Source organism: Pedobacter sp. BAL39 (assembly GCF_000170795.1).
Classification (GTDB): Bacteria; Bacteroidota; Bacteroidia; order Sphingobacteriales; family Sphingobacteriaceae; genus Pedobacter.
The window spans coordinates 1-57,671 of sequence record NZ_ABCM01000002.1; the positions used below are offsets into that span (position 1 = coordinate 1).

The window sequence follows — 57,671 nt, forward strand, 5'->3', positions numbered from 1 at the left end:
CACCCTTTTTATATAAATTGATATAAATGCTCTAAAAGTGCAAAAAAATTGTACGGTTTGGCCCATCTTTTATATTTTACAAAAAATTCAAATTCTAACCAGTATATCAAACATTATCAATGAATAATAACGACCTGTCCGCCAAGCCACATTATCCTATATTGGACGGCCTTCGCGGTATTGCGGCCATTATCGTAGTCACCTTTCATCTCGCTGAACCTTTATCTACCAGTAACCTGGATAAATTTGTCAATCATGGGTACCTTGCGGTAGATTTTTTCTTTTTGTTGTCGGGTTTTGTGATCGGCTATGCTTACGACGACCGATGGAATAAAATGACCGTTGGGAGTTTCTTCAAACGCCGTATTGAGCGCCTTCAGCCAATGGTTATTCTGGGAATGACCCTCGGTGCCATCGGATTCTATTTTACTGATTCTACGCTATGGCCACTCATTCATACCGTACCTGTATGGAAGATGTTGTTGGTGATGCTGATCGGCTACACCATCCTGCCCGTGCCTTTATCGCTCGATATACGTGGCTGGGAGGAGATGCATCCCCTGAACAGCGTGGGATGGTCACTGTTCTTTGAATACATTGCCAATATTCTATACGCCATCTGGATCCGGAAATTTTCCAAAACCGCGCTGAGTATTTTAGTGCTGATCTCGGCGGTGGCACTTGCACATCTGGCGATAACAAACGGTGATGTGAGTGGTGGTTGGACGTTAAATGTGCAGCAGGTACGCATAGGATTTACCCGTGTCATGTTCCCTTTCTTCGCTGGTCTTTTACTTTCACGTGTTGCAAAACCAACCCACATCAAAAATGCCTTTTTGTGGTGCGGCATTTTAGTGGCTATCGTACTTTATATGCCACGTATCGGGGGTGCTGAGCATATCTGGATGAATGGGATTTATGAATCGGTTTGCATCATTATCATTTTCCCGCTAATTGTTTATGTTGGTGCCAGTGGAGTCATGCAAAGCCGCCGAGAAAACAAGGTTTGTAAATTTTTAGGCGATATTTCCTATCCACTGTATCTGGTACATTATCCCCTGGTATATTTTTATGTTGCCTGGATCAGCAATCATAAAGGCATAACGCTTGTGGAGGTATTGCCATACGCGTTACTCATTTTGATAGGAAGTATTATTTTGGCTTATTTCACCTTGAAGTGGTACGATGAGCCGGCCCGTAAATGGTTGCGGGCAAAATTTAAATAGATTAAAAAAAATAAATCCATACCACGATCATATCCGTACATAGCATCTAATGTCAATCGGGGGATTGATTTCAACGTAATTGGGGAGTTAATGAGAAAGTGGATGGTAGTCGTATGGCTGCTTATGCTGGCGCTTATTGTGTTCGGTTTTTTTTGGTTTAATCAATTGGTATATCTGCTACCGACGCCGGTTCCAGCGTCGTATCAGCAGGTGCACAATGGTGAACACATCGGGCTGCCATCATCCATTGCCCGTCAAAAGCACAAGCCTGTTTTGTTACATTTTTTCAACCCTGACTGTCCATGCTCCAGGTTCAACGTCGCGCAGTTTAATACATTGGTGAAAAACTATAGTAAGGACGTTGACTTTGTGGTCGTATTAATGACCAGTAAGAACTATAGCGCAAAAGACATCCGGAAGCGATTTGGCATTTCCGTTCCCGTCATCAGCGATGCGAAACTCGCCGCCTCATGCGGTGTTTATTCTACTCCACAGGCGGTTGTGCTGACGGATCAGCAGCAATTGTTCTATCGCGGAAATTATAACAAAAGCAGGTATTGCACAGATGAGGCCACCAGTTACGCACGCATTGCGTTAGATGGGGTGATTGCACACCGGAATGACCTGAAGTTTGATGCGATGGCGCTTAAGGCTTATGGTTGCACTTTACCTAATTGTAATTTGTAATGGGTGTTAAGAACTTGAAAAAGCCGTATCTTCAGGATGAAAGTTATATAAAAGACTTCAGGACTGACGTGAAGGAACGCTCTGATAAACTGATCAACTATTTTTTGATTGCTTTCTTTTTCGCCGGACTTTACTTTGCTACTTATTATGGTACCTGGGACATCGCTATTGGTGTGGGAGGGACACTGCTATTGGCTTATTATTCTGTGAAGTTACTATTACCATCTTCAGATCTATATCAATATGTGCTCAGTGTGTGTCTCGGCATTTTTATGGCGCAGTTTATCTTTCAGATGCATGGACTGTTTGAAATGCATTTTTTCGCATTTATTGGTAGTGCCATACTCATCACTTATCAGAAATGGAAGTTACAGATTCCTATTCTGGTCTTTGTGGTGTTGCACCATCTGGGGCTCAATTACCTGCAGAGCATAGGTTATGAGTCGGTCTATTTTACTCCGCTCGACTATCTTCAGTTTGAAACCATGGTGATCCATATTATCCTTACAGGAGTCATTTATTTCGTTTGTGGATTGTGGGCGTACCATCTGAATAAATACAATGTAGCTCAGCATGGAATGTTTCTTCATCTTGAAGAGCGGAAGAAATATGAGCAGACACTGGAGGAACTGAATGAAGAATTGTTGAGGTCGAGTCACGAGGCCGTACTGGCATGGGAGGAGGCAGAAAAAGCGAGAAGAGAAGCGGAGAAAGCCAAGCGGGAAGCGGAGCATGCAGCGGGTGCGAAGAGCATTTTTCTTGCGACGATGAGCCATGAGATCCGTACCCCCATGAATGGCGTAATGGGAATGACCTCCTTACTGAAGAATACCCCACTCTCAGCTGAACAGGCCGATTATGTCAATGTCATCAATACCAGTTCTGAGGCATTGTTGAGTGTGATCAATGATGTACTAGACTATTCAAAGATAGAATCAGGACACATGGATCTTCAGGAACGTACTTTTGAGCTCAAAAAATGTATCCTGGATGTGATTGATCTTTTTGCAGAGAAGTCTTTGATGTCTGGAGTGGCACTTAGATATGAGCTTGATCCCGCACTACCAAAATACATCATTACTGATGATCTGAGGTTGCGACAAGTGCTGATCAATCTTTTAAATAATGCGCTCAAGTTTACAACTGTTGGTCATGTTTTCCTGAAAGTGGGTCTGCTGAGGACCGTAGAGAACCGCATTACCATTGGTTTTGAAGTCCATGATACAGGTATTGGTATCCCCAAGAATAAAATTTCCCATTTGTTTAAGGCTTTCTCGCAGCTCGATTCTACCAGTCACAGAAAGTTTGGAGGCTCTGGCCTTGGATTGATCATCAGTGAGAAGCTTGTCAGTTTAATGAATGGCAGCATTGAGGTGAAAAGCAAAGAGGGGAAAGGATCCATATTTTCTTTTACCATTCAGGTTGTTGCTGATGAAAATAAAACAGATGATCCCGTTGAGGTGGTCCATAAAACCAGTGTTTTCTCCGCGGCCTTTGCAGAGAAAAATCCGCTGAGGATCCTGATTGCTGAAGATAATCCGATCAATATAAAACTGGCAACCACCATTTTACTAAAGCTGGGTTATCAGGCTGATGTAGCTCATGACGGTCATGAGGCTCTGGAGATGTGCATTGCAAAACGGTATGACCTCGTGTTAATGGACGTGATGATGCCTGAGATGGACGGGCTGGAAGCAACGCGGCAGATCCGCCTGTTAGACATTAAACAGCCGACCATTATTGCGATGACCGCTAATGCGATGAAGGAAGACCGTGAAAAGTGCCTGAATGCAGGTATGGACGAATACCTGTCTAAGCCACTGAATATGAACTTGCTGATGTCTACTCTGGAGCATACTGCCGCTGCGGTACATCACTCTCAGGACGGACTTATCTCGTAATTGAAAAATCAGAACACTTAAGGGTATTCATATTGAAAAGGCACTTGATGTCGTAATCACGCCGGTGTTCCGGCAAAAGGATGAGGGTTTGCTCTTCCTGATGTTCAAGATACCATATCGCATAGGCACCAATGATCTTTTCAGGAGCATTTAACAGCTCCGGCCTTGCAAATAAGGAGCCATCTGCAGCATAAAAGAAGAGATTGTCCCTGCCCGACTCATTAATGTCTGTGATCACCAGGATTTGCTGTTTATTTTCTAATAAAACAGCCTGAAAAATACGGTTATTGAAATTCAACTTTACTTCCTGGATGTCGAAACGCCATTTGATGGACTTTTCGTCTTCTGATATTTGAAATTTATTGATGCCGGCCATGGGAATGAAGGTAAACATCTAAGCTGAGCATTCAAACATAACCGTTAACTTAACTTTGAATTACTTTTTTCGTAATAGTCGATGCCTAATATTGTCGCCAATAGCCAAAGTGCTATCCATCAATAACACCGCATACTATATGAGAAATTTTACTTTACAAAAGTGCCCGCTATTCCTGCGCAGAGGAATCATTCCGTTATTTCTGCTGACAGGTAGTGGAGTGGCTATCACACAAGCATCGGCAGCTGTCGAATTGCGTAGCCTGAAAAAAGCAATTGACATTACCGGCAAGGTAACCGATAAAAATGGACAAGCACTTCCTGGCGTTTCTATCCGCGTAAAAGGATCAACCGGGGGAGCAACCACTGATACCAATGGAAAGTTTAGTCTGAATGTACCCGATGGCAAAGCCGTTTTGGTCATCAGCTATATCGGATATCGTACACAAGAGGTTCCTATAAATGGAAAAGTGACTTTTGATATCCAGCTTGATGAAGAGAACAATGACCTTACAGAGGTAGTCGTGACTGCTCTGGGTATTTCCAGGGAGAAAAAGTCGCTCGGTTATTCGGCACAGGAAATTAAAGGTGATGATTTGGACCGTGCCCGTGAAGCCAATTTTTCCAGTGGTCTTGCCGGTAAGATCGCTGGTGTAACGGTGATGAACAGCCCTTCTGGTGTAGGGGGCTCCGCACGGGTAACCATCAGGGGCGATAAGTCATTGAACATTAATAACAACCAGCCTCTATATGTTATTGACGGTATTCCGATCAGCAATGACAGTTATGGATCTTCAGGCAGTAATTACCAGGAGGTGGATTACGGCAACGGCGCTTCATTGATCAATCCTGACGATGTGGAGTCTGTCAACGTTTTGAAAGGCGCGAATGCTGCCGCTTTATATGGTTCCAGAGCTGCCAATGGTGTGATCCTGATTACCACTAAAAGCGGTAAACGTTCTAAAGGTGTAGGCATCAGCGTCAACTCAGGATTCACCCTAGAGTCGCCATTGGTACTCCCTGATTTTCAGAAGAAATACGGTCAGGGTAATGACGGGGAGTTTTCTTTTGTTGATGGTCTTGGATCAGGGGTACGTGATGGCGTGGATGAAAGCTGGGGTCCGGCTTTCAATGGCCAGCTGATCCCTCAGTTTGATTCCCCAACAGCTAACGGTTACCGTGGCGGCGACATCTACCTGATTAATGATGGTACCCTGGGTTCTGCGGCCAACCTCGCCGCAAGGGGCGCGATTACCGCTACTCCCTGGACCAATAAGTTCGACCTGAATGACTTCTACGAAACCGGCGTCACCCTGAATAATAATATCGCCTTGACCGGCGGCAACGACAAAGGAAGTTTCCGTGTTTCCTATACCAACCTTTATCAGAAGGGAATTGTTCCCAATACGGACCTGAAGAGAAATACCTTTGCTTTCAACTCAGAATACAACCTTACGCCGAAATTAAATGTAAAAGCCAGTGTCAACTACATCCTGAATGAAAGCGGTAACAGGCCCAATATCAGTTACGGTACTGAAAATATCATTTACCTGTTGAACAACTGGATGGGGCAGCAGGTAGACCTCAACTCTTTGAAAGACTATTGGGTAAAAGGAATGGAAGGCAGACAGCAGTTTAACTTCAATTACAACTATCATGACAATCCTTACTTCAACCTTTATGAAAACACAAATGCTCAGAATGCACATCGCCTGATCGGAAATGTGGCTTTAAAGTATGATGTGACCAATTGGTTGAATGTGATGATGCGTGCGGGTACGGATTATGGCAACGAGCTGAGGGAACGTAAAAGAGCATTCAGCACACAGCGTTATCCAAGAGGCGCCTACAGGGAAGAGCGTGTGGAGAATACAGAAACCAACCTGGATTTCCTGATCAACGCAACGCCTAAGATCAATGAAGACTTCAGTCTGTCCCTGAATGCTGGTGGTAATATGCGCATCAATAATAACGACCAGATCAGCACCTTTACAACAGAGCTGCTGACACCAGGTCTTTACAACCTGAACAATTCAGCAATACCCCTGGTGACGGAAGTTTTCAATCCTAGAAAAAGAGTACACAGCTTGTACGGAGCTGCTCAATTGTCGTTCAGGGACTATCTCTACATGGACATTACTGCACGTAACGACTGGTCAAGTGCCCTTACGCTGCCGGTAAACTATGCGACATTGGGGATCACAGATAATTCCTATTTCTATCCTTCTGTTTCCCTGAGCGCACTCATCAGCCAGATGGTAAAACTTCCAAAATGGATCAGCTATGGAAAGGCAAGGCTGAGTGTGGCCAAAGGTGGTAATGATACTGATCCTTATGCTTTTACTCAAGCTTATAATAAGCAGAATCCAATCGGCAGTAACCCGGTTTTCAATACCTCAGGCGTATTGCGCAACTATAACATCAAGCCGGAAATCAGTACTTCCATTGAGGGTGGTCTGGAGTGGAAATTCCTGGACAACAGATTGGGTTTTGATGTGAGTTATTACCATATGAATACTAAAAACCAGATCCTGAACAACGTTCCGGTATCCATCACCAGCGGATGGAATACACAAATCCTAAATGCTGGTGAAATCCAGAATTCGGGCATTGAGCTGGCGGTCAACACTACTCCGGTAAGAAGCCAGTTCAGGTGGGATTTTGACATCAACTTCTCGAAGAATAACAGTAAAGTGATCAGCCTGACGGATGACATCAACGTATATCAAATGGCGAGTAAGGAGGCCATCTCCATTGAGGCAAGAGTAGGAAACAGGATGGGCGATATGTATGGTGAGGTGTACAAAAGAGTAGAAGATACCAATAGCCCTTATTATGGACAGATCATCAACAATGAGACAGGAAGACCTTTAAGTACTGGTACGAGAGAGCGTCTTGGGAACTACAATCCCGACTGGCTTGCCGGTCTGAGGAACACTTTTGCCTATAAAGGGGTAAACCTGAGCTTTCTTTTTGATGTACGCCATGGTGGTAAGGTGTTCTCGCTGACACAGGTGGTCGGCAGGGAAGCGGGGCAATTGGAGGAGACGCTGCTTGGCCGTGAGAATGGATATGACCTTTCGTTGCCAGGCAATGGTGTGATCAGCCCTGGAGTGATCCAGAATGCTGACGGTACCTATCGCCCAAATGATGTGAAGCTGACGGCGAGGGCCTGGAACTCTGCGTTTACAAATGGTCGTTCCATAGCAGAACCTGTAACCTATAATGCTTCTTTTATTAAACTAAGAGAGCTGAGCCTGGGCTACGGCATTCCTTCGTCGTTCCTCCAGAAGTACAGGATCACCAATATGTCGATCTCTCTTGTGGGAAGAAATCTTTGGGTACACTCAAAAGTACCTCATATCGATCCTGAGCAGGTAGCGATGTCCGGAGGAACGTTTGTTCCGGGTGTGGAGTCATCGTCTATCCCGACAACCAAATCTCTTGGTTTGAACCTGAAATTTAACTTTTAATACCACTTGTAACCGCGATAAAATGAAAAACAACATAAAAATCACTTTTTTAAGTGCTGCCGTCTGCCTGTTCACACTTGCTGGGTGTACAAAAGATTTTGCAGAGAAAAATCAGGACCCAAATGCCATCACGGTGATCACACCAGATCTCTTATTACCATCGATCATCAGGACTGCTGTCAATACACAAATGGGGGAGGCCTGGGGTGTAGGTACATTAATTGTTCAGCAGACGGCCAAATATCAGTTTGTGGATGAGGACCGTTATGTGTGGGGCAACAAGGATGGTGTTTGGAATTCATATTATGGGATCATGCGCGACGTCAAAAAACTCACGGAACTGGCTGAGTCTTCAGCGCAACCTGCGTATACGGGTGTAGCACTGATCATGAAGTCATGGATGTTCTCGGTGATTACTGATGTATATGGTGATGTGCCTTATTCCGAAGCGACCAATGGAGATAAAAATGTGTTCAAGCCTAAATATGATACCCAGGAGAGCATTTATGAAGGAATATTGAAAGATCTTGAAAGTGCAAATACTATATTGTCCACAGCCAATGCCACCTTAAAAGGCGATCTGATTTATCAAGGTGATCTTTTGAAGTGGAGAAAACTGGCCAACAGTCTTCGCGTAAGGTACCTGATGAGGATGTCTGCAAAGAAAGATGTCGCTTCAAGGTTACAGCAAATTGTAACTAATACCGCAGAAAACCCTGTTTTCGTCAATAATACTGACGACGGTGATTATTCTTACTATGCTGAGGCGCCAAATCAGTTTCCGAACTATACCAACAGGATTGGAGGATTTGATGAGTATCGCCTGAGCCTCACCTTCGCAAATACACTTCAGTCATTTTCAGATCCAAGGATTGCGATATTTGCACGCCCTACATCCGGATCTGTAAGTGCAGGCAATCCGGTATATGTGGGCATGCCAAATGGACTGAATGATACTGAGGCTTTGAACTACAACGGTGGATCAAATAACATTAGCCGAATGGGTAGCTTTTATTATGAAAACTCAATTACTCCTGCGGGTCTTCTGGTGGCTAAAGGCTACATCATGGGCTACCCAGAGCTGCAGTTTCTGCTGGCGGAGGCAAAGCTTAAAAACCTGATCACAACGCCTACAACGGCGCAGACCTATTATGAAAAAGGTATAGAAGGAGCCTTCATTTACCTGAATACAACAATGCCATCCAACTATCTGACGCGTACCGGTGTACAGTTTGATCAGGCCAATGCATTGAAACAAATCATTACCCAGAAATGGATATCTCTTTTCTATACCGGTCTGGAGAATTGGTTTGAATGGCGTCGTACAGGATTCCCTGTATTGACAGCTGGTCCGGGTAATCAAAATGGGGGGCTGATCCCAAGAAGATACAGGTATCCTTTAAATGAGCAGCTTCAAAATCCGGCAGAGTTGAATACTGCTGTAGGGAGGCAAGGCGCTGACAACATCAATACACGCGTGTGGTGGGACAAGGCAAACTAACCTTAGTTCAACTGAACTGCAATTTTACTGAAAAGGGAACGTGAGTTCCCTTTTTGCTTTTCCGGATCTTTCAGTATGAGCAACGAAAGATCACCATCAAGGCCAATCTGATTTCTACTAAGGTTGATGTAAATGCGTAATGTGCTTGAATTCTAATAAAATGTTTATTTTAACGGTCTGATATACCAATCCCCAATTTCGCTGTGTACAGGATGAGAGCAGTTTGACCGGAACCGGGTGTGGCATTCTCTTTAACGCATAAAAGCATTTAGCAATAATAAATATCTCAAATACCTGATCAAATATGAACACACAAACAATGAAACCTTTCCTGATTGTATTGCTGGTCGTCCTGTGCAAGCTTTCTGTGGCGCAAAGCATTGCGCTCAAATCGCCAAACGGTAAACTGACTGCCGATATTGAGCTGGGAGACAAAATCTATTATGCAGTTTCCCTCTCTGGTGAGCGGTTGATTTCCAAAGCCTCGTTGGGACTTCAGCTGAAAGACCAGACCTTAGGGTCAAATCCCAAGCTGAAGAAGCAAACCATTACCTTGGTGAAGAATGAGCTGCAGCCGGTGGTGCCGCTTAAGTTTTCAAAAATCCACAATGAGTACCATCTGCTGAGAATGGATTTTGCCGGCGATTACGCCATAGAGTTCCGGGCTTACAATGAGGGGCTCGCTTATCGCTTCATCACCAGGAAAAAAGGCAGTGTTGATGTATTGGATGAAGCCCTTTCGATTCAGTTCCCAGCGGATTATCAGCTGCATCTTCAGCAATCCGGCGGATTTAAGACTGCGTATGAGGAGCCTTACACACACCTTTCATCGAATGCCTGGAAATCCTCCGATCAGATGTCTACGTTGCCTGTGCTGATCGATACACGTAAAGGGCCCAAAATATTAATTTCGGAGTCCGACCTTCAGGATTACCCGGCAATGTTCCTGAAAGGAAATGATAAAAATGGGATGATGGCCACTTTTCCGAAAGCTCCGCTTGAGTTTGGTGAAGACGGAGACCGCAGTCAGAAGATCTTAAAAGAAGCAGGTTACATTGCCCGCACTTCGGGAACCAGGAGTTTTCCATGGCGCTACTTTGTGGTCACAGAGGATGATGGTCAGCTGATTACGAATACCATGACTAAAAAGCTGGCGTCGGCAAGTGTGATCAAGGATCCTTCATGGATCAAACCGGGGCAGGTGAGTTGGGAATGGTGGAATGACGCTGCCCCTTATGGTCCGGATGTGAACTTTGTTTCGGGTTATAACCTGGACACCTACAAGTATTACATCGATTTCGCTGCCAAGTATGGCATCAAATACATCATCATGGATGAAGGCTGGGCAAAGGATACCAGGAACCCTTTTGAACCCAACCCGGATGTAGACCTTCAGGAACTGCTTTCCTATGGTAAACAAAAAAATGTAGGGATCATCCTCTGGCTCACCTGGCTTACCGTGGAAAATAATTTCGGGCTTTTTAAAACTTTCAGCGAATGGGGTGTGAAAGGTGTGAAAATAGATTTTATGGACCGCAGCGACCAATGGATGGTGAATTATTACGACCGTGTTGCCAAAGAAGCAGCAAAATATAACCTTTTTGTCGATTTTCATGGCTCGTTCAAACCCGCCGGACTGGAGTATAAATATCCAAATGTACTCTCTTACGAAGGGGTAAGGGGAATGGAGCAGATGGGGGGCGCTACGCCAGACAACAGCGTTTATTTCCCGTTCATGCGGAACGCTGCAGGTCCAATGGACTATACACCTGGAGCCATGTTGAGTATGCAACCAGAAGCTTATGGTGCGAGACGTCCGAATGCGGCAAGTATTGGTACAAGAGCTTACCAGATGGCGTTATTTGTGATCTTTGAAAGCGGACTTCAGATGCTGGGCGACAATCCCACGCTTTATTACCGGAATGCTGACTGTACAGATTTCATTACAAGTGTTCCCGTCACCTGGGATGAAACGCGGTCGTTGGCTGCCAAGGCAGGAGAATACGCTATAGTGGCAAAACGTAAGGGAGAGCAATGGTTCATTGGAGGAATGACCAATAATAAAGAAACTACACGCGAATTTGATTTGAAACTTGATTTTTTAAAGGAAGGACAATCTTTCAATATGGTCTCTTTTGAAGATGGTATCAATGCCGGACGTCAGGCAATGGATTACCGTAGAAAAGAATCGACCGTGAAGGCGGGCGAGACCATACATATTAAGTTGGCCAGGAATGGTGGCTGGGCAGCCAGGATCAATTAGGTCAACGACAAGAAGTACTTTTTTCTTTTAACACTAAACGGCCCCTGATCATTTGCTGAAGTTCAGGGGCCGTTTAGTGTTAGTAGTGTTTTTCAGCAATTGGTTGATTTGCTGCCACACTGCAATAAGCTGCTTAGGCAGGATCGTCTTCGGGCGCAGGATTTTCAAAGTCTGCATCATCGTCGTCCTCAGAGGTTCCGGCTTCGTCTTCTCCAGCAACAAGTGCATCGTCATCATCGTCATCGCTAAGGTCGTCGTCATCACTGAAATCATCGTCATCCTCGGGACCATCGATTTCGTCGTCTAACTGTGTACCTTCACCGTCCGCAAACTCAACTTCGTCGCTGGTGTATCCTGCGGTTTCTCCGCCTTCTTCCTGATTGTCATCCGCCTCGGCATTACGGCCGACCTGAAACTGTTCCAGTGTTGGGATCTCTTCTTCTTGCAATTGATTTTCTTGATTGTTTTCCATGTTCGTAGATTTTAGTAAAGAGAGAACAGGGCGAAAATGAATAAGTTTCATTAATATGTAAAGAACTATTGACGTGTGCTTTATCTATCCTTTTTCTGGAATGAAATTGTCTGAGGCATTCATTGCCAATGGGATATACAGTCGCTCCCATGTTTCTCCCTCAATCAGTTCCCAGCTGTGTCCTTTGCCAATGGTGTCTTCAGCGATTAAAATTATGCCGGGCTCAATGATGAAAGTAGTCCCGTCCGTGACCTTAAAACGCAGGGTTCCTTTCAAGGTTACGACATATTGGTTCCTTGGTGCCGGATGGCTTATTTTTTCATATTCATCAATTTCGTTCTGGATCCAGAAATTGCCGGTCTCCATAGGCATTTTTGTAGGAAGTTTACCAGGTTCAAATGTGCAGCCTCCATCGGGCGTATTGATTAGTCTGTAGGCGCGGATATAATTTGGGTCGGTCATAGGATTGTGCGAGTTATTACTGCTTCAAAGATAATGCTCCTGGTCAGCTTTAAAATTGATTGTTATGATGAATGTGTAAAATAGTTTTTGCTATATTCCATTCTAATTTAACGCCGCATGCAGAAGAATCAATTTACCTTTAACATCCAGACCCATGACTTTTGGCCAGTTTATCATGCCATTCACGAGTGCTATCCGATAGGAATTCAACGCGGTGAAGACCTTACCTATTTCAATTACCCTGGCATTCAGGCACTGGACAGGCGTGTGGTGGAGACCATTCATCATGAGAATGATTTTTACAAATCCTGGCTGGAGTTTGAGAACCGGTTGGCTGAGCATTACAACCTTGAGGTACGCGGTACCACTTACGGGCAGGCACCAAGTGTAAGTGCTGATCTGATGATTGAAAAAATAGAGTTGGAAGGCTTCAGTAAAGTCAAAAAGATAAGCATCGCAATTAGTCTTGTAGGTCAGTTCTTTACCATTTATGGTATAGATGAGAGTACGGTGGTAGAGCCAGTACTGGACTCGTATGACCGTAATTACCACTCAATTAATGCAGTAACGGCCTCTCCGCATCAAGAGTTCAGGCAGTACTTTGAACAGCTGAAGAGTATGATAGAAGAGCGCTACGAAGGCTATCGGTTTATTCCTTTTTTTGTCAATGATTTTATCATCAAAGGTTTGCAGGTCAGGTACCTGGATCATGAGGAATGTACAGTTTTTCAGGCGTTATTCAATCAGTCGCTGGACAACGCTCCATCAGGAACCATCAGAGGTGACCGTTATTATGGTCATGAGGAATGGAAGGTTGAAGGTGGTGAAAGTAAATTCTTCTTTGTAAAATAATTTACCATCAGTGTTTAGTTTGTTTTAATTGTAAATAGCTTTTTATCGAATGGATCTGAATAGGCATTAAAGTTGTGAATGAGATCATCTATCATTATGATCCAAATCTATATTGACAATTACAAATACCTTAAATTATGAGCAATCAAGAAAATCCATTGTTAGCGCCGATCCACGGCATTTCCCTGAAAGACTATGCCGCTATTGCGATGAAATTATCCACTGGTGTGACCGAAGAGGAAATCTTCAGGGCCCTGGGAATTGACAGTGTCATCTGGGATGAAGTGAATACCCTTTGGGGAAAACGCATGCAGGAGGATGTTAGTTATCAGTTGGTGACCTTATATGGTCAGTATTTCATGGAAGGTGCTACACATCCGAAGTTGGAGAGCATGCAGGCTGAAAGCACAGCGGAGGGGAATGAGAACCTGGAGAAAATTACCAATGACCGTTACTTCTATGAAGAGCTTTGTGGTGCCAGACAGGCGGCGTACGCCTACGGCATTGATGGTGCGCAGTGGATTCAGGATAACTATGGCATTAACCTGGGCGACTTCCAGGCGGTAGCCATGAAATGGATGACACAAAGCGACTACAATGACATGCACCAGTTTATCGATTACCAGCAGCAAAAACAGAAAGAGTATGCGGAGAAATTTGCGGCCCAACAGGGAGGTAATGTCGCAGATGATGTCAGCTTCTAAAAACTGATCAGGACAGTACAGGATACATTCTTCTGCCTAAAGGATTACATTTGGTGAGCTTCGTTCATGGAGCAGCCAAATGATCCGTTATGAACACAAAACAACTCCTGCAATTACTGGCTTTTACGGCCGTGCTGGCGACCGGTCCTCTCTTAAAAGGTCAGAAAAACAATGCCGCAAAAAACAGAAAATATGATGTTGCAGCCTTTCTGTATCCTGCATATGCCAGCGATGATCCACGTCTTCGACCGTTCTGGCCGGATGGCAATGGAGAATGGGAAACGGTAACGAATGTGCAGGATCGCCTTCCGGGCCATTACTGGAACAGGAAACCGCTGTGGGGGACAGTCAATGAGGCCGACCCTGCGGTGATGTCTATGGAAATCAATCAGGCGGTCAGTCATGGTGTGAACGTATTTATATTTGACTGGTATTGGTACGACGGGAGGGCTTTTATGGAGACTACGCTCGACAACGGTTTTCTGAAAGCAGACAATGTCAATCAGATGAAATTCTATCTCATGTGGGCCAATCATGATGTCGTAAACACCTGGGACACCCGCCTCAATAAATACAATGAAGAGAATGTCATCTGGACAGGAAAAGTAAATCGTACAGAATTTGAAAAGATCTGCAAACGTAATATTGAGAAGTATTTCAAACTGCCACAGTATTACAAGATCGATGGAAAGCCCGTATTTATGATTTATGATATGCCCCAGCTCATCGCTGGCCTGGGTGGCGTCGGTCAGGCCGAAGATGCCCTAAAATGGTTTAAAGAAGAGACAAAAAGGGCTGGTTTTCCGGGCTTGGAACTACAGCTCACCATGTGGTCTATCAATGTCAACCACAGTGGTTTTGATGGTTCTAAAACCAGTAATCCGGAAAATGCCTTCGTCAAACAACTGGGGTTTACCAGTGCCACACACTATCAGTTTGTCCATTTTACAGAAGTTAATAAAGATTATCTTGATATCCTGACAGCCGTCGAAAAGGAATGGGCGCGAATCGATACCGCTTTCGAATTCAATTATTATCCCCACATCAGCGTGGGCTGGGACAACAGTCCGCGGACAGGAAAAAGCGCCGTAGTGAAGAACAACACTCCTGAAAACTTCGAAAAAGGCCTTCGGATGGCGAAAGCTTATGCTGATGCCCACCCGAAGCAGGTACCGTTGATTACCATCAATAGCTGGAATGAATGGACTGAAACGAGTTACCTTCAACCAGATAATGTCTATGGTTACGGTTATCTCGATGCCATAAAACGTGTTTTTCTAGCGCGGTAGTTAATGTTTTTGCCCTTTATTTACCTTGAATAGGTGCAGTACCTGAGGGAATAAGGCATCAATGCTTTCCTCTACGCCCTTTTTAGATCCGGGGAGTGTCAGTATCAGGGTTTCTCCAATAAAGCCGGCAATTCCACGTGATAACATGGCGTAGGGCATACGTTCCTGGCCGTATCGTCTGGCGGTTTCCATGATTCCGGGGATCTGGCGATCAATAAGGGGTGCCAAGGCTTCAGGCGTTACATCACGTGGAGACAATCCCGTGCCACCGGTAAACAATAGCAGCTGATGGTTTTGACCGGCGATTTCGATAGCTTTTGCCCTGATGGCCTCCAGTTCATCGGGTACCACCTCGTAAATGGCAGTGCGGATGCCCAAATGCTCCAGTCGTGCAATGATTGCCTTTCCGGAGCTGTCTTCTGCCTGCTTATTGAATATGGTGTCCGAGCAAACCACCACGGCGGCCTGCAGATCGGGAAATTTGCTGTTCTTCAGGTCGGATTTTCCACCCGACTTTTCCAGTAGCCGTATATTTTGTATTTCTACCCCTTTGTCAATTGGCTTTAGCATGTCATACATGGTCAGTGCTGTAACAGAGGCGCCATGCATCGCTTCCACCTCAACACCTGTTTTGTATACGGTGTGCACTTCAACCGTGATGAGCACACTCAGTTCTTTTATTTCGTAGCTGATGGAGGTGTATTCTATCGGCAGCGGATGACAGTCTGGTATCATGTCGCTGGTACGTTTAACACCAAATAAACCCGCAGCACGTGCAAACTCGAAGACATCGCCTTTTGGGATCTTGCGTTGCAGGATGGCGTCAATGGTCTCCTGCCTTGATACTTTTACCGTTGCCGTGGCAATGGCCACCCTAAGGGTGCTTGATTTTTTTGTAATGTCTACCATTTTAGCTGTTTTCTTTCCACTGATGAGTATCGTTGTCAAAAAGCTCTTTACCCCATATGGGCAGCTCCGTCTTGATGCGTTCCACCACCTCCGCGCAAGCATCAATGGCAGGTTTTCGGTGTGCGGATGAGGTAAACACAAAGAGGCAGATGGCGCCCGCTTTTACGGTACCAAGGCTATGATGGATGTGCATACAGCTGAGGGGGTATTTTGCGAATATTGCTTCGCGGATCTCATGCATCTTCTCCAGGGCGGCTTCTTCATAAGCGGTATATTCAATTGCCGTCACGAAACGACCATCAACTTCATCTTTCCGCACCTGGCCCATGAAGATGCTATGGCCACCAATTGCCGTTTTTGAGCTATGTTTACCGATGCTGTCGGCAATAAAAGCAGGTTCGATCGGTCCCGTGCTGAATATGTTTTTTATCTTCTTATTGTCCATCGTTAAAAATGATTGCGCCACTTTACAATTCCACCTTTCAGGCTGTAGATGTTTTTGGTATGGCCGTATTTTTGAAATAAGGATTCTGCTGCTGCCTGGCTTCGGATTCCGTGCTGGCATAGCAGTACAATGTTTGTTTCGTCGACATCCGACCGCAGGAATTCGCTGAACTCCGACATTGGTATTTTACGATATTGCGCTGCATCGAGCGTTGGGAATTCATGACGTTCCCTGACGTCAATGAGCAGGGTAGAGGCTTGCTGCTGAAGCTCCTGTAATTGCGTGGCATCGATTTCCAGGTAATCCTGTGTCTGTTCTACCGGGGATGGAGTATGCATGTATAAAAATTCTTTTTCTGTATCTGCAAAGGTATAGTTGTTTGCGGGGCTGATGTTCATTTCGTATTGCTGCCCAGTCAGCAGGTGGTAATGTCGTATTTTGTTGATCAGGGGATCACCAATGCCTGTAATCAGTTTAATGATTTCCGCCGCCGCCATGGTTCCGATGATGCCGGGAAGAACACCCAGTACACCTTCTTCAGCGCAGTTTGCGATTTCTCCTGGTTCCGGAGAAACAGGGAACAGGTCGCGATAGTTGGTTCGATCTTTCGATCGTTCCCCTCCATTGAAGATTGCCAGCTGTCCTTCATAACCGGAAACGGCCGCAAAGATCAAAGTTTTTTTTAGCAAAACACAGGCGTCATTAATGAGGTATCTCGATGTGAAATTATCTGTCGCATCGAATACATAGTCATACGGTTTTATGATGTTCAGGATGTTGTTTGCTTTGACAGATAAAGGTTGACTAATCAGTGTGATATCTGGATTTAATTCATGTAACCGTTTTACTGCGGCCTCAACTTTTAAATGACCCAGATTATCGTCGCCGTACAGGATCTGCCGATGCAAGTTCGATAAAGAAACTGTATCATGATCCACAATTCCTATATGCCCGATGCCGGCGGCAGTGAGGTATTGCAGGGCCGGGCATCCGAGGCCACCAGCACCAATCACCAATACACGTGCTCCCGCAAGTCTAAGCTGCGCCGCTTCGCCGAATCCCTGAAGGATGAGTTGTCTGTTGTATCGTTCTGTCCTCATATCAACTATCCACCGGAAAATGGGGGCATGATTGCTATGGTGTCCTGATGTTTGATCTTCAGGTTGTGCTGTACGATGTTTTTGTTGAGGGCAAGTTTGTATTTCATTGCAGCCAGTTGCGGGAATTGCGCTTCAAGATAAGCCTTCAGCTCATCCGTACTATCGAGGTCCGTAAGCGTTATTTGCTGATGGCTGATGAATTCGGATATTTTACCGAAACTGATGATCTCTATTTCCATATTTTCAATCTACGAATAAGATGTTGTTTTTTTAATAATTTGCTGTGTCTTCAGCTCCAGGTTTTATCACCTGCTGGAACGGTTGCCAGCATTTTCAGTTGTCGGCCCACCCTTTTTATCCGGGTAACAACATCACTTTGACATGGTCCCCTGTTTTAAATTCCTGCGTGTTTTCAGGTAAACAAATCAGACAGTTGGCGTTTGCAAAAGAGCTGAGCCTGAATGATTCCTGTGCATGTAGTGCAGTTGCTTTGCCATTTTCATAATGACCTTTCAGAAACTGAAACAGCCCTGCAGGTTTTTGATAGCCGTGACTAAGCTGAGCCTCAATTTCCTTCACGCTGTTGTCTTTTCTCGACAAAGTTTTTAGCGCTGGGAGTACATAGTTGTAATAACAATTCAGCACAGAAGATGGATTTCCCGGTAGCCCGAAAATCAGTTTTTCCTCCTTCATGCCGAAGAACAATGGTTTCCCAGGTTTCTGTTTTACTTTGTGAAAGATCTGCTGGATACCGCAACGTTGTGATGCTTCAATCACAAAATCGTAATCTCCCACACTTACCCCCCCGGTGAGTAGAATAACATCATTTTTCTCGAGCTCTGACTTCAGAACGGTAGTCAGTATTTCAAGATCGTCGTCAGCTTCGACAATGCTCAATTCTCCAATACCTTCTGCCTTTAAGGCGGCAGAGAGGGAGTAGGAGTTGGACTCATAAACCTGACCGAAGCTCAGGGCCTGTCCAGGTTGCTGAAGTTCCTTTCCTGTGAGGATGAGGGATACCCTGGGCATCGGATAGACTTCGACATTGGTAATGCCAATCCCGGCAAGAAATCCCAGTGCGGCCGGGCCAAGTAAACTTCCTTTGGGCATGGCCAGTGCACCGGCTCCGACTTCAGCACCTCGCTCACGCACGTTGGCGCCCTTTACCAGCTGGAGATCATCGACAACCACTTTGATACCCTGGCGAGTGACTTTCTCCTGCATCACAACAGTGTCGGCGCCTTCAGGTAGTGGTGCTCCTGTAAAAATCCGCGTGCTCTGGCCATTTCGTATCGTCAGCTGCGCAGCCGTGCCAGCAGCCATTTCTCCGATTACAGAGAGTTCTAAATCCCGGTCGCCGAAGATAAGGGCATATCCATCCATGGAGGACTGTCTGAAAGCAGGGATGTCATATGGCGCATACACATCCGCGGCAAGTGTGTGTCCGAAGGCGGCTCTCAGCTCCGATGTGACGGGCTGAAGTGGCCTTATGTTCGCGTTGATCAGTTTTTTTGCCTCTTCTACGGTAATCATGTAAAATTATCCCCCAATGGTAATCATGCTTCTGTTTTTAATGTCTTCAGCATTCAGGTTTTCAAAATGTGTTTTAAGCTGTCCTCCGAGTTCCTTTTTTTTACTCCAGATGGAAGCCTGAATCAGTGGTAATACCGGCTCTCCATTCCTCAATGCTGTTAACAGATCCGTCTCACCATCAGAGAACAGGCAATTTTTTAACTTACCGTCGGCAGTGAGGCGCATCCTGTTGCAGCTGCTGCAAAAAGGGGCAGTCATAGTGCTGATGATGGCAAAAGACCCCTCATGGCCGGGAATCAGAAAACTTTTCGCTGTATCATGAGCTGCACCTTCAACAGGCAGAACGGTAAAGTCCTTCGCGATGGATGCCAGGATCTCCTCCAGTGAAAACATCTTGTTGCTGGTCCATTTATTGCCACTAAAGGGCATGAATTCTATAAATCTGATTTGTATGGGATGGTGTTTAGTCCAGTCGATGAAATCCTTGATCTCATCATCATTAAGTCCTTTCATTACCACCATGTTTATTTTTACTTTAACCTTGTGGTGAAGCAGCAGCTCTATGTTGCTGCGTACCTGATGGAACACGTCGCGGCGGGTAATGAGCTTGAACTTTTCCGGTTGAAGGGTATCCAGACTAATGTTGACCGTTCTGATCCCTGCTTCCAGCATGACGGGCAACATTTCGGCAATGCGCGTACCGTTGGTTGTGATCACCAGCTCTACAGGGAGTTTTCCGAGCGCTGAGATAATGGCCGCTGCATCTTTGCGTACGAGCGGCTCACCGCCGGTCAGACGGATTTTTTTAACTCCCTGGGCGACGAATGTACCTGCAAGTTCCATGATCTCATGCGGTTGCATGAGTCTGGATGCGGGACTAAAATCGTAATCCTCCTCCGGCATACAATAAAAGCAGCGAAAGTTGCAGTTATCAGTTAGTGATATCCGCAGGTAATCATGCACTCTTCCAAAAGAATCTGCTATCATTATGACTGGATTAAATGTTTATAGTCTTGTTCCGTGTCAATGTCAATATGGCCAAGCTCAAAATCAATGGCATCAACATCTTCACTGTATAATTTTATCAGGCTTTTTGCTCCGTTTTTTCCCTTGAGGGACAACAGGGCTTCAAAATATTTCTTATTGAACAGGGCAGGGCTACCCAGGGTACCTGAATAGCTGCTTGCCACAATTCCTTTTCCGCTGCTTTGCTGTTTTTGGATGAGGCTTTCCAATACAGCTGACCGGATGAAAACCTGATCTGCAACCATCAGGATGATGTTGTCCAGTTCAGGGGCCATTTTTATTGCCTCAGATAGTCCGGCAATGATGCTGGAGGACATTCCTTGTTGCCAGTGGTCATTGATGAGGTATGAAGCGGCCTGCAGTTGTTGTGCGGTGATCTCTTCAGCATATGCACCGAGCACCACAATCAGTGGTTTACATCCCGTTTTAAGTGCTTCTGCAGTGACAATATCCAGAAATGTTTTTCCCTGATAAGTCATTAGCTGTTTAGGTTTGCCCATCCTGCTTGAATTTCCCGCCGCCAATATGATCATCCCTGTTCCCATCGCTAGCCCTGAATGATTTCATGAATGTGGATTGCTGTTTTTTTATCCTTTAACGGGATGGCTGAAGCCCCGGAAAAGACAGCTTTAATTTCAGACAATATGGAGATGGCAATTTCTTCAGCAGTTTCCGCACCGATGTCCAGACCTACTGGTCCATGGAGCCGTTGCTCCTTGCGACTTTCGTCCCTGTCCAGCTCTTCCAGCATCCTGATGAGCTTTTTTCTGGGACCCAATGAGCCGATGTATCTGGTGCTGGTATCCATGAGGAGGTTCAGGAGTTCCATATCGTAATTATAATTATGTGTCATCAGCACAAAAGCCGTCTGTTCATCAATAATTATCTTTTCCATCAATTGTGCCGGCTTTGCAACCCATACTTCTTTAGCATGCGGAAAACGCGTTGCCGTGGCATGGGTAGGACGCCCATCAACCACCATTACTTCCCAGCCCAGCAGCCAGGCCATTTGTGCCAGTGGCTGTGCATCGTTGCCCGCTCCGGCGATGATCAGCGAAATGGGAGGGGGGATAAATTCCAGCAATGCTTCGCTGGCTACATCATCGATGCGGTAGGATTTTACAACTGACCCTTTTCGTTCCAGCACCCGATGCGCATCAGCACGCAGCTGACCGGTTATCTTGCTGTTTTTTTTACTGATATTACCTTTGATTAACAACTGATCTGTATTCAGAAACATGCAAGTACCAGGCTGTTGCTGGTCATGCAGGGAAAACAGCACCGCGAGGACACTGTCTTTCCGTTGCTCCTGAACTGCAGTCAACAAAGCAATGGGATGCAGTTCATCTGCTGTATTGATGGGTTCAAAAAGAATATATACAATGCCATTGCATCCCAACTGAACACCCAAGCGCGCATCGTCTTCATCTGTGGTGTCATAGGTGACCAGTTTGTTTTCCTGCTGATGGATCGCAGCGCGCGCCTTTCTCAGCGCATCACCTTCCAGGCAACCCCCACTGATGGCACCCGTAAGTTGACCGTCTTCCGTAACCAACATCCTGGCACCGGCCCTTCGGTAAGACGAACCTTCCACCTTCACTACAGTCGCCAGCGCAGTTCTCTTGCGTTCTTTTTCAGCAATGTGATAGGCCTTTAAGATGTCAGCAATCTCTTTCATGTGATAATTAACAGGGCAATTGATGGATTCAACCAAAGATAACACCCATCAGGGTGCATTTTTTTATGAATTTCAAACAAAATCTTATAAATAACAAATAAAGTACACAAGGACGACTTTTGTTTCGATTACTATCGGAATTGTTTTGGTTTCAGCTGCTGAGCAGCAAGAGTCGCAATTTCGTCGATTCTACGCTGCCTGGTTTCCGGGCGTTTTGCCAAAACCAGCCATTGCAGGATGGCTTTTTTTGCAGATGGGCTTAAGCGCTCGAAATAGATGATTGCTCCTGGATGGCTTTGAAGTTGCTGTTGCAGATCTGCCGGTACGATCAGTTCTTCTGCCTCGTCTAATGTTGTCCATGATCCATTTTGTATTGCATTTTCGATACAGACCTGACCGGCCGGAGTCATCAGTCCATCCTCAATTAGTTTCCTGACCTTTTCCTTGTTGATCTTTGACCAGACACTTCTGGGTTTTCTCTTGCAAAAAAACTGCCTGAACTGATCGCTTCCAAGAGAGATCCGCGTACTGTCTATCCATCCAAAGCAAAGTGCCTCGTCGACAGCATCACTATAAGTCACCGTGGGGATACCCGCATTTTTCTTGTGATAAACAAGCCAGACAGACTGTTTACACTCATGATTTTTTATCAACCATGCCCTCCAGTCCTGCCGGCTTGCAGGACAAAAAGTTTCCAGCTCTTTTTCTCCCATTTGCTGATTATTTCATAACGATGATCACCATACCTACAATAAACATACCTAATAAATGATAACTTCCGGTGATGACGCCATATAGGATCGGCCTTGAAATATTGGGGTTAATGGCAAGGAAGCTACAAAAGCCAGGAATACGCTTACCGGGTTCAAATTTGCTAATTGAATGATCATAAATTGTTTTTTACATTGTGTGCCGCAAATTTAAGATGCCAAATGACGGAGGTATGTCAGGGGTGGGTGAGGCGTCACATAAATAAAATCCTGGGTTAGTATAAATAATGTATAGTTGATTTGTAGTCTTTATGGAAAGCACTATATTTGATGGGTACCGAACCTTAAATATCTACAGAAGTAAAGAATATGCGAAGAGACCTCACCAAATTACTTTTCCTGATGTGCACAACCCTGGAGATGGCTTGCAGCGGGGGTAAGGCAAATAATGTCTCCGGAAGTACTGATAATCGAAAACTATATAAAGATTCCGTTGCCATTTGTTGTGAATCCAATATCCCATCCCGTTTTGCGGTTCAGAGACTGGATGCTGCAATCAAACCGCTGAAAGGTATCGTCCGTAAAAATATGGTCTGGATTGATGGAGGAACATTCTCTATGGGTGCGGACAATGATCAGGCCGCTCAGGATGAGTATCCTAAACATAATGTAACGGTAGACGGGTTCTGGATAGATGTTACTGAAGTCACCAATAAACAGTTTGCTGAATTCGTGAAAGCAACAGGTTATGTGACGACTGCCGAAAGAAAACCCGATTGGGAAGAACTGAAAAAACAAGTTCCTCCCGGAACGCCTAAGCCCGACGAGAGTTTGCTGGTGCCGGCATCGCTTGTTTTTAAAGCTCCCGGAAATGAGGTGTCCTTAAATGATTATACCCAATGGTGGGAGTGGACAAAAGGGGCAAACTGGAGAAAACCACATGGCGCGGACAGTGAATGGAGTGCTAAAGATGATTACCCCGTGGTTCATGTCTCCTGGGAAGATGCGCAGGCTTATTGCAAATGGGCAGGCACTAGGTTGCCTACAGAAGCAGAGTGGGAGCTGGCCGCCAGAGGACGATTGAAAAATAATATCTATCCCTGGGGCAATGAATCTGTGAATATCGGAAAACCCAAAGCCAATTCCTGGCAAGGTACATTTCCTGTCAAAAACACGCTGGAGGATAAATACTACCTTGCGGCACCTGTAAAATCTTTTCCGCCGAATGGATACGGATTGTACGATATGGCCGGCAATGTATGGGAATGGTGCGCCGATCTCTACCATAGCAATTACTACCAGGAGGTAAAATCCGGAGTCAAAAATCCCAAAGGCCCGGGCAGCAGCTTCGACCCGGATGAACCGCATACAGAGAAACATGTGCTGAGGGGAGGTTCCTTCCTGTGCAATGACAGCTATTGTTCTGGATATCGCGTTGCCAGAAGGATGAAAAGTAGCGGCGACAGCAGCATGGAACATGTTGGATTCCGTTGTGTCCGCGATAAATAACATGATCTCGTCAAATAGTCCATTTTCACATCTGTTGGAAATCAGTGATTTAAGAGAATAAAAATAAAAACAATTAAGTATACTGTTTTAGTCGTCTTTTCACTATGTTTGCAGGACAACCAAAAGAAATTCGGCTATGCCTGCTTCTGTTCAAACTCAACCTTTCTACCCTTTGACTCCGGCTCCGGAGTTGTTCACATTCAGTGCCTGTCGTCCCTATACCTGTTGTTGTAGTGACGACAAGGTATGCTGCAAGCCGTTTTAGTCCAGTCAGACAGCGGTAATTACCTATGCGGGTAACAGACTGAGTGCAGGGATCATCCTTAAGGGGGAGCGCTGCTAATGGAGCAGATCAAATGATACCCGCTTTCAAAAAACACAATCAACCAATCAAAAATCATTAAAAGGGAAGGAGAAGATACATCGGATTACTACATCAATAAATCATAAAGGGGACGCCAAGGCATCCCCAATAAGTTAAAATTACAGGAAACAGGTGTACAATTGGCGTTGGTGCCTGTTCCCATTCACGAATTAAAACTATTCAAAGGTATGACAAATATCCTAATTGCGGGACGGCAATCCGATCCCTCGATATCGGCTACATTTATAAAGAAGGTATTCCGACAGCAGCGGCTGATCATGGCTATGATCATTTCATTCCTGCCATTCATAGCTGTGGCGCAGGAAACAAATCTGCCGCAGATCAATTCCACCCTTACAGGTGTCGTTACGGACGGTAAAACCAAAGAACCACTGATGGGCGCAGTGGTGCGTATTCAGGGAACCACAAATCAGACTTCTACGGATAAAAACGGCGCTTTTCGCCTGCTTACCGGCCAGCGTTTTCCATACACGCTGAACGTCAGCTTCATCGGTTATGAAAATGTCAGCCTTGTGGTCAATCAAGGCCCGGTAAACATTGCACTCCAGGAAAGCGCAAACCAGCTGAGTGACGTGGTTGTTGTTGGTTATGGAACACAAAAGAAAAGTGACCTCACAGGGGCCATCGCCTCCATCTCCGAAAATGAATTTAAGAAAACACCGGTCACGGCTTTAGACAATGGCCTGCGGGGCCGCGCATCCGGAGTACAGGTGACCTCCACTTCTAATCAACCCGGAGGAGGAACATCCATCCGCATCAGAGGGAGCAATTCGGTAAACACTGGCAGTGAGCCGCTATATGTGATTGATGGTTTTCCCATTTACAACGACAACAATGGTTTCAGCTCCGGGGCGGTCTCCGGGCCAAAGACCAATGCCCTCGCACTCATCAATCCCAATGATATTGTATCTGTTGAAATTCTCAAAGATGCTTCTGCAACGGCTATTTATGGATCCAGGGGTGCAAACGGTGTTGTATTGGTGACCACCAAAAAAGGGCAGGCAGGGACCGACAAGGTAGAGTTCAGCAGTTATGTAGGGACGCAGAAAGTAGGCAAGACCATCCCTGTATTGAATGCCACCGACTTCGCCAGACTGGTGAACGAATCCAACGGTTCTGCCATCTACAGCGATGCGCAGATTGCCGGTTTTGGCAAAGGAACGGACTGGCAGAATGAGATCTTTAGAACAGCACCCATCCAAAACTATCAGCTGGGTGTATCTGGTGGAGATCAGAAAACGAAATATGCCATCTCCCTCAATTACTTTGATCAGCAAGGGATCGTGATCAATTCAGGATTTAAACGCTATGCTGCCCGTTTTAACTTTGAAAAGAAGATTACTGATCAGCTGACAGTTGGCGCAACATTAACAGCCAGCCGCACAGGTGGTAATCAGGTGCTCAGTGCAACCGGCGGTGGCGAGGGAACTATTGGCGTGGTCGCGGCTGCACTTTCATTTTCCCCAATCCTGTCGGTCTATAAGCCTGATGGTACCTACGTCCTGGAAAGTGACCGCGGCATTGCCATGGGAAATCCGGTAGCTACCGCGCGGGAACTGACGAATACATCTTTCACCAACCGTACCCTGGCTAATGTTTTCGCAGAACTGAAAATTGTTAATGGCCTCTCCCTGAGAAGCAGTATTGGTGCTGATCTCCTAAGTAATAAGGAGAAGTATTATGCGCCCAGAACCATTCTTGCCGGTTACAATGTGCTTGGACTAGGGCGTACGGGTTCTTTGAATACGAGCTCCTGGTTAAATGAAAATACCTTGGCTTATACATATGCTAGAGAGAAACATTCCTTGAATGCATTGGTAGGTTTCACTGTTCAAAAGAACAATACCGAAAATCTTATTGCCTCTGCTTCGGGTTTTGTGAATGATAACCTTAAGGCAGATAATCTTGGCTCCGGGGCAGTGATCAACTCGCCGGTGACCAATGTGACTTCCTTCAGTCTGCTGTCCTATCTCGGCAGGATCAACTACGCGTACGATAATAAGTACCTGCTGACACTGACCCTAAGGGCTGATGGATCCTCTAAATTCGGTTCAAACAACAAATATGGATATTTCCCTTCCGGCTCCCTGGCATGGAAACTATCTGAAGAAGACTTCATCAGGGATCTCGGCGTTTTCAGCAATCTGAAGCTCCGTGGAAGTTACGGGCGGACAGGCAACCAGGAGATTGCCAGCTTCCAGTCGCTGGCCGGACTCTCCGGGTTCAGCTACATCATTGGTGATAAAGTGGTGAAAGGATTTGCACCCGGCAACATCCCCAATCCGGACCTCAAATGGGAGACAACCTCCCAGTCGGACATCGGGCTTGACATGGGGTTCTTTAATAACCGCCTCAACCTGACCGTCGATGCCTATTACAAGAAGACCTCTGACATGTTGCTTTACATCAATGTGCCCTGGTCAACCGGTTATTCTTCAGCCCTGCAGAACATTGGCAGCCTGGAAAATAAAGGGCTGGAGCTGGCGTTGAATGCGAACATCATCGATCAGGGTTTTAAATGGAACGCCAACTTTAACATTTCCGCCAACAAAAATAAAGTGCTTGACCTGGGATCAGTAAGTCAGATCCTCACCGGCGAGATCAATGGTTACCTCAAGATTACAGACCCTATTGTCATCCAGCCAGGAGAGCCGCTGGGTTCTTTCTTCGGATATGTCAGCGATGGTATCTTTCAGAATGCGGCAGAGGTAGCTGCCAGTGCTCAGCCAACAGCTGTTCCCGGCGACCGCCGTTATAAGGATACCAATGGTGATGGCAAGCTGGATGCCACAGACCGTCAGTTTCTGGGTACCGCACAACCTAAATTCTTCGGCGGGATGTCTCACGATTTCTCGTATAAGTCTTTTGACCTGAGCCTGTCCTTCAACTGGGTTTCCGGAAATAAAATCCTCAATAGCACCAGGGCAGAGCTGGATCTTCCTACAGGACAGAAGAATAGCTCGGAGCGCGTAAATGGACGCTGGACAAGCAGTAATCCCGGTAATGATATTCCAAGGGCAAACCTTAACCGTGCATTTCTTTTTTCTGATGCGCAGCTGGAAGGCGGTTCTTACCTGAGGTTGAATACCATAACACTCGGTTATCATTTGCCTTCCGGCTTACTGAAAGCTGTAAAGGTAAGGAATGTAAAAGTTTATGCCACGGCACTTAACCTGCTGACAATTACTGATTATACAGGGTATGATCCGGAGTCGAACCAGTCCGGACAAAACAACATCCTCCGTGGGATTGATTCTGATGCCTACCCGAGTGCAAAGACCTTCCTTGTTGGTGTTAATGTTGGATTTTAATTTTTGATTATGAAATACAGATACATTTTATATCTCCTACTTGGTACGTTCGTTATTTCTTCCTGCAAGAAGTTTCTGGATGAAGTACCCAGTTCAGTCCTGGTGGCTGAAAACTTTTACAAAACTGAAGCTGATGCGGAGGCTGCGGTGACGGCTACTTACGATGGCCTGAACGACCAATCTAACATCTATTACCGCGGAATTTATCTTTTGGGGGAACTGCCTACTGATAATGCAGAGTGTGGACAGGGGGTGGCAAATGCCTATATTTTTGCCATTAAAAACTATACCTACGGGCCTGTAAATGATCGCATTTATACTTTCTATACGGCCGCCTACAAGACCATTGCCAATGCCAATGTAGCCATCGAGAAGATTCCATTGATTACCATGGATGCCGCGAAGCAAAAGCGGCTGGTGGCGGAAGCAAAGTTTATCCGTGCGTTATTGTATTTCAATCTGGTGCGGTTATTTGGTGATGTTCCCCTGGTATTACGCCCTGTGACGTCGCTGGAAGGTGTCAATGAGCCCCGAAGCGCTGTCGCTTTAGTATACGCTCAAATCATTGCTGACCTGCAGGCTGGGGTTACAGACCTGGACGCAGTAAATACCGGCACCAATACAGGCAGGGCAACGAAAAACTCAGCCATCGCACTGCTGTCCAAGGTATACCTTACCTTAAAGGATTTTAAGCTGGCCAGTGAACAGTCCAAGCTGATCCTGGACAATACCAGTTATGGACTGCTGGATAGCTATTTTGATGTGTTTACCCCTGCGAACCGCAGCAATAAGGAAATCCTGTTTGCTATACAGTCGAAAGGCGGCACCGGCACAGCAAACGGGTTCTCCCTGGCGCTCTACCTGCCACGGTCGACCATTCCATTACCAGGAGGAGGAACCGTGGGTGGTAACAGTGCGGATGTGCCTACACTTGAGTTTTACAACAGCTTCGCTGCCGGAGATCTGCGTAAGAACCGTACCTTCTTCACAGCATACAATGCCGGGGGAGGTCTGGTGACCTTCAGGCCACATTGGTATAAATATTTTGACCCTTCGGCAATTTCCAACCTTGGCGATGGCTCGTTAAATTATGCAGTGCTGCGGTACTCCGATATACTTCTGACTTATGCAGAGTCATTGAATGAATTAGATGGAGCTCCTTCCGCAGTAGCTTACGAGTCCATTAATAAAGTACGCCGCCGTGCCTATGGCCTTCCCATTAACGAGGCCTCTACCGCAGTAGACCTGAGCGGCCTGACGCAACAGGGCTTTCGCGATGCTTTGTTAAACGAACGCCGCTGGGAGTTCGGTTTTGAAGACCAGCGTTGGTTTGACCTGGTGCGTACCGGTAAGCTGGTCGAGGTAATGCGTGCAAAAGGATACACCGCCATTCAGAATTTCCATGTGCTGTTTCCGATCCCTCAGAGAGAAAGGGATGTTAATAAAAGCTTAACACAAAATGATGGTTATCCTCAATAAATTAGAATTATGAAAACTGTATCAATGATCAGTCCGGGCACTGTACTGCTCGGCATCCTGAGCCTGTTCAGTATGAACGGATCTGCACAAACTGAGCCAAAGGCCAAAAGACCAAATATTGTGTTCATCCTGTCCGATGACCATGCCTATCAGACCATAGGGGCCTATGGTGCTAAAATTGCGAAAACGCCGAATATCGACCGGATCGCAAAAGAAGGAGCAAAGTTTAACAATGCGATTGTCACCAATTCGATATGTGGACCTAGTAGGGCGACTTTCCTGACAGGGAAGTATAGCCATAAAAATGGCTATCCCCTCAATGAGCAGAAGTTTGATACTGATCAGCTGCTGTTCCCCGCCTTGCTTCAGTCATCCGGCTATCAGACGGCCTGGCTGGGGAAATGGCACCTCGGTAACCTGCCGAAGGGCTTCGATTATTACAACATCCTGAACGGCCAGGGTGAATATTTCAACCCTGACTTCATCAGCTCTGCTAAAGACACGGTCAGAAAAGAAGGGTATGTGACTAACATCATCACCGACCTGGCTACCAGCTGGCTCGATAACAGGGACAAATCAAAACCTTTTTTTCTGGTGGTTGGAGAGAAGGCTACACACCGGTCCTGGCATCCTGATCTTGAGGATCTTGGTGCTTATGATGACATCACCTTTCCTCTGCCTGCTACCTTTTATGATAATTACAATTCCCGCCTGGCAGCAAAAGATCAGGACATGTCGATCGACAAAACCATGCAGCTTACGAGTGATCTGAAGGTGCATGCTTCCTTTGAACCTCAGGCGCCTGGGGGACCAGATGCCAAAGAGATCCGACGGCTTTATGCCGAGGCGAAGACTCCTGAACAGCAGGCACAATTTGAAAAATTGATTGGCGGAAGGCAGTTCAGCAGGTTGAATGATACACAGAGAAAAGCTTATGCCGCCTATTATACCAGGATCACTGAGGAATTCGAGTCAAAGAAACTAACTGGAAAAGCCTTAGCCGAATGGAAATTTCAGCGTTACATGAAAGACTACCTGGCAACGGCAAATGCACTGGACAGGAACATTGGTAAAATCCTGGATTACCTGGATGCCTCTGGCCTGACGGAAAATACCATTGTTGTCTATGCTTCTGATAATGGGTTCTTTATGGGGGAGCATGGTTGGTTCGACAAACGTTTCGTCTATGAGGAGTCACTACATGTTCCGCTGGTACTGCGTTTTCCTAAAACGGTGAAACCGGGAACGGTGGTAGATCAGATTGTGCTGAACAATGACTGGGCGCCTACACTTCTGGAGGCAGCGGGTGTTAATGTCCCGGCAGAAATACAGGGGAAATCATTCCTTCCCCTGTTGAAGGAAAGCAAGTCGGCGAAAGACACACAGTTGTCGGCCGACTGGAGGAAGGATGCTTATTATCATTATTACGAATTCCCTAAACCTCACCACGTGCATCCCCATTTTGGCATCTATACAGACCGTTATACACTAGTGCGCTTTTATGGTGAACTAAATAGCTGGGAGTTGTTCGACAATCAGTCAGATCCGCAACAGCTTAAAAACCTGTATGGCGTTAAGGGCCAGGAAAAGCTAACGGCTGACCTCAAAGAAAGGTTGAAAACGTTGATCGCTCAATACGAAGATGTGGAGGCCGCAAAGGTCTTTGATCAAAAATAGATTCGCTCCTGTTACACCTCTGCTCCGAAAGGTATTTCGGTCAGAGGTGTTTTTTGCATCAGGTCAAATGCTATAATCCGATCAAAGAATGATACGATTTTGTCCCATTGCCGCTTTGCGTTTTTCAATAGCTTCATAATTTCTATATTGGTTTCTTGTCTGCTGGAAAGGCTCAGGCCCTCGTCAGCTGTTGTTGCAGTGGTACAGCCATAGGTAATTGAACGCAGGCAAGTCCAAAACCAAATCGTATGCATGTGTATAAAATAATGCTCTTATTGGCTTTACTCTGTGTAGGTAAGCCGTTGTCATCCCAGGCACAGCTGTTGTCCGTTAATAAAAGAGATCATATTTCAATTGATTCCGGCTGGCGTTTTGCTTTTGGACATCCATATGAGGTGAAGAAGGATTTCAACAACGGAACGAGTTACTTCTCCTACCTGTCAAAAACCGGATATGGTGATGGCGCTGCAGCGGCTGGTTTTGACGACCGTGCCTGGAGAAAGCTGGATCTGCCGCACGATTGGGCCGTGGAACAGCAGTTTGACCCGGCGGCGAGTTTCAGTCATGGTTTTAAGGCCGTTGGCCGCAACTTTCCTGATGCAAGTGTGGGCTGGTACCGCAAGTCGGTCTTTATTCCTGCCGGTGACCTGGGTAGAAAAATCAGCATTGCTTTTGATGGTGTGTTCAGAAATTCAATCGTTTGGATAAACGGTCACTACCTTGGGACTGAACCGAGTGGTTATGACAGTTTTCATTATGACATCACAGACTACCTGAATTATGGTGCTGAAAATGTGATCGCGGTGCGGGTAGACGTCACCATGGAAGAGGGGTGGTTTTATGAGGGGGCAGGCATCTACCGCCATGTGTGGCTCGATAAGACGGATCCATTGCACGTGGCTGCTAACGGGACATTTATTTCCAGTCGGGTGCAGGGCGATACAGCAACAGTTACCGCAAGAACAGTCCTTAAAAATGAGGGGCTTGATCGGGCATCTTTTTATATCAGACAAAACATAGTTGATGCTGCAGGCAAAGAAGTTGCTTCAGGTACATTAGAAAATCTAGCGCTTGGAGTGTTGCAGGAGAAGGAATTTGTTATGGATATTACCCTTAACCAGCCCTTGTTGTGGGATATTGAACATCCACATCTGTATCAAATGATTACCACCGTGTTCAAAAAAGAACGGGGTATTGATGAAAAAGCAGGAGTGATGGTGGACAGATATTCAACCAGTTTCGGTGTGAGGACCATTCGTTTTGATGCCGACAAAGGATTCTTCCTTAATGGTAAACCCATCAAGATCAAGGGCAGCAATAACCATCAGGATCACGCTGGTGTAGGTGTGGCACTACCAGATGAACTGCAGTATTTCAGAATAGCCAGGCTAAAGGAAATGGGGAGCAATGCCTATCGTTGTTCACATCATCCACCGACACCGGAATTGCTGGATGCCTGTGATCGCCTGGGGATGTTGGTGATCGACGAGCACCGGCTCATGGGCATTACAGATCAACACCTCAATTACCTGAAGCGGATGATCATTCGCGACCGCAACCATCCAAGCATCATCAGCTGGTCGGTAGGAAATGAAGAATGGGCGATTGAAAATAGTGTGGTTGGTGCAAGAATCGCCAGTACGATGCAGGCCTTTGCAAAGACGGTCGACAGCAGTAGGGCAGTTACGGCGGCAATCAGCGGGGGCATCGAAAGTGGAATTTCCACTACCATAGATCTGCTGGGTTACAATTACATTGCTACTAAAAATACAGATCAGCACCATCAGCAGTTTCCTGCGCAGTTTAGCTGGGGAACAGAAGAGGGGTCAACCGTAAGTAGCAGAGGGTTGTATATTGATAACAAGGAGAAACATGAATTGGCGGCATATGATGTGCGTCAGAACGATCATTTTCTGAGCCTTGAAGATGGCTGGAAGTATTATGCTGCACGGCCATACCTTGCAGGGATGTTTATCTGGACGGGTTTTGACTATCGCGGGGAGCCTACGCCTTTTGGCTGGCCGTCGGTACTTTCCTATTTTGGGATGTTTGACCTCTGCGGTTTCCCGAAAGACAATGTGTGGTACCTGAAGTCCTGGTGGACAGACCGGCCCATATTGCATCTTCTGCCACACTGGAACTGGAAAGGTAAGGAAGGACAGCCAATTGATGTCAGGGTCTATAGTAACTGTGATGAGGTTGAGCTTTTCCTGAACAAAAAAAGTCTGGGTAGAAAGCGCATGGAGGTCAATGGCCATTTAAGCTGGATGGTGTACTACGTGCCAGGTACTCTGGAGGCAGTTGGTTTTAAAGGGGAGAAAGCAACACTCAGGGAAGTGGTTAAGACCACCAATGGCCCTGAACGGGTCCGCCTTCAGCAGGAATCGATACCTGTAAAAAAGTCTAAGGTGGCGATGGTCCGTGTGGATGTGACTGATGTTAAGGGGGATCAAGTGCCAACAGCGACGAATGAGCTGAGCTTTGAGATCAGCGGGCCTGCCAGGATTCTGGGAGTGGGGAATGGCGATCCAACATCCCTCGATCCCGAACAATTTATGGAAAAGATTGAGGTGATCCCGATCACAAACCTGAAAGAGAAACAGATTGCCAGTCTGGATGATCTGTCGCAATTGACGGCAGCGACAGAGACTTGGGACGATGCTTTCAAGGAGGAGCGCAGCCAGGATTTTGGCAAACGGGTAAAGACTTTAATTTACCGTGGCAGTTTTAACCTGGAAGAATGGTCGGCGGACACCAAGGTCACCTTTTTCTATAAGAGTCTGGGAAAATCGCAATCCATCTACATCAATGGAAAGAAAATCGCATCAAATCTGGTAGCTGGCAAACCGGGGCATGCCTTTTTATTAGACAGGTCAGTGATCCGGGCGGGGGAGAATACCGTTGCAATACTCGCGACACCCTTGCTGAAAGTTAACAGCTGGGATGTGATCAATCTGGATCCAGGTGCGATCCAGGTGCTCAGTCCCGCGCCAGTCTGGAAAAGGAAATTGTTCAGCGGTCTGGCGCAGGTCATTATCCAGCACATCGGTGGGCAGGGCGATGTCGTCTTAAAGGCAACTGCGCCCGGACTGAAGCCTGCAACGCTGAAAGTTAAGCTGACACCCTAACAAGTCAGCCCGGATTTCATTACTCATTTCAGGTCTGATAAGCGTTTTTAAAATACAGACATGCCTTCCGCTTGCACTTAACGGAGCCGTTTGTAGCAATAAATTAATCTTTAGAGGTAAAAACGTACAAGGATATTTAGCGTATGTTTTGTGCGAAAAATATTGATAATGATGGGTTTGTGTAAGTTGATGCTTTTTATATAGTACTATTTAGCTTATATTAAGTTAAAATAATACTATAAAAGGCCCTGTCATTGCTGTTAAATTTGAATTAATCAACAACTAACTAAATATAAACTATTATGGGTACAAAGTTACGAGCAGCCTTGCTGTTTGTATTATTTTTGGCTCCGCTATTTTCAGCGTACGCTCAGAGTACTACAACCAGACAAATCACCGGAACCGTTTCAGATGAAAAAGGCACTACACTGCCGGGAGCGGGTGTATCTGTCAAGAATTCGAAAACAGCGGTTTCCACCAGTCCTGACGGTAAATTTTCCATCATTGTTCCTTCAGGATCGAATACCATTTTAATCTTCTCTTTCATCGGCCTTGCCACGCAAGAGGTGGTTGTGGGTAACCGTTCTGTGATCAATGTGGTATTGAAATCATCAGCGACAGATCTTTCGGATGTGGTGGTGATTGGTTACGGAAATCAGAAGAGAGGTGATGTAAATGGGTCTATATCTTCTGTTAAGGCGGCAGATATCGCCAACGTCCCTCAGGTGAGTATCGATCAGATGCTCCAGGGGAAAGCTTCCGGTCTGACCATTACTCAGAATTCGGGAGCTCCCGGAAGTTCTACTTCTGTAAGGGTGCGTGGAGTTACCTCCCTGAGTCTCTCCAATGAGCCACTGTATGTAGTAGATGGTGTTCCCATCTCCGGTGATGCCACCAATCAGGCCACCAGTGGTCGTACGGTGGGGCTGTCCCCTAATAACGGAGAGTCTGCAGTCAGTCCGCTGTCCTCCATCAATCCCAGCGACATTGAATCTATCGATATCTTAAAGGATGCTTCCGCAACTGCTATCTATGGTAGTCGCGCTTCCAACGGGGTCATCATCATTACTACCAAGCGTGGTAAGAATGGAACTGCCCGTGTTACTTACGACGGGTATGCGGCCATGCAGCAGCAGGGCCGTTTTCTGGACGTCATGGACCTTAAACAATATGCGGTATTACAAAATACACTAGCTGACGTAACAGGTGTGCAGCGACGCGCTGAGTTTGCCGATCCTGCATTACTGGGTAAGGGAACCGACTGGCAGGATGAGATCTTCAGAAATGCATTGATGCAGAATCACCAGCTGGGTGTTTCCGGCGGTAAAGATGGAACTGACTATTACATCTCCGGTGGTTACCTTAAACAGGATGGCACCATTCTAGGCAGTGATTACAGACGGTATACGTTCCGCTCTAACGTAAACAGCCAGGTGAAAACCTGGTTAAAGATGGGGATGTCAGTTTCGGGCAGCCGCTCCAATGAAAACCAGGGTTTATCGAACAATACCGGAGTGGTCTACAATGCACTGTTAAGCGCGCCCGATCAGGCGGTAAGAAACCCTGATGGTTCGTTTGCGGGTCCTATTCCAAACTCCAACCAGCAGGGGGGTCAGATCAATCCGGTTGCGCAGGCGCTGGACATCACCAATACTTTGAACCGCAGTAACCTGCAGGGTGCTTTATATGCAGATCTTCAGTTGACTAAAGACCTCACGCTGCGGTCGGAACTGAATGGCGATTTCAGCTATTCTGCTGCAAGAATATTTACACCTACGTATCAATACGGTATCTATGGCAATCAGACTGCGAAATTGCAGGAATACGATTCCAATAATACCTACTGGGGATGGAAAGAATACCTGACCTATACGCATACCTTCAACCAGAAACACAACATCACGGCATTGCTCGGTTATGAAGTGAACGAGTCGTCCTGGGGTGGGAAAGATGCCTCTATCCAGAATTTTCTCAGCAATGATTTGCAGACCCTGGGGCTGGGCGACCTGAAGACGGCCATCATTGGAGAATATAAAGACAGTCAGGCTTTACAATCGTACTTTGCCAGGGGTATCTATACTTTTAATAACAAATACAGTTTAACGGCAACCGTTCGTTCTGACCGTTCTTCGAAGTTTGCTGATGGTAAACAAACCGGATATTTTCCAGCCTTTGCATTGTCCTGGCGCTTGTCTGACGAGTCCTTCATGGAAGGTGTCAGATCTGTGGCCAGCGCGATTAAGCTGCGGGTAGGGTACGGGCAGGTAGGAAACCAGAATGTCCCTAACTATCAGTACGGTTCGGCATTGACACCGGTGGTTACCGGCCTGGGTACCGGATTTGCCATCGATAAAGTCTCGAACCCTAACCTCACCTGGGAAACTGCAGTGCAGACCAATGTCGGGGTAGATGTCACGCTTTTGGACGACCGCATCAATGCATCCTTCGATTATTTTAATAAAACCTCAAAAGACTTCCTGTTCCAGAAGCCACTGCCCGCTTACCTGGTCGGACAAACCGCCGCTTATTCGGGGATTGGGGTCATCAGCCCGCCATACATCAATGGAGGTAAGGTAACCAATAAAGGTTTTGACTTTACCCTCAATAGTAGAAACCTGACCGGCAACTTTAAATGGAATACTACGGTAGTGTTCTCAAAATACAACAACAAGGTGGTTTCCCTTGCAGATGGTGTTCCTTTTATCGATGGAAAGATCAACGTAAGTTTCTTACAGATGACCGTTACACGTACGCAGGAGGGTGGTTCAATCGGGGAGTTTTATGGCTATAAGGTAAAAGATATTTTCCGTACCGATGAGCAGCTAAGAAACGCACCTGTTCAGTTCGGACGTGCCATTGAAAATACCAGTGCCGGTACCTGGCTTGGAGATATTCAATATCAGGATTTAAACAATGATGGTAAGATTGATGAATTGGATCAGACCTCCCTGGGAAATCCAAACCCTAAATTCACCTATGGCATCACCAATAATTTCTCTTTCAAATCTTTCGATCTGTCTATTTTCTTAAATGGATCTTACGGGGCCAAAGTACTGAATGCACTGAATTACCAGCTGCAGGGCTTGTCCGGATTGTACCAGAACCAACTTGCATCCTCCATCAACTTCTGGTCTTCGGCAAATCCAGGTGCCAACATCCCGGCACCAAGGGGAGGCGATAACCCGAACCTTAAAAACTCAGACCGTTTTATTGAATCGGGCTCATTCCTGCGTATTCAGAATGTAAACCTCGGTTACAACCTGCCAGTCAACCTGATCCGTAAGGCAAAGCTGGCCAGACTCAAAGTCTTTGTGAGTGCACAGAATCTGTATGTATTTACAAAGTACAAAGGTTTGGATCCGGAAGTAGGTAACCAGAATTATAATGTGTTCCTGACCAATGTGGACAGTGGAAGGTATCCGACGCCACGTACACTCACTTTTGGTATCAATACAGAATTTTAATTAGCAGCCATAATTATGAAAACATATACTAAATATTACTTTGTAATCTGTGTACTTGCGATCGGTACCATAACAGGATGTAAAAAAGACTTTTTTGATCGTCCCCCGCAAAGTTCCATTACGCTGGACAACTTTTATAAAACAGCAGATCAGGTGAAAGCGAGCACAAACGTGCTTTACAGCGCAGCCTGGTTTGGCTGGGTGGCAAAGGGCGGCTGGGCCATTACGGAAATGGCCAGCGGCAACGGACGTTCGTATTCTTCGGATGTGGCCAACTTCGGGAACTTTTCTGTAACGGACGGCAATACCGAACTTGCAAATGCCTACAACTCATTATGGATCGTGGTGGCACAAGCCAATGGCATCATCAATAACCTGCCAGCGAAGGTACCGGAAACAGTGGATAAAGCGGTCGTCAACCAGGCGCTTGGTGAAGCACGCCTGTTCAGGGCCCTGGCTTACTTCCATCTCGTCAGGATCTTCGGAAATGTGCCGATTATAGAGAATACACTGGATCATGTAAATGACGTTCAGGTAAATACGAATCCTGTAACTGATGTTTATCAATTCATCCTTAATGATTTGACTTTTGCGGAGGCTAACCTGAGTCCGCAGATCAGAAGTGGGAACTCCCTGGCGCAGGGAAGGGTGTCGAGTGGTTCTGCTTCTGCTTTACTTGCAAAAGTATACCTGTATATGCAGGACTATGCCAAAGCACGTTCTTATGCCGAGAAGGTCATCAACAGTGGAGAGTTTAAGTTGTATGGTATTGATGTTCCCGGAAAAAACTTCAGTGACCTGTTCCTTACAGCAAACAACAATAACGAAGAGTCAGTGATCGCCCTGCAGTGGGTAGGAGCTGGTGGTTATGGAAAAGGAAATCCCATCCAGGCATCATGGGCCGCCAATACGACCATTACCGGTACAGGTGACGGTTATGGAGTGCTCGGTGTGACCTTTGATATGTTATATGCTTTCCAGACTGACGATAAAAGATTCAAGCCAACCATTATGGTTACCGATGCTGTATATCCCGAGATCAACCAGGCACAGGGCGGTTATACCCATGCCGCAAACCAGGGACAGGGTACGAGTACCTTCGTCAAAAAATATGTAGTAGGTACGCCGGCAGACAATGGGGGGACGGGCTCTGCACAGTCATCCTCAAACAATACCTACATGATGCGCTATGCTGAAGTGTACCTGATCCTTGCAGAGGCTATTGTGGGTAATGCTGCTTCCAGCACCGATCCACAGGCGCTGGCCGCCATCAACAAGATCAGGAACAGGGCTGGTCTGGGTAATCTGGTAGAAATCAGGCGCGGTTATTTTACACCAAACAATACTCCTGGCAAACCAGGTAATGCTCCTGCGCAGTTTTATCGGGATGACATCCTCGAAGAACGCCGACGGGAGTTTGCCTTTGAATTTGACTATTGGTTTGATTTGTGCCGACTGGATGGTTTTAATGTTGCGGCCCACCCTAAAGCCATTGCCATCATCAATCAGCAGGACCGCGGTACAGGTGATAACAGTACGCCTTCCAATAGTTACGGAAATGGCTATCTGACGATGACCAATGCCAAATTCCTGTTCCCTTATCCTGCTACAGAAGTGGCTGCGAACCCTAAGTTAAATCAGGCTCCGGTACCTTATGTTTTTAAATAAAAGACCATGAAAAAGATAAACAAACAATCAACAGTCGCCATGCTGGTATTATTTGTGATGGTGGCACTGGGTTATACTTCCTGTAAAAAAGAAGATGAAGGTACCGGCGGTGCTCCCGTAATTACTAAAGTCAGGGTGATCAGTAAAACCGATACCATCGCAGATGTTGACCACCGTGTCACCCTGGATTCCAATTCCGTATATGATGAAACCAGGCTGGTCAGTTTTGACTCCACAGTGGTTGCCGGCCGATTGAACAATCAGTACGCCATCATCGGGGAACATCTGCTGACTACACTGTCGGTTTCTTTCAATGGGGTAAAAGTAAATTACAACCCTGCCTTACTTACGGATCACAGCATCATCATCACTATTCCGGAAGATGTACCTTATGGTGCCGGTCAAAGTAATCAGTTGTTGGTGACCACAAAATTCGGTGTCGCCAGTTTTGACTTTCCAATTTTACAGCCGCCACCGGTTATTACAAGCTTCGCGCCGGTTGCAGCCGGAGCGGGGGAGGTCGTCACCATTACCGGGACCATATTTGAGGGCGTAACCGCTGTAAAGTTTGATGACACACCCGCAGAAATCGTAGGCACACCCACTAAAACACAAATTCAGGTGAAAGTTCCTGCTGGCGTAGTCCAGGCGTTTATTTTTGTCACCACACCGGGTGGCACGAGCAAGTCCGCTGGTTCATTTGGTTTTAAAGCGGTGCTTTACGACGATCAGTTTGCCAATGGATGGGGTTCGTACTTCGGATATAACAGTACCCGCAATTATACCAATATGGTCAATGTGAAACGCGGCACTTATGCTATACAGACGATTTTTACGGATTCCTACGGTGCCTTGCAGATCGGGTATAACGGAACAACCATTGATGCTACAAAATTGGCGGCTGTTAAGCTTTCCATTTATGGCGGGCCTGGCACCGCCGGACAGGCAGTGCAGCTGGTGATCAATGGTAACTATGGTAAAGCGGTACGCCTGGAACTCAGCGAGGGACGTTATACTGATTACACCATTCCGCTTGCGGATCTCGGAGCTCCGGCGACGATTACTGAGTTTGTATTGCAGGCCCTAGGCGTTCCGTCGTCAACAACCATCTATGTTGATGATCTAGGATTTATTTAACCGTGATGACCTTAAATGTTATGGGTGCTTATTTCAGCAGGCGAATAAAAAAAATAGTATTGTCCGTTTTCCTGTTTTTAAGTTCTTATCACCTTCAGGCGCAAAGTCCATTTGTTAAAGTTGAAGGACAGCAGTTCATGCTCAATGGAAAAGCATACTACTATATCGGTACCAATTACTGGTATGGTGGCATGCTTGCCCTAAACAATGACCCGGTGCATGGGAAAGGGCGACTGATCAAAGAACTGGATTTTTTGAAGAAGCAGGGTGTTACTAACTTACGCGTGCTGGTTGGTGCCGAGGGTGTTGGTAGAATCAACGGTGTAGATCGCGTATATCCTCCGCTGCAGACCGAACAGGGCAGCTTCAATATTGATGTGCTCGAAAGTCTGGATTTCCTATTGATGGAAATGGGCAAGCGTAAGATGCATGCCGTGCTTTACCTCAGCAACAATTGGGAATGGAGCGGTGGATTTTTGCAATACCTGCACTGGAATCGGCAGATCGATGGGGAAACACTCCAACGAAAGCTGAGCTGGGATGAGCAGCGCGACTATACCAGCAGGTTTTACAGCTGTGAAGATTGCATGTCCGCTTACCGTAAACAACTGGATTACATTTTTAAACACAAAAGTATTTATAGTGGAAAATCCTATTCCGAAGAAAAGGCAATCATGGCCTGGGAGCTCGCCAATGAACCCAGGCCTATGCGCCCACAGGCCGTAACGGCCTATAAAGAATGGATTTCGTCGACCGCTGGTTACATTAAATCACTCGATAAGAACCATCTCATAACTATTGGCACGGAAGGTTTTATGGGTACGGAAGAAAACTATGATCTGTTCAAAGAGATACATGCAGATCGGCATGTCGACTACCTGACCATCCACATCTGGCCAAAAAACTGGGGCTGGTTTAAGGACGTTCCAACTTCGGCCAACCTTCCTTCGGTTATGGAAAAGGCGGTTGATTACATCAACGCACATGAAGTGATTGCCAGGCAACTGAAGAAACCAATGGTCATTGAGGAGTTTGGTCTCCCAAGGGACGGACATGCATTCAGTCCTTCCAGCAGTACCAGGCTTCGTGATGAATTCTTTAAACGCATCTTCTCCATATGGGCAAGTAGCAGAAAAAACAGTGGTGCGATTGCAGGTTGCAATTTCTGGGCCTTCGGAGGTACGTCCAGGCCGATAGCAGGTCAATTATTCTGGAAGGAAGAAGATGATTTTTCCGGAGATCCCCCACAGGAGGAACAAGGGTTGAATACGGTTTTCGATTCAGACCAATCTACATGGAAAATGATCAGGGCAATAGTGTCCGCCAAACCATAGATCCCCTGTAACACCTGAATGATTGTCGGTGATGATTTAATAAAGAAAAAGACGATCTTACATGATAGTTAACTTGCTGTAATACATAGGTTTTTAATGATATATATATGAGGACTTTTAAATTGTTAGTATCGTTTGTGCTGCTGGCTCAGTTCAGTTACGCGCAGGAAATCAACTGGCTGAAGCGCAACGGTGCGTTAAAGGTAGCAAATGGAAAAATCCTGAACAGTCATAACGCAGCGCCACAATTGCGTGGCATTAGTTTGTCATGGAGTATCTGGGGTGGTAAAAAGTACTACAATAAAGAGGTTGTGAACTGGCTTTGCGACGACTTTAAGGTCAGTTTATTACGTGTGTCAATGGCTATTCAGCCGGATAGTGGGTACTTACAGTTTCCCGTGGAGCAGGAGCGGCTGGTGGTATCCACTGTTGATGCGGCGATTAAAAAAGGGATTTATGTGCTGATCGACTGGCATGACCATCATGCAGACGAACATCTGGAGCAATCGAAAGCTTTTTTTGCAAGAATGGCCAGACGTTACGCCGGCAAGCCAAATGTCATTTACGAAATCTTCAATGAACCTGAAAAAGTGAGCTGGAGAACAGTTAAAACCTATGCTGAAGCGGTGATTGCCGAGATCCGAAAATATGATCCTCATAACGTCATTGTCGTAGGTAGTCCGCACTGGGACCAGGATATTGATACGGTGGCGAAAGATCCGATCAAAGGATTCAGCAACATCGCCTATTCATTTCATTTTTACGCGTCTGAACCAAGTCATCAGGAACTGCTGATGAGCCGTGCGGACGAGGCAATTGCCGCAGGTTTGCCGGTGTTTGTCACGGAATGGGGGGTGGGTGAGGCCAGTGGGGATGGTGTGTTCGACCGGCAGAAAACTGATAAGTGGTACGCCTGGATGGAAAAACATCAGCTGAGCTGGGCCAACTGGAACGTAACTGATAAAAAGGAGACCACTGCATTGCTGGAGCCCGGTGCATCTCCAGCCGGAAAATGGAAGCTGAATATGCTTACCCCCGCCGGAAAATATATCCGAACACAACTCAGAACTTTCAACAAATAGTAGGACGCTAAACAGTCAGGCACTGGTGCCACCGGGTCATATTGAAATCCTCCTCTGGATTTTCCAAAAATCTTTCAGCGCACTGATAAATGCCGATGGTTAGATAAAGACCCTTGTGCCGGAAAAGCTTTCCCTGAATTCTTTAGGTGTGCAGTGTTTCTTCCTTTTAAACAGTCTGTTGAAGTTTGAGATGTTGTTGAATCCGCAATTGTAGGAAATCTCTGCGACAGAATGTGTGGTTTCGATCAGCATGCGGGTAGCATGCCCAAGACGGATTTCATTCAGGCTATCAAGAAAGGTATTACCGGTACGTTTTTTTATGAACCGGCTAAAAGATACTTCTGTCATGCTGACCAGCTTCGACAGGTCCTTCAGGCTGATCTGCTTGTCAAAGTTGGCATTCATAAACTCAAAGGCTTTATCTATCCTGCGGCTGTTGTAATTCAGGATCTGATCATTGTTAAATGTAGCGTCAGATAGTATACGCATGCTTTTCGAGGTAGAAAGGTCATGTAGAATGCTCATCAGCTCCAGTACGGAGTCGAAACCCTGAAGCTGGTCTATCGCCAGGATCCGCTGGTACACCCTTTCAATGGTCTCTCTTGGAAAAAGAATGCCACGTACGGAGCGTTCGAACATTTTACGTATGAAGCTCAATTGATTTCTGCGCAGCATCTTGTCGTCGAAAAGATCCTTGTGCCATTGAATCGTGACCTCCGTAATCTCCTCACTTTTGCAGTTGTGCGTGCTCCAGACGTGTGATAAGTTAGGGCCAACCAATACCAGTTCCATGTCGGTGATTTCTTCAATGCTGTCCCCGACAATTCTTTTTGCTCCTGCTGCATTTAAGATGAAATTGAGTTCGTACTCTTCATGGAAATGGAGGGGGAAATCAAAGTCTTTTTTAACTCTTGAAAATATGGTGAAACAGTCGTTCTGCGTGAGCGGGGTAATTTCTTTAATGATGTTGTTCATGACCTGCTGCGTTCAATAAAAACTTAATGAAGATAAAAAATCATTGATGCAATGTAATGAAAATATATTAGTTTAATCATATTCTAAATTGGTATTTTAGAGCAGAAATGATCCATATTATATGCTGATTGGCTAAAATAGTATTACTATTCACAAATATAACATGGCTACATTAGATCATTATTATCACCACTACAAAACTAACCATAATATAACGGCATGAACAAACGGGTTTCTCCATTTTTACTCCTTTTTTGTACGTCATTCAGTGCGGTTTTCGGGCAATTGGCCGATAAGCGGGCCACGACGGAAACCAGTAACTTGTATAGAAATTTAACCAGGATTTCCGGTCAGGCGGTACTGTTCGGTCACCAGGATGACATGGCTTACGGCGTAGGTTGGAAATATCAAAAAGGTTGGAGTGACATCAAATTGCTGACCGGCGAGTATCCGGCAGTCTTCGGCTGGGACGTTGCCGGTATAGAACAGGATCACGCCAACAACATTGATGGGGTTCCTTTTGATAAAATGCGGCAATACATCAAGAAGGCTTATGACCTCGGGGCGGTCAACACATTGAGCTGGCACATGGACAACCCGCTGAATGGGAAGAACGCATGGGATACCACATCAACAACTGTAAAGTCAATTCTTCCCGGCGGTTCCAGATACCTGTTGTATAAAAGCTGGCTGGACAAGTTCGCGGTGTTTGTCAAGTCGCTGAAGGGCAGTGACGGTAAGGCTGTGCCCATTCTTTTCAGGCCTTTTCATGAAAATGGCGGAGGCTGGTTCTGGTGGGGTGCAAAGTCCTGCACAGTCCCGGAATACCAGACATTATGGCGGTTTACGATAGCTTATCTGAAAGATATCCAGCAAGTTAATAACTTGATTTACGTTTTTAACCCCTGTGAGTTCAAGACCGAAGCAGCTTATCTGGAACGGTATCCGGGTGATGAATTTGTGGATGTTCTGAGCTTTGACTCTTATCAATATGGTGCGGGGGCGGAAAAAGGAGAGGCTTTTAAACAGGAGATCAGGAGGAATCTTGCCATTCAGGATCAAATTGCCCGTCATAAAAACAAGCTAAGCGCGATTGCGGAGATCGGCTTCGTTGAAATCCCGGATGCGAAATGGTGGACTACTGTTTTCGCCGGGGCAATTGCTGATCATCGGCCTGTTTATGCCATGTTCTGGCGGAACGCAGGGTATCGCGAGCAGGAAAAAGACAACCACTATTACGCGCCCTATCCCGGGCAGATCTCTGCGCCAGACTTCCTCGAATTTATAAAATCAGAGGGGGTTTTGCTGGAGCGAGGAGTAAATAAACAGTCTGTTTATAAGTGAGCATAAGCTGATTATAACATGAAACCAAATAGAAACATATAGCGAAATACAACCAAATATGAAGTTACAACTGATAGATGTCTCCATCATCATCCTTTATCTGGCGACGATGATTTTCATAGGCTTTTGGTACAGGAAAAAGGCCCGGCAGAATAAAGAAAGTTACCTGATGGGAGGCAAGTCGCTTCCCTGGTACAAATTAGGGCTGAGCGATGCATCAGATATGTTTGACATTAGCGGAACGATGTGGATGGTGGCGTTGTGTTTTGTGTATGGGCTGAAGAGCATCTGGATCCCCTGGTTGTGGCCAGTATTCAATCAGGTATTTATGATGATGTTCCTGAGTAAATGGCTGAGGAGAAGTAATGCCAATACCGGTGCGGAATGGTTGAAGACACGTTTTGGTACTGTAGGAAAAGGCATAAAAAGCTCTCATATTGTGGTCATTGCCTTTGCACTGATCAGTTGCTTTGGATTTCTTGCCTACGGTTTCATTGGGTTGGGGAAGTTTATGGAAATCTTTATTCCGTGGGGGGTCATCAAAGATTACATTCCTTTTGAGGTATCTGCAAAGTATGTCCCTCATTTTTATGGGATTGTATTTACCCTTTTTGCCATGTTTTATTCAATCCTTGGAGGGATGCACAGTATTGTGCTGGGTGACATGATCAAATATGCGATCATGACCGTTGGCTGCATCGCCATTGCGGTGATCGCCATGACCCACCTGCATGGACAGAGATTAAATGTACCTGCAGGTTGGGACAATCCTTTTTTCGGCTGGAACCTCGACCTCGACTGGAGTAAGATTGCGGCTGATGCCAATAAGAAAATTGCTGATGATGGTTTCAGTCTGTTCGGCATCTTCTTCGGAATGATGCTCCTGAAGGGTGTATTTGCATCGCTTGCCGGGCCGGCACCAAATTATGATATGCAAAAGATACTCAGCACGCGCAGCCCTAAAGAAGCGAGTAAAATGACCGGGTTCGTCAGCATCATACTGCTGCCTATCCGTTATTCCATGGTCATTGGACTCACGGTTCTTGCCTTGTTATATTATAATCAGATTCATTTGAAAGGTCCTGACGGCGTAACTGATTTTGAAAGGATCTTACCCGCCACGATCAATAATTTCTTACCAGTAGGTATCCTGGGGATCGTGCTCACCGGATTACTGGGTGCCTTTATGGGAACTTTCAGCGGTACGTTGAATGCGGCACAGGCTTACATCGTCAATGACATCTATCTGAAGTATTTTAACCCAACAGCAAGTACCAAAAAGATCATGAGCATGAACTACATCGTAGGAATTGCAGTGGTGGCTATTGGCGTTGTTCTCGGATTCTTCGCTAACAATGTCAATGATATCCTGCAGTGGATTGTAGGGGGGCTATACGGTGGTTATGTGGCTGCCAATTGCCTGAAATGGTACTGGTGGCGTTTTAATGCCAACGGGTTTTTCTGGGGCATGGCCGTAGGTATTGCTGCCGCGCTGCTGATGCCCTATGTTACCAGCGGACTACCTTTATACTGGTGGCCATTGCTGTTTATCCTTTCGCTGATTGGTTGTATCGCTGGCACTTATTCGGCCCCTCCGACGGAAGAGCAGACGCTGAAGAGCTTTTATAAAACGGTAAGACCCTGGGGATTCTGGAAGCCAGTTCACGAACTGGTGGTTGCGGAAGATCCCGGATTTCAGGGCAACAGAAGATTTAAACTGGACATGTTCAATGTTGTGTTGGGAATCATTGCTCAGCTGTGCCTGACGATTTTGCCAATGTACTTTATCCTTAGCATGCATACCCCATTGTTTGTGACCATGGCTATCCTGGCTGTTCTCGTGTTCATTCTGAAACGGACCTGGTGGGATAAACTGGAAGATTAATATACCAATCGGAAAATTAGAAATACAATAGCATATTTTATGATAGATTTTGAAAATAGAAGGTTGCAGCTGGAAGAAGCGCAGAATAAACTGATTTCACTAAAAAATAACAAGATCGCATTGGGAAATGGCATCTATGACCGTTATGAGCATCCCGTACTGACCGCTGCCCATGCGCCCCTGAGCTGGAAGTACGATTTCAACCAGGAAACCAATCCCTTTCTCCTGGAGAGAATCGGGATCAATGCCACCTTCAATGCTGGTGCCATTAAATTTAACGGTAAGTATATCCTGATTGTGAGGGTCGAAGGTGCTGACCGTAAATCTTTTTTTGCCGTGGCGGAGAGTGACAATGGCGTCGACCAGTTTAAGTTCTGGGAGGAGCCCATCGTACTGCCTGAGACTGCCGAACCGGATACAAACGTTTATGATATGCGTATCGTCACACATGAAGATGGATGGATGTATGGCCTGTTTTGCACCGAACGGAAGGATCCAGCAGCGCCGGCACACGACCAGTCAATGGCGGTGGCACAGTGTGGCATTGTACGTACCAAAGACCTGAAGAGCTGGGAAAGGCTGGCCGACTTGAAAACACCCTCTCCACAACAGCGTAATGTGGTATTACATCCTGAGTTTGTAGATGGCAAATATGCATTTTATACCCGCCCACAGGATGGTTTCATAGAGAGCGGAACTGGCGGTGGTATTGGTTTTGGGCTGAGTGCATCCATAGAAAACGCCGTTATTGACAAGGAGACCATCGTAGACAATAAAGAATACCATACGGTTTACGAGGCTAAAAATGGCATGGGGCCAGAGCCCATCAAAACTGATCGGGGGTGGTTGTTTTTAGCCCATGGGGTAAGAAATACTGCTGCAGGTTTACGTTATGTACTGTACATGTTCATGACCGATCTGCAGGACCTGACTAAGGTGATTTATAAACCAGCAGGATATTTTCTGGCTCCGGAAGGGGTAGAGCGCATTGGGGATGTGTCTAACGTGGTCTTTAGCAATGGATGGATACTTGATGATGATGGTACGGTGTTCATTTACTATGCCTCATCGGATACCAGGATGCATGTGGCAACGAGTACCCTGGAGGTACTGGTGGACTATGTGACGAATACTCCCGCGGATGGATTGCGATCTGCAGCCAGTGTTCAGACGATCATCAGCAACATTGAAAAGAATAAAGAAAACTCACTAATTTAAATTGTTTTGAAACCAGACCTGCTAAAATATAGAGAGGAGCTCAGCTCAGAGCTGGAAAATATTCTGTCCTATTGGAGTAAGCATGTTCCTGATGAAATCAATGGCGGATTCGTTGGCAAAATAGACCATAATGGTGATATAGATCATGCTGCACCAAAGGGAAGTGTGTTGAACGCAAGGATACTGTGGTCATTTTCTGCAGCCTATCGATGCGATCCTGATGAGCGGTATATTGAACTTGCAGACCGGGCTTTTAACTACATCATCGATTATTTTATTGACGAGCAGTACGGGGGGGTGTATTGGTCGCTGGATGCTTCTGGCTGGCCACTTGACGGTAAAAAGCAGGTATATGCCATCGCATTTACCATTTATGCTTTGAGTGAGTATTATCAGGTCAGTCTGAATGAACAGGCCAGGCAAAAAGCGATGGCACTTTATCAAACTTTGATGGAATACAGTTACGATCCAGTGAACGGCGGTTACTTCGAAGCTTTCAACAGGGATTGGTCTGATCTTGAAGATCTCCGGCTGAGTGAAAAGGATGCGAATGAAAAGAAAACCATGAACACACATCTACATGTTCTGGAAGCTTTTACCACCCTCTATCGCATTTGGCCGGATGATGGGCTTAAGGACAGGATTACAGCGTTGATCCATAATTTTACCGATCATATGATTAATGAGGAAACAGGTAACCTCATCCTGTTTTTTGACGAAGACTGGAATGCAAAGTCGGATTTGATTTCCTATGGTCACGATATTGAAGCGGCGTGGCTTTTGCTTGAGGCTGCTGAAGTGATTCAGCATGAAGAGCTTGTCAGGTTATTGAGGGATAATGCTTTAAAAATGGCTGAAGTCTCCAAAAAGGGACTTGATGTAGATGGAGGTCTTTGGTATGAGTATGCTCCATCGGACCATCATCTCATCAGGGAAAAACACTGGTGGGTACAGGCGGAAGCGATGGTAGGATTCTATAATGCCTGGCAGATTTCTGATGATCCGGAATTCCTGGATATCAGCTTGAAGATCTGGACATTTGTGCAAGCACACCTCATCGATCATGAGAAAGGAGAGTGGTTCTGGGGAGTTACGGAGACTGGAGAAGTGATGCCAAATGAGGACAAGGTTGGTATGTGGAAATGTCCCTACCACAACAGCAGGGCCTGTATAGAATTAATTAAGAGAATATCTCTTCCTCAATGAATTCTTGCACTATATGAGCAAACGACTAAGTTAATTGGCCGGATTTGTGTAGCTCGTTACCAACTAAACGCAGTCAACCTTACAATGAGAACTAACGCGATCCTAATTTTACTTTCTTTCATTTCTATATTCCTCACTTCCTGCGGACCTTCCGAACTATCTGAAACTGGAATCGGTGATCTGGGGCTGATCCGTGCAAATATTTCTGTTAACCAGGATCTTCTTGCTGAAGGGAAAGGTTATGTAGTGGCCAGCCTGGATGATCCTAAGGGCAGGGAGATCAGAAATGACTCCATTAAAATCCTGGTTAATGACAAGTTATTGAACTTTCATGTGATCCAGGGCTTGTATTATACCTCTAACAGTGTATACGTTCTGGAAGAGGTGATGCCTGAAAATCATAGATATAAAGTTGATATCGTACTTTCTAACGGCAAAAGGTATCATTTGGCTGAAATTCCGGCATTGAAAGTGTCTGCGGCTCCGGAAATTATTTACAATGAGAAACCAGATCTCAATTCAGACTTTACTATCCAATGGAAAGGTCTCGCCGATGTCAATCTTCTGAATATCGGGCGCTCTGTTAAACTTAGGAAGTCAGAAGGTCCGAACATCACTACCTATGCGGAACAGTCTGGGGATACCATAAAGGTGAACCAAACCGGGAGTCACGTTATCCCCATATCAAAGCTGTCGGATACTACAGGAACGGTGAGTATCCTGTCGCTGGATTTCATTGCCGAGAAACACGGTGTCCTGAATCGAAATTTGTTCAAAGGCAGTTCTGCTGTCATCGTTGGGAAGATCGAGAGAACGGCTCATTTTAAGGAATGATCATATACGGCGGACTGCCTTCAAAAAAATCATTGGCCGATGATTGCGTGTAATGTGCCACGAAGATGTACAATTCTTTTCGCATGGATCCGGTATTGTAACAGCATTTGCATGAGGAATATTACGCAGATCGCCGCAAGGCAGTAATATCGGAATGCATTGAAGTTTGTATTGTATGTAAAAAAGATGATCAGAGCAGAGAGCATCATTGCCCTGAGCAGCAATGAACCAAATACGTACACACTGAACTTACCGATAAAGTTGGACAGCGAGGCACTGACACTGGATCCGTTCACCAGGTGTTTACTTAAATGATATCCATACAGGTGGTGCAATAACTGTGCAAGCAGCGCTGCGATCAACATGACATTAATGACCATTGGTTTATTCTGACCGTCGAACATAGAATAATAACATAGTAGGAAGGCGGTGAAACCTACCATCTCGATGGTGATCTGCCGTCTGATTCCCCTTAGTACCGGGTGTTTGTTCTCTTTTAACATCACCTTTATTTCATCAATTGTCTTCTGATCAGTGCCGCCAGCATTCCAGTAAGATTTCATTTCATCTAGTTCCATTTTGTCTGAGGATTTCGTTTTGGATTTTTGTTTTCAATCTATTGATTTTTACGCCCACGTAATTTTCCTTTATGCCCATAATTTCAGCAATCTCCAGGTAAGTCAATTCTTCCAGGTAAAGGGCAATTAATGCTTTGTCGCCCTCATCAAGGTTCTTTAGTGCTGCAAAAAAGCGATCCTGACGATGGGCCAGCTCCTCGTTGAGCTCTTCAAGCTGGAGGTCGGGTAAAACATCGGTGTAGCTGACCTCCGGCATTTTTTTTCTGAAAGTGGCAATTGCAGTATTCAGCGCTACACGATAGAGCCAGGTACTTTTTTTCGCCTTTGCATCAAAAGAAGGGTAGGACCGCCACAGTTGGTAGGTGATCTCCTGAAAAAGGTCCTCACGGTCTTCCAGACTGTCGCGGTACATGCGACAGATTTTATGGATCATCCCATTGTGTTGTCTGATCAATGCTATAAATTCCTGCTCCTGAGTTTGTGACATGTACCTGATGACTAATTCAAAGGATAATTAGATGATGCCATTCCTATTTTTTCGTCAATTTCTTATTAATGATTTTTATACTGTCGGCCATCGCCTGATATTGAACTTTTAAACTGTCAATTTGCAGTTGTATGTGTTCATCTCTCAATTGTGACCTGCCGTCAGGGGATGATTCCCGGTTGCAGGATAGTAGAGCGAAGGTCAGGATAATATAGGCTAATTTTTTCATAGGATTATTGTTTGCATGATAAGTTGCTCAATAATCCAAAAACTTACAGGCGGGCGAAAATAAATGGTAATGCGGGTACATAAAAAAAGAAAGCGGGAATGATCTCCGACCACTCCCGCTTCATCTAAATTAACGCTCTCATATACAAAGACGCTATTTTGCGTCTATTATTGTGTAAGCCTTTAAAATTATTTCAGTTTATTCTGGCGTATGACAAGTTATTATGGCGTATGACAAGCGTAAAATTAAAATAGCACATGCTTTAAACTTAGTTTTGAGCAAGTTTTATAGGTGCTACGCTGATTTATTCAAATTTTTACAAAAAAATCCCGTTTTAAAGAAAAGAATACATAAAGCATCGAAAATTATATATTTGCAGATGAGGGATATACAGGAATGGCGCAGTATAAGTTATTCGGGGATCAGCAGCTAATACAACTTATGCAAGGTGGTGACGAACGTGCGTTAATTGAAATCTACAATCGTTACTGGGAAAAAATGCTTGCTGTGGCCTACAACCGTCTTGGAAATCAGGAAGAGGCAGAAGAATGCATTCAGGATGTGTTATATAAGTTGTGGAAACTACGCGGCGACTTTTCTCTTTCTAAGGTAGGACTTTCAAATTACCTGTCCCGCGCCATCAGAAACCAAGCGTTCAACATGCTGGAGCAGCGCTACCGTGAGCGCAAGAAATCAGACAGTTACGTACCTTCGGATGATGTAAACCTGCTGTCACCGGAACGGCAACTCATGATTCGCGAGCTACAGCAGCAGATAGATGATTCCATAAACTCGCTTCCCCCGCAATGTCAGCTGGTGTTCAAACTGAGTCGCCAGGAAGGACTTTCCAACAAGGAGATTGCCGAAAAGTTAAATTTATCAGAAAACACCGTCAAATCGCACCTTAAAAAGGCCAATAAAGACATCCAGGGGAACATGCAGCTGATCACTACTTTGGTGTCAATTTATTTTTTTTCAAAAATTCACTAAGGTCACTCACCCTTCCAACAGTTTTTGCTGTCTATGTAAATAGAAAAGCAGAAAGATGTTACCGGACAACCAAGATATTGAACACTTAGTTTACAAATTTAATAGAGGCATCATTAGTCCTGATGAGCTCCGGGTCCTGACGGATTGGTACAACAGTCATGATGATGAGCAGGTCACGATTACTACTGCCAGGGTGGAAATGCCCGAGCAATTGAAGTCGCGCATACTCACCGGCCTCCTGTCTAAAGTCGCCGCTGGCCAGCAGCTACCGCTGAGAACGCTTCCTTTCCAACGCTTCCCGAAATTACGTTGGGTCGCTGCTGCCGCTGCGGTATTGTTGCTTGCTTTCGGCACCTGGATGGCCTCACAATATGAAAAACCAGTTACGCCACCGGCAGTGACCATGACCAGTATTGGGCCGGGTGGAAACAAGGCAACACTTACACTTGGAGATCATAGAACCATAGAGCTTAGCGACGCGCAGGCAGGAATTGTCGCGGGCAAGCAAATTACCTACGCAAATGGTGTTCCCGTAGAAAATCTTGAACCAGGGAAAAATGCCGAATCCGGAATGTTGTCTTTACACACTCCTCGCGGAGGTACTTATAAAATTACACTTGCAGACGGTACTGAGGTTTGGCTGAATGCCGCATCCACGATTAAATATCCATCGCAGTTTGTATCCGATGAACGGGTCGTTGAGCTGGAAGGTGAAGCCTATTTTCATGTCAAAGCGGCTTACGCAAAAGACGGTAGGAGAATCCCATTCAAGGTCATCAGCAAAAATCAACAAGTGGAAGTATTGGGAACCCAATTCAATATGAATGCTTATCCGGAATATGCTGTCGTAAAAACCACTTTAGTAGAAGGGAAGGTTGCCGTTAGCGACAATCGTAGCAGGCTAACGCTGCGTCCTGATGAACAGGCCATCACCAGTGCCGGAAAAACCACAGTCAAATCAGTTGATGCTGATCAGTATACCGCATGGCGCGAAGGGAAATTCAATTTCGATAGCCGGAGCTTCGAAGAAACGATGGCCGAAATAGGACGCTGGTATGATCTTGATATTGTGTATGAAAATGGGATACCCTCGGCAGAGCTCGTAGGAGATGCTTATAGGAACCAGAACATCAGCCTGGTACTGCGGCTGCTGGATGTGGCCGAAGTCAATTATCAGCTCGACGCGGCCAGGCGAAAGCTCATCATCAAGGGAAAGAAATAAGCCTGGAAATTATTTAAAAAATCATCCAGGAAATAAACAGGGAAAAAGAAATAGCTATTGAAATATAACCAACCAAATGTTACACTTAAAAAACTAAACCTTATGATTTAAAAACTGACTTAACCCAAGACTGTATTTTAGATTTAAAAGGAAAGGACGGCTATCCTTTCCTTTAGTGATCTGAAATGTGGCAGTCGACCTCAAACGTCTAATCAGACCTCACATCAACCAAACCAACGTTAAAATTAATGAATATAATTTACTTAACCAGAGTGATAAGACTCGTCATGTGCCTGCTCATTGCCGGATTGATGACGGTAAGTGCCTCGGGATATGCCCAGAGCATCACGTTAAAAGGAAAAAACCTATCCTTTTCATCCATCGTTGAGGCCATCAGAAAACAAAGCGGCTACACTGTATTCGGTACAAAGAAGGTGCTGGAATCTGCACGGCCGCAGACCATCGATGTCAAAAATATGCCCCTCTCTCAGTTTATGGAGCTGGTTGTCAAAGACCAGCCCATCACTTATGACATCGACAACAAAACCATATCGCTGTCCAGCCTGCGCCCGGAACAGGCACGATCTGCTACCAACCAACAGCAGCAAACGATTACCGGTATCATCCGCCATGCGGAAACCAAGCAGCCCCTGGAAAATGTAAACGTCCAGCTCAAAGGTGGTGGTGCAAAAACCAGCAGTAATGAAAAAGGTCAATATCGGCTTTCCATTCCCATATCTGATAAAAAACAGGTGCTGGTATTTAGCTATGTCGGTAGCAAAACCCAGGAGCTGACCTATCAGAAGCAGGAGACACTGGATGTAGAGCTGCAGCCCGAGGACAATTCTATTAATGAAGTGGTAGTAACAGGTATCTACCAGCGCGAACGTCAGGCCTTCACCGGTTCCTCAACACGTTATTCCGCACAGGAGCTAAAGGTGGTGGGCAACCAGAACATCCTGCAAAGTCTCAAAACGCTGGATCCGTCATTTGCCATTATCGACAACAATACCTTCGGATCGGATCCAAACAGAATGCCCGATATTGAGATCCGTGGTAAGAGTAGTGTCATTGGCCTGACAGATGAGTTCAGTTCCAACCCCAACCAGCCGCTGTTTATATTGGATGGCTTCGAAAGTACCCTCGCCATCATCAAGGATTTGAGTATGGATCGGGTAGAAAGCATTACGCTCCTCAAAGATGCAAGTGCTACAGCAATCTATGGATCTAAAGCGGCAAACGGTGTGGTCGTGGTCGAAACAAAAAGGCCTACACCTGGACAGCTGCGTATCAACTACAACCTCAACACCACGGTCAGCTTTGCTGATCTCAGCGATTATAACCTGATGAATGCAGAGGAGAAACTACAATTCGAGTACTTGTCTAATGTCTATAGCCTGGTGGACGCAAATGGCAACTTTGTCATTCCGGGAAATGAGGCTTCTCAGCTCAACTATTATAACCGTCTGGCGGAGGTTCGCCGTGGGGTGAATACCTATTGGGCTAACGAACCTCTGCGTACGGCACTCACCCAACAACATACGCTTTTTGCTGAGGGTGGTGATGCCAGTCTGCGTTACAGCGCCTCTTTCAACTACGGCAATACCCAGGGGGTGATGAAGGGCTCAGACCGACAGACCACCAACGGCAATGTACGCCTGATGTACAGAAAAGGGAATATATCAGTGAACAACTCTTTAAGCATCGACAATTTCAGAGCAGACCGTGAGACACTGCCATTCTCCAGTTATTCCCGCGCAAATCCTTACTACCGTAAATATGATGAATTTGGAAACCCCAATAAATTATTGGAGAGCTATATTTATAGTGATGCTGGCTTGGTTCCTCATGCGGTCAATGTTTACAGTCCCTTATATGATCAAAGCAACCTGAACATCAACCAGCAGGAATCGCAGGGATTCACCAATAACTTTGAGATGGACTGGCGGATCATAGAATCGCTACGTGTAAGAGGGCGCTTCGGCATCCGCAGTGCCATTACCAAAGATCAGATTTTCCGTTCACCTTTTAATACTGAGTTTGAAGGTGTTGATGTACTGAACAAGGGAACCTATGACGAATCTAATGGGAAAACGCTCAACTATGATGGTGACCTCAGTTTAACTTACGGAAAGCTGCTGGCAGAAAAACACATGATCAACGGCGTGGCTGGTATGCGTATGGAGCAGGCCACCAGGCAGCTGAGTGCTTATGAGGTTCGTGGCTTTATCGATGATGAGTTTGCAAACCCAAATTTTGCACTGGGTTATCCCGAAGGACAGCGCTCTGATTATCAGGAATCAAAACGACGCGGTGCGAGTTTCTTTATGAATATGGGTTATTCCTTTGATCAGCGTTACCTGGTGGATGCTACTGTACGCTCAGATGGATCCTCTATTTACGGCTCTACCAGGCGCTTTTCTACCATCTGGTCTGTCGGCCTGGGCTGGAACATCCACAACGAAACTTTCATCAAGGACTACGCTTCGAACTGGATCAATCAATTGCGTCTGCGCGGGTCCATCGGAAATCCGGGGAACCAAAACTTTGACGACTACATCTCCATGCGCATTTACCGGTACAACAACGAAAATAGAAACCCATTTGGAGCGAGCACCATCATCAGCAACATGGGAAATGCCAACCTTCGCTGGCAAACGACGCTAGACCGCAACGTTGGCTTAGACCTGACCACACTGAACAACAGGTTACGTTTCACAGCGGATTACTTCGTGAAAAATACCGACCCTTTACTGGTGTTTGTTACGCTGCCATCTTCTACAGGCGTATCCAGCGTAGCGCAGAACATCGGCGAGCAGGTAACCAGAGGTTTTACCATCGTGACAGATTATACCTTGATGCGACGTAAGGATTTTAATTGGAGGGTGAACCTCAACATGCGTCAGCTGAAAGCAGAATACCGGAATATGGGGAACCAGCTCAATAGCTTCAACGAGGCCAACAAAAGCCGTAACCTCGTCCGCTATTATGACGGCGGTAGCCCCTCAGACCTTTGGGCGGTGCGCTCACTGGGCATCGACCCGGCTACAGGACGCGAGATCTTCCTGAACAAAAACAATGAGCAGACCTTCGTCCACAATTACCAGGATGAAGTTGTGGTAGGTAACAGCGATCCTGACCTGGAAGGTATTATCGGTACCAGCGTATTGTACAAAGGATTTCAACTGTCTGTTAACCTGAGGTATCGTTTAGGTGGTCAGGCATTTATGCAGACACTATACGAGAAAGTAGAGAACATCAGCGCTGCGAATGTTACCCTCAATCAGGACCGCAGGGCTTTGTATGACAGATGGAAAAAACCGGGCGACAACGCTAAGTTTAAGGCAATCTCCAATACGGAATATACACCAATGTCATCACGCTTCGTCCAGGACAATAACATGATCGTCGGCGAATCTTTCTCCCTGGGTTATGAGAACAGCACTGCATCCTGGTTAAAGACCATACGTGCATCGTCTGTTACTTTCCGCGCTTATATGAACGATATCTTTTATACCTCCACCATTAAAAATGAACGTGGTATCGATTATCCATTTGCAAGATCAGTTTCTTTCTCAGCGGCGGTTCGCTTTTAACCTTAACTCTTTAAAAACATGAAAATATCCTACAAATTATATCTGTGCATGTGCCTAACCCTGTTTTCGCTGTCATGCAACAAATGGGTGGATGTAAAACCAACGGACCGGCTGGCAGAGGATCAGCTTTTTGCCAGTAAGGAAGGCTACCTGAAGGCGCTGAATGGCGTTTATGTGGAGATGGCCAACACAGCGCTTTATGGTCAGGAGATGACTACCGGAGCCCTGGATGTACTGGCACAGTATTACCTGGTTACCCAGTCCACACACCGTTATTATGATTATGCCACCTTTGTCTACACTGATGCCGATAATAAGGCAACATTC

At 45.8% G+C, this 57,671-nt stretch carries 45 protein-coding genes (1 of these 45 running past the window's edge); 28 read left to right on the forward strand and 17 right to left on the reverse strand.

From position 1 onward, the window contains the following. Positions 1-119 precede the first annotated feature (119 nt). The 3 genes from PBAL39_RS02290 to PBAL39_RS24470 all read left to right on the forward strand — a co-directional run bounded on the left by PBAL39_RS02290 (position 120) and on the right by PBAL39_RS24470 (position 3,814). Positions 120-1,226 (forward strand): acyltransferase, encoded by a 1,107-nt coding sequence (locus PBAL39_RS02290; RefSeq protein ID WP_008237857.1) that lies wholly within the window; start codon positions 120-122, stop codon positions 1,224-1,226. Between the two features lie 90 nt (positions 1,227-1,316). Then, positions 1,317-1,913 (forward strand): redoxin family protein, encoded by a 597-nt coding sequence (locus PBAL39_RS02295; protein ID WP_008237858.1) that lies wholly within the window; start codon positions 1,317-1,319, stop codon positions 1,911-1,913. After that, positions 1,913-3,814 carry a response regulator gene (locus PBAL39_RS24470; RefSeq protein WP_008237859.1) on the forward strand — a complete coding sequence of 634 codons (1,902 nt, stop codon included), beginning with the start codon at positions 1,913-1,915 and terminating at the stop codon, positions 3,812-3,814. The genes PBAL39_RS02295 and PBAL39_RS24470 overlap by 1 nt, the downstream gene beginning before the upstream one ends. On the opposite strand, the gene PBAL39_RS02305 is transcribed toward PBAL39_RS24470, so the two are convergent. Continuing rightward, entirely contained in the window at positions 3,804-4,208 is a 405-nt protein-coding gene (locus PBAL39_RS02305) for a hypothetical protein (protein ID WP_008237860.1), read from the reverse strand. The two genes, PBAL39_RS24470 and PBAL39_RS02305, sit on opposite strands and share 11 nt — an antisense overlap. Before the next feature lie 121 nt (positions 4,209-4,329). Between PBAL39_RS02305 and PBAL39_RS02310 the strand changes: the two genes are divergently transcribed. The 3 genes from PBAL39_RS02310 (at position 4,330) to PBAL39_RS02320 (ending at position 11,426) form a co-directional block, all read left to right on the forward strand. Next, the gene (locus tag PBAL39_RS02310; RefSeq protein WP_008237862.1) at positions 4,330-7,662 is read left to right on the forward strand and encodes a SusC/RagA family TonB-linked outer membrane protein; all 3,333 of its coding nucleotides are present in this window, start codon (positions 4,330-4,332) and stop codon (positions 7,660-7,662) included. A gap of 22 nt (positions 7,663-7,684) precedes the next feature. After that, the gene (locus PBAL39_RS02315) at positions 7,685-9,163 is read left to right on the forward strand and encodes a SusD/RagB family nutrient-binding outer membrane lipoprotein (RefSeq protein WP_008237865.1); all 1,479 of its coding nucleotides are present in this window, start codon (positions 7,685-7,687) and stop codon (positions 9,161-9,163) included. Between the two features lie 304 nt (positions 9,164-9,467). Next, the gene (locus PBAL39_RS02320) at positions 9,468-11,426 is read left to right on the forward strand and encodes a glycoside hydrolase family 97 protein (RefSeq protein ID WP_232282885.1); all 1,959 of its coding nucleotides are present in this window, start codon (positions 9,468-9,470) and stop codon (positions 11,424-11,426) included. Positions 11,427-11,559: 133 nt separating this feature from the next. On the opposite strand, the gene PBAL39_RS02325 is transcribed toward PBAL39_RS02320, so the two are convergent. Together PBAL39_RS02325 and PBAL39_RS02330 are read right to left on the reverse strand one after the other, a co-directional pair. Next, positions 11,560-11,898, reverse strand: coding sequence for a hypothetical protein (locus tag PBAL39_RS02325; protein ID WP_008237869.1), 339 nt, complete (start codon positions 11,896-11,898; stop codon positions 11,560-11,562). Positions 11,899-11,982: 84 nt separating this feature from the next. Then, complete coding sequence (locus PBAL39_RS02330) at positions 11,983-12,360, reverse strand: hypothetical protein (protein ID WP_008237871.1); 378 nt, start codon at positions 12,358-12,360, stop codon at positions 11,983-11,985. A gap of 117 nt (positions 12,361-12,477) precedes the next feature. On the opposite strand from PBAL39_RS02330, the gene PBAL39_RS02335 reads away from it, so the two are divergent. From PBAL39_RS02335 to PBAL39_RS02345, 3 genes are all read left to right on the forward strand, one after another. Next, positions 12,478-13,212, forward strand: a complete 735-nt coding sequence (locus tag PBAL39_RS02335) for a hypothetical protein (RefSeq protein WP_008237873.1) — start codon at positions 12,478-12,480, stop codon at positions 13,210-13,212. Positions 13,213-13,349: 137 nt separating this feature from the next. Beyond that, on the forward strand, positions 13,350-13,916 hold the full coding sequence (locus tag PBAL39_RS02340; protein WP_008237875.1) for a DUF6620 family protein: 567 nt from the start codon (positions 13,350-13,352) through the stop codon (positions 13,914-13,916). 89 nt (positions 13,917-14,005) lie between these two features. Next, positions 14,006-15,205, forward strand: a complete 1,200-nt coding sequence (locus PBAL39_RS02345; RefSeq protein WP_008237888.1) for a glycoside hydrolase family 99-like domain-containing protein — start codon at positions 14,006-14,008, stop codon at positions 15,203-15,205. Here the strand turns inward: PBAL39_RS02345 and moaCB are convergent, their stop codons facing one another. From moaCB to PBAL39_RS02390, 9 genes are all read right to left on the reverse strand, one after another. Then, complete coding sequence (gene moaCB / locus PBAL39_RS02350) at positions 15,206-16,114, reverse strand: bifunctional molybdenum cofactor biosynthesis protein MoaC/MoaB (protein WP_008237889.1); 909 nt, start codon at positions 16,112-16,114, stop codon at positions 15,206-15,208. It lies immediately after the preceding gene. A 1-nt stretch (position 16,115) separates the two neighbouring features. Next, positions 16,116-16,559: a molybdenum cofactor biosynthesis protein MoaE gene (locus PBAL39_RS02355; protein WP_008237890.1), complete on the reverse strand. Its 444-nt coding sequence runs from the start codon at positions 16,557-16,559 to the stop codon at positions 16,116-16,118. A gap of 2 nt (positions 16,560-16,561) precedes the next feature. Then, positions 16,562-17,659 carry a ThiF family adenylyltransferase gene (locus tag PBAL39_RS02360; RefSeq protein WP_008237891.1) on the reverse strand — a complete coding sequence of 366 codons (1,098 nt, stop codon included), beginning with the start codon at positions 17,657-17,659 and terminating at the stop codon, positions 16,562-16,564. Positions 17,660-17,664: 5 nt separating this feature from the next. Continuing rightward, on the reverse strand, positions 17,665-17,898 hold the full coding sequence (locus PBAL39_RS02365) for a MoaD/ThiS family protein (protein ID WP_008237892.1): 234 nt from the start codon (positions 17,896-17,898) through the stop codon (positions 17,665-17,667). Between the two features lie 115 nt (positions 17,899-18,013). Further along, positions 18,014-19,192: a gephyrin-like molybdotransferase Glp gene (glp, locus tag PBAL39_RS02370; RefSeq protein ID WP_008237893.1), complete on the reverse strand. Its 1,179-nt coding sequence runs from the start codon at positions 19,190-19,192 to the stop codon at positions 18,014-18,016. Between the two features lie 6 nt (positions 19,193-19,198). Next, complete coding sequence (gene moaA, locus PBAL39_RS02375) at positions 19,199-20,179, reverse strand: GTP 3',8-cyclase MoaA (RefSeq protein ID WP_039865996.1); 981 nt, start codon at positions 20,177-20,179, stop codon at positions 19,199-19,201. Continuing rightward, positions 20,179-20,763, reverse strand: a complete 585-nt coding sequence (locus tag PBAL39_RS02380; protein ID WP_008237895.1) for an NTP transferase domain-containing protein — start codon at positions 20,761-20,763, stop codon at positions 20,179-20,181. Before PBAL39_RS02380 ends, moaA begins: the two co-directional genes overlap by 1 nt. A gap of 2 nt (positions 20,764-20,765) precedes the next feature. Beyond that, the gene (locus PBAL39_RS02385) at positions 20,766-21,896 is read right to left on the reverse strand and encodes an XdhC family protein (protein WP_008237896.1); all 1,131 of its coding nucleotides are present in this window, start codon (positions 21,894-21,896) and stop codon (positions 20,766-20,768) included. A 131-nt stretch (positions 21,897-22,027) separates the two neighbouring features. Then, entirely contained in the window at positions 22,028-22,609 is a 582-nt protein-coding gene (locus PBAL39_RS02390; protein WP_008237897.1) for a YdeI family protein, read from the reverse strand. A 366-nt stretch (positions 22,610-22,975) separates the two neighbouring features. Between PBAL39_RS02390 and PBAL39_RS02395 the strand changes: the two genes are divergently transcribed. From PBAL39_RS02395 to PBAL39_RS02410, 4 genes are all read left to right on the forward strand, one after another. Next, positions 22,976-24,115, forward strand: coding sequence for a formylglycine-generating enzyme family protein (locus PBAL39_RS02395; RefSeq protein ID WP_008237898.1), 1,140 nt, complete (start codon positions 22,976-22,978; stop codon positions 24,113-24,115). A gap of 552 nt (positions 24,116-24,667) precedes the next feature. Beyond that, on the forward strand, positions 24,668-27,811 hold the full coding sequence (locus PBAL39_RS02400) for a TonB-dependent receptor (RefSeq protein WP_008237899.1): 3,144 nt from the start codon (positions 24,668-24,670) through the stop codon (positions 27,809-27,811). Positions 27,812-27,820: 9 nt separating this feature from the next. Then, positions 27,821-29,290 (forward strand): RagB/SusD family nutrient uptake outer membrane protein, encoded by a 1,470-nt coding sequence (locus PBAL39_RS02405; RefSeq protein WP_008237900.1) that lies wholly within the window; start codon positions 27,821-27,823, stop codon positions 29,288-29,290. A gap of 9 nt (positions 29,291-29,299) precedes the next feature. Next, positions 29,300-30,967 (forward strand): sulfatase, encoded by a 1,668-nt coding sequence (locus tag PBAL39_RS02410; RefSeq protein ID WP_008237901.1) that lies wholly within the window; start codon positions 29,300-29,302, stop codon positions 30,965-30,967. 11 nt (positions 30,968-30,978) lie between these two features. Here the strand turns inward: PBAL39_RS02410 and PBAL39_RS02415 are convergent, their stop codons facing one another. After that, the gene (locus tag PBAL39_RS02415) at positions 30,979-31,221 is read right to left on the reverse strand and encodes a hypothetical protein (RefSeq protein ID WP_008237902.1); all 243 of its coding nucleotides are present in this window, start codon (positions 31,219-31,221) and stop codon (positions 30,979-30,981) included. A 12-nt stretch (positions 31,222-31,233) separates the two neighbouring features. On the opposite strand from PBAL39_RS02415, the gene galA reads away from it, so the two are divergent. The 6 genes from galA to PBAL39_RS02445 all read left to right on the forward strand — a co-directional run bounded on the left by galA (position 31,234) and on the right by PBAL39_RS02445 (position 42,780). Then, positions 31,234-34,095 (forward strand): beta-galactosidase GalA, encoded by a 2,862-nt coding sequence (gene galA / locus PBAL39_RS02420; protein ID WP_157273888.1) that lies wholly within the window; start codon positions 31,234-31,236, stop codon positions 34,093-34,095. Between the two features lie 302 nt (positions 34,096-34,397). Further along, positions 34,398-37,559 (forward strand): TonB-dependent receptor, encoded by a 3,162-nt coding sequence (locus PBAL39_RS02425; protein WP_008237904.1) that lies wholly within the window; start codon positions 34,398-34,400, stop codon positions 37,557-37,559. A gap of 15 nt (positions 37,560-37,574) precedes the next feature. Further along, positions 37,575-39,227 (forward strand): RagB/SusD family nutrient uptake outer membrane protein, encoded by a 1,653-nt coding sequence (locus PBAL39_RS02430; RefSeq protein WP_008237905.1) that lies wholly within the window; start codon positions 37,575-37,577, stop codon positions 39,225-39,227. Positions 39,228-39,233: 6 nt separating this feature from the next. Beyond that, complete coding sequence (locus PBAL39_RS02435; protein ID WP_008237912.1) at positions 39,234-40,364, forward strand: IPT/TIG domain-containing protein; 1,131 nt, start codon at positions 39,234-39,236, stop codon at positions 40,362-40,364. Between the two features lie 5 nt (positions 40,365-40,369). Then, positions 40,370-41,698 carry a cellulase family glycosylhydrolase gene (locus PBAL39_RS02440; protein WP_008237917.1) on the forward strand — a complete coding sequence of 443 codons (1,329 nt, stop codon included), beginning with the start codon at positions 40,370-40,372 and terminating at the stop codon, positions 41,696-41,698. A gap of 107 nt (positions 41,699-41,805) precedes the next feature. Further along, the gene (locus PBAL39_RS02445) at positions 41,806-42,780 is read left to right on the forward strand and encodes a glycoside hydrolase family 5 protein (protein WP_008237918.1); all 975 of its coding nucleotides are present in this window, start codon (positions 41,806-41,808) and stop codon (positions 42,778-42,780) included. A gap of 99 nt (positions 42,781-42,879) precedes the next feature. Here PBAL39_RS02445 and PBAL39_RS02450 read toward each other — a convergent pair whose 3' ends face one another. Further along, a complete protein-coding gene (locus PBAL39_RS02450; protein ID WP_008237919.1) occupies positions 42,880-43,755 on the reverse strand; it encodes an AraC family transcriptional regulator in 876 nt (291 codons plus the stop codon). A 219-nt stretch (positions 43,756-43,974) separates the two neighbouring features. Between PBAL39_RS02450 and PBAL39_RS02455 the strand changes: the two genes are divergently transcribed. From PBAL39_RS02455 to PBAL39_RS02475, 5 genes are all read left to right on the forward strand, one after another. Continuing rightward, positions 43,975-45,099, forward strand: a complete 1,125-nt coding sequence (locus PBAL39_RS02455) for a glycoside hydrolase family 26 protein (protein WP_008237920.1) — start codon at positions 43,975-43,977, stop codon at positions 45,097-45,099. 58 nt (positions 45,100-45,157) lie between these two features. After that, positions 45,158-46,984 (forward strand): sodium:solute symporter family protein, encoded by a 1,827-nt coding sequence (locus tag PBAL39_RS02460; RefSeq protein ID WP_008237921.1) that lies wholly within the window; start codon positions 45,158-45,160, stop codon positions 46,982-46,984. 39 nt (positions 46,985-47,023) lie between these two features. Further along, entirely contained in the window at positions 47,024-48,202 is a 1,179-nt protein-coding gene (locus tag PBAL39_RS02465; RefSeq protein ID WP_008237922.1) for a glycosidase, read from the forward strand. Positions 48,203-48,208: 6 nt separating this feature from the next. After that, positions 48,209-49,408, forward strand: coding sequence for an AGE family epimerase/isomerase (locus PBAL39_RS02470; RefSeq protein WP_008237923.1), 1,200 nt, complete (start codon positions 48,209-48,211; stop codon positions 49,406-49,408). Positions 49,409-49,492: 84 nt separating this feature from the next. Further along, positions 49,493-50,242 carry a hypothetical protein gene (locus PBAL39_RS02475; RefSeq protein ID WP_008237924.1) on the forward strand — a complete coding sequence of 250 codons (750 nt, stop codon included), beginning with the start codon at positions 49,493-49,495 and terminating at the stop codon, positions 50,240-50,242. Between the two features lie 29 nt (positions 50,243-50,271). Here the strand turns inward: PBAL39_RS02475 and PBAL39_RS02480 are convergent, their stop codons facing one another. The 3 genes from PBAL39_RS02480 to PBAL39_RS02490 are packed head-to-tail and all read right to left on the reverse strand — an operon-like array spanning position 50,272 to position 51,536. After that, a complete protein-coding gene (locus tag PBAL39_RS02480) occupies positions 50,272-50,820 on the reverse strand; it encodes a hypothetical protein (protein WP_008237926.1) in 549 nt (182 codons plus the stop codon). After that, the gene (locus PBAL39_RS02485) at positions 50,807-51,307 is read right to left on the reverse strand and encodes an RNA polymerase sigma factor (RefSeq protein WP_008237928.1); all 501 of its coding nucleotides are present in this window, start codon (positions 51,305-51,307) and stop codon (positions 50,807-50,809) included. The genes PBAL39_RS02480 and PBAL39_RS02485 overlap by 14 nt, the downstream gene beginning before the upstream one ends. 43 nt (positions 51,308-51,350) lie before the next feature. Then, on the reverse strand, positions 51,351-51,536 hold the full coding sequence (locus PBAL39_RS02490; protein ID WP_008237929.1) for a hypothetical protein: 186 nt from the start codon (positions 51,534-51,536) through the stop codon (positions 51,351-51,353). Positions 51,537-51,932: 396 nt separating this feature from the next. Here PBAL39_RS02490 and PBAL39_RS02495 point away from each other — a divergent pair, with 396 nt between their 5' ends. The 4 genes from PBAL39_RS02495 to PBAL39_RS02510 form a co-directional block, all read left to right on the forward strand. After that, a complete protein-coding gene (locus tag PBAL39_RS02495) occupies positions 51,933-52,526 on the forward strand; it encodes an RNA polymerase sigma factor (protein WP_008237931.1) in 594 nt (197 codons plus the stop codon). Between the two features lie 55 nt (positions 52,527-52,581). Then, the gene (locus PBAL39_RS02500) at positions 52,582-53,748 is read left to right on the forward strand and encodes a FecR family protein (protein WP_008237933.1); all 1,167 of its coding nucleotides are present in this window, start codon (positions 52,582-52,584) and stop codon (positions 53,746-53,748) included. A gap of 272 nt (positions 53,749-54,020) precedes the next feature. Then, a complete protein-coding gene (locus PBAL39_RS02505; protein WP_157273870.1) occupies positions 54,021-57,344 on the forward strand; it encodes a SusC/RagA family TonB-linked outer membrane protein in 3,324 nt (1,107 codons plus the stop codon). Positions 57,345-57,392: 48 nt separating this feature from the next. Beyond that, positions 57,393-57,671 carry the 5' end (the start) of a RagB/SusD family nutrient uptake outer membrane protein gene (locus tag PBAL39_RS02510; RefSeq protein ID WP_008237937.1) on the forward strand. It continues 1,158 nt past the right edge of the window, so 279 of the gene's 1,437 nt are visible here — the first part of the coding sequence; its start codon is at positions 57,393-57,395; its stop codon lies beyond the right edge, outside the window.

Coding starts and splice junctions, on each gene's coding strand:
- PBAL39_RS02290 (WP_008237857.1), top strand. CDS start 120: ATGAATAATAACGACCTGTCCGCCAAGCCACATTATCCTATATTGGAC.
- PBAL39_RS02295 (WP_008237858.1), top strand. CDS start 1,317: ATGAGAAAGTGGATGGTAGTCGTATGGCTGCTTATGCTGGCGCTTATT.
- PBAL39_RS24470 (WP_008237859.1), top strand. CDS start 1,913: ATGGGTGTTAAGAACTTGAAAAAGCCGTATCTTCAGGATGAAAGTTAT.
- PBAL39_RS02305 (WP_008237860.1), bottom strand. CDS start 4,208: ATGTTTACCTTCATTCCCATGGCCGGCATCAATAAATTTCAAATATCA.
- PBAL39_RS02310 (WP_008237862.1), top strand. CDS start 4,330: ATGAGAAATTTTACTTTACAAAAGTGCCCGCTATTCCTGCGCAGAGGA.
- PBAL39_RS02315 (WP_008237865.1), top strand. CDS start 7,685: ATGAAAAACAACATAAAAATCACTTTTTTAAGTGCTGCCGTCTGCCTG.
- PBAL39_RS02320 (WP_232282885.1), top strand. CDS start 9,468: ATGAACACACAAACAATGAAACCTTTCCTGATTGTATTGCTGGTCGTC.
- PBAL39_RS02325 (WP_008237869.1), bottom strand. CDS start 11,898: ATGGAAAACAATCAAGAAAATCAATTGCAAGAAGAAGAGATCCCAACA.
- PBAL39_RS02330 (WP_008237871.1), bottom strand. CDS start 12,360: ATGACCGACCCAAATTATATCCGCGCCTACAGACTAATCAATACGCCC.
- PBAL39_RS02335 (WP_008237873.1), top strand. CDS start 12,478: ATGCAGAAGAATCAATTTACCTTTAACATCCAGACCCATGACTTTTGG.
- PBAL39_RS02340 (WP_008237875.1), top strand. CDS start 13,350: ATGAGCAATCAAGAAAATCCATTGTTAGCGCCGATCCACGGCATTTCC.
- PBAL39_RS02345 (WP_008237888.1), top strand. CDS start 14,006: ATGAACACAAAACAACTCCTGCAATTACTGGCTTTTACGGCCGTGCTG.
- moaCB (WP_008237889.1), bottom strand. CDS start 16,114: ATGGTAGACATTACAAAAAAATCAAGCACCCTTAGGGTGGCCATTGCC.
- PBAL39_RS02355 (WP_008237890.1), bottom strand. CDS start 16,559: ATGGACAATAAGAAGATAAAAAACATATTCAGCACGGGACCGATCGAA.
- PBAL39_RS02360 (WP_008237891.1), bottom strand. CDS start 17,659: ATGAGGACAGAACGATACAACAGACAACTCATCCTTCAGGGATTCGGC.
- PBAL39_RS02365 (WP_008237892.1), bottom strand. CDS start 17,898: ATGGAAATAGAGATCATCAGTTTCGGTAAAATATCCGAATTCATCAGC.
- glp (WP_008237893.1), bottom strand. CDS start 19,192: ATGATTACCGTAGAAGAGGCAAAAAAACTGATCAACGCGAACATAAGG.
- moaA (WP_039865996.1), bottom strand. CDS start 20,179: ATGATAGCAGATTCTTTTGGAAGAGTGCATGATTACCTGCGGATATCA.
- PBAL39_RS02380 (WP_008237895.1), bottom strand. CDS start 20,763: ATGGGAACAGGGATGATCATATTGGCGGCGGGAAATTCAAGCAGGATG.
- PBAL39_RS02385 (WP_008237896.1), bottom strand. CDS start 21,896: ATGAAAGAGATTGCTGACATCTTAAAGGCCTATCACATTGCTGAAAAA.
- PBAL39_RS02390 (WP_008237897.1), bottom strand. CDS start 22,609: ATGGGAGAAAAAGAGCTGGAAACTTTTTGTCCTGCAAGCCGGCAGGAC.
- PBAL39_RS02395 (WP_008237898.1), top strand. CDS start 22,976: ATGCGAAGAGACCTCACCAAATTACTTTTCCTGATGTGCACAACCCTG.
- PBAL39_RS02400 (WP_008237899.1), top strand. CDS start 24,668: ATGACAAATATCCTAATTGCGGGACGGCAATCCGATCCCTCGATATCG.
- PBAL39_RS02405 (WP_008237900.1), top strand. CDS start 27,821: ATGAAATACAGATACATTTTATATCTCCTACTTGGTACGTTCGTTATT.
- PBAL39_RS02410 (WP_008237901.1), top strand. CDS start 29,300: ATGAAAACTGTATCAATGATCAGTCCGGGCACTGTACTGCTCGGCATC.
- PBAL39_RS02415 (WP_008237902.1), bottom strand. CDS start 31,221: ATGCATACGATTTGGTTTTGGACTTGCCTGCGTTCAATTACCTATGGC.
- galA (WP_157273888.1), top strand. CDS start 31,234: ATGCTCTTATTGGCTTTACTCTGTGTAGGTAAGCCGTTGTCATCCCAG.
- PBAL39_RS02425 (WP_008237904.1), top strand. CDS start 34,398: ATGGGTACAAAGTTACGAGCAGCCTTGCTGTTTGTATTATTTTTGGCT.
- PBAL39_RS02430 (WP_008237905.1), top strand. CDS start 37,575: ATGAAAACATATACTAAATATTACTTTGTAATCTGTGTACTTGCGATC.
- PBAL39_RS02435 (WP_008237912.1), top strand. CDS start 39,234: ATGAAAAAGATAAACAAACAATCAACAGTCGCCATGCTGGTATTATTT.
- PBAL39_RS02440 (WP_008237917.1), top strand. CDS start 40,370: ATGACCTTAAATGTTATGGGTGCTTATTTCAGCAGGCGAATAAAAAAA.
- PBAL39_RS02445 (WP_008237918.1), top strand. CDS start 41,806: ATGAGGACTTTTAAATTGTTAGTATCGTTTGTGCTGCTGGCTCAGTTC.
- PBAL39_RS02450 (WP_008237919.1), bottom strand. CDS start 43,755: ATGAACAACATCATTAAAGAAATTACCCCGCTCACGCAGAACGACTGT.
- PBAL39_RS02455 (WP_008237920.1), top strand. CDS start 43,975: ATGAACAAACGGGTTTCTCCATTTTTACTCCTTTTTTGTACGTCATTC.
- PBAL39_RS02460 (WP_008237921.1), top strand. CDS start 45,158: ATGAAGTTACAACTGATAGATGTCTCCATCATCATCCTTTATCTGGCG.
- PBAL39_RS02465 (WP_008237922.1), top strand. CDS start 47,024: ATGATAGATTTTGAAAATAGAAGGTTGCAGCTGGAAGAAGCGCAGAAT.
- PBAL39_RS02475 (WP_008237924.1), top strand. CDS start 49,493: ATGAGAACTAACGCGATCCTAATTTTACTTTCTTTCATTTCTATATTC.
- PBAL39_RS02480 (WP_008237926.1), bottom strand. CDS start 50,820: ATGGAACTAGATGAAATGAAATCTTACTGGAATGCTGGCGGCACTGAT.
- PBAL39_RS02485 (WP_008237928.1), bottom strand. CDS start 51,307: ATGTCACAAACTCAGGAGCAGGAATTTATAGCATTGATCAGACAACAC.
- PBAL39_RS02490 (WP_008237929.1), bottom strand. CDS start 51,536: ATGAAAAAATTAGCCTATATTATCCTGACCTTCGCTCTACTATCCTGC.
- PBAL39_RS02495 (WP_008237931.1), top strand. CDS start 51,933: ATGGCGCAGTATAAGTTATTCGGGGATCAGCAGCTAATACAACTTATG.
- PBAL39_RS02500 (WP_008237933.1), top strand. CDS start 52,582: ATGTTACCGGACAACCAAGATATTGAACACTTAGTTTACAAATTTAAT.